At 63.9% G+C, this 56,209-nt stretch carries 55 protein-coding genes, 1 rRNA gene and 1 other annotated feature (1 of these 57 cut by a window edge); of the genes, 27 read left to right on the top strand and 29 right to left on the bottom strand.

Translation table 11 applies throughout. From position 1 onward, the window contains the following. Positions 1–96: the 5' portion of a 5-(carboxyamino)imidazole ribonucleotide mutase gene (purE, locus tag AT984_RS00280; RefSeq protein WP_058718405.1), read on the bottom strand. It extends 402 nt beyond the left edge of the window; only the first 96 of its 498 coding nucleotides appear in the window; its start codon is at positions 94–96; its stop codon lies off the left edge, out of view. Positions 97–280: 184 nt separating this feature from the next. Here purE and AT984_RS00275 point away from each other — a divergent pair, with 184 nt between their 5' ends. Beyond that, positions 281–1,246, top strand: a complete 966-nt coding sequence (locus tag AT984_RS00275) for a tetratricopeptide repeat protein (protein WP_058718404.1) — start codon at positions 281–283, stop codon at positions 1,244–1,246. A gap of 95 nt (positions 1,247–1,341) precedes the next feature. On the opposite strand, the gene AT984_RS00270 is transcribed toward AT984_RS00275, so the two are convergent. The 4 genes from AT984_RS00270 to AT984_RS00255 form a co-directional block, all read right to left on the bottom strand. Continuing rightward, entirely contained in the window at positions 1,342–2,457 is a 1,116-nt protein-coding gene (locus AT984_RS00270) for a hypothetical protein (protein WP_058718403.1), read from the bottom strand. Further along, positions 2,454–3,353 (bottom strand): phosphoribosylaminoimidazolesuccinocarboxamide synthase, encoded by a 900-nt coding sequence (locus tag AT984_RS00265; RefSeq protein WP_058718402.1) that lies wholly within the window; start codon positions 3,351–3,353, stop codon positions 2,454–2,456. The genes AT984_RS00270 and AT984_RS00265 overlap by 4 nt, the downstream gene beginning before the upstream one ends. A gap of 107 nt (positions 3,354–3,460) precedes the next feature. Beyond that, positions 3,461–4,525 carry a class II fructose-bisphosphate aldolase gene (gene fba, locus AT984_RS00260; RefSeq protein WP_058718401.1) on the bottom strand — a complete coding sequence of 355 codons (1,065 nt, stop codon included), beginning with the start codon at positions 4,523–4,525 and terminating at the stop codon, positions 3,461–3,463. 148 nt (positions 4,526–4,673) lie between these two features. Then, positions 4,674–5,444, bottom strand: coding sequence for an MBL fold metallo-hydrolase (locus AT984_RS00255; RefSeq protein ID WP_058718400.1), 771 nt, complete (start codon positions 5,442–5,444; stop codon positions 4,674–4,676). Between the two features lie 217 nt (positions 5,445–5,661). On the opposite strand from AT984_RS00255, the gene AT984_RS00250 reads away from it, so the two are divergent. Further along, positions 5,662–6,684 (top strand): ATP-binding protein, encoded by a 1,023-nt coding sequence (locus tag AT984_RS00250; protein WP_058718399.1) that lies wholly within the window; start codon positions 5,662–5,664, stop codon positions 6,682–6,684. A 55-nt stretch (positions 6,685–6,739) separates the two neighbouring features. Here the strand turns inward: AT984_RS00250 and pyk are convergent, their stop codons facing one another. The 12 genes from pyk to def form a co-directional block, all read right to left on the bottom strand. Beyond that, positions 6,740–8,170: a pyruvate kinase gene (gene pyk, locus AT984_RS00245; protein ID WP_058718398.1), complete on the bottom strand. Its 1,431-nt coding sequence runs from the start codon at positions 8,168–8,170 to the stop codon at positions 6,740–6,742. 193 nt (positions 8,171–8,363) lie between these two features. After that, positions 8,364–10,700, bottom strand: coding sequence for an NADP-dependent malic enzyme (locus AT984_RS00240; protein WP_058718397.1), 2,337 nt, complete (start codon positions 10,698–10,700; stop codon positions 8,364–8,366). A 181-nt stretch (positions 10,701–10,881) separates the two neighbouring features. Then, on the bottom strand, positions 10,882–11,946 hold the full coding sequence (locus AT984_RS00235) for a GGDEF domain-containing protein (RefSeq protein ID WP_156421830.1): 1,065 nt from the start codon (positions 11,944–11,946) through the stop codon (positions 10,882–10,884). A 13-nt stretch (positions 11,947–11,959) separates the two neighbouring features. Continuing rightward, the gene (locus AT984_RS00230; protein WP_058718395.1) at positions 11,960–12,196 is read right to left on the bottom strand and encodes a hypothetical protein; all 237 of its coding nucleotides are present in this window, start codon (positions 12,194–12,196) and stop codon (positions 11,960–11,962) included. Positions 12,197–12,290: 94 nt separating this feature from the next. After that, entirely contained in the window at positions 12,291–13,496 is a 1,206-nt protein-coding gene (locus AT984_RS00225) for a phosphoglycerate kinase (RefSeq protein WP_058718394.1), read from the bottom strand. A gap of 46 nt (positions 13,497–13,542) precedes the next feature. Continuing rightward, a complete protein-coding gene (locus AT984_RS00220; RefSeq protein ID WP_058718393.1) occupies positions 13,543–13,875 on the bottom strand; it encodes an AzlD domain-containing protein in 333 nt (110 codons plus the stop codon). Continuing rightward, complete coding sequence (locus tag AT984_RS00215) at positions 13,875–14,609, bottom strand: AzlC family ABC transporter permease (RefSeq protein WP_058718392.1); 735 nt, start codon at positions 14,607–14,609, stop codon at positions 13,875–13,877. The genes AT984_RS00220 and AT984_RS00215 overlap by 1 nt, the downstream gene beginning before the upstream one ends. Positions 14,610–14,683: 74 nt before the next feature. After that, positions 14,684–15,388 (bottom strand): head GIN domain-containing protein, encoded by a 705-nt coding sequence (locus AT984_RS00210; RefSeq protein ID WP_197418206.1) that lies wholly within the window; start codon positions 15,386–15,388, stop codon positions 14,684–14,686. Positions 15,389–15,630: 242 nt separating this feature from the next. Further along, positions 15,631–16,044 carry a hypothetical protein gene (locus tag AT984_RS00205; RefSeq protein WP_058718390.1) on the bottom strand — a complete coding sequence of 138 codons (414 nt, stop codon included), beginning with the start codon at positions 16,042–16,044 and terminating at the stop codon, positions 15,631–15,633. A gap of 76 nt (positions 16,045–16,120) precedes the next feature. Then, on the bottom strand, positions 16,121–16,966 hold the full coding sequence (htpX, locus tag AT984_RS00200) for a zinc metalloprotease HtpX (RefSeq protein WP_058721962.1): 846 nt from the start codon (positions 16,964–16,966) through the stop codon (positions 16,121–16,123). A gap of 110 nt (positions 16,967–17,076) precedes the next feature. Continuing rightward, a complete protein-coding gene (fmt, locus tag AT984_RS00195) occupies positions 17,077–18,054 on the bottom strand; it encodes a methionyl-tRNA formyltransferase (protein ID WP_058721961.1) in 978 nt (325 codons plus the stop codon). 20 nt (positions 18,055–18,074) lie between these two features. Beyond that, a complete protein-coding gene (def, locus tag AT984_RS00190) occupies positions 18,075–18,593 on the bottom strand; it encodes a peptide deformylase (RefSeq protein ID WP_058718389.1) in 519 nt (172 codons plus the stop codon). 277 nt (positions 18,594–18,870) lie between these two features. Between def and AT984_RS00185 the strand changes: the two genes are divergently transcribed. From AT984_RS00185 to AT984_RS00175, 3 genes are read left to right on the top strand one after another with little or no spacing between them, the layout of a single operon-like run. Further along, a complete protein-coding gene (locus tag AT984_RS00185; RefSeq protein ID WP_058718388.1) occupies positions 18,871–20,061 on the top strand; it encodes a LysM peptidoglycan-binding domain-containing protein in 1,191 nt (396 codons plus the stop codon). A gap of 47 nt (positions 20,062–20,108) precedes the next feature. Continuing rightward, positions 20,109–21,227: a DNA-processing protein DprA gene (gene dprA, locus AT984_RS00180; RefSeq protein ID WP_058718387.1), complete on the top strand. Its 1,119-nt coding sequence runs from the start codon at positions 20,109–20,111 to the stop codon at positions 21,225–21,227. A 52-nt stretch (positions 21,228–21,279) separates the two neighbouring features. Continuing rightward, entirely contained in the window at positions 21,280–21,732 is a 453-nt protein-coding gene (locus AT984_RS00175; RefSeq protein ID WP_058718386.1) for a DUF494 family protein, read from the top strand. 89 nt (positions 21,733–21,821) lie between these two features. Here AT984_RS00175 and AT984_RS00170 read toward each other — a convergent pair whose 3' ends face one another. The 4 genes from AT984_RS00170 to yajC form a co-directional block, all read right to left on the bottom strand. Further along, positions 21,822–24,206 carry a DUF1631 family protein gene (locus AT984_RS00170; RefSeq protein WP_058718385.1) on the bottom strand — a complete coding sequence of 795 codons (2,385 nt, stop codon included), beginning with the start codon at positions 24,204–24,206 and terminating at the stop codon, positions 21,822–21,824. A gap of 45 nt (positions 24,207–24,251) precedes the next feature. Continuing rightward, positions 24,252–25,286, bottom strand: a complete 1,035-nt coding sequence (secF, locus tag AT984_RS00165; RefSeq protein WP_058718384.1) for a protein translocase subunit SecF — start codon at positions 25,284–25,286, stop codon at positions 24,252–24,254. Between the two features lie 24 nt (positions 25,287–25,310). Continuing rightward, positions 25,311–27,200: a protein translocase subunit SecD gene (secD, locus tag AT984_RS00160; RefSeq protein ID WP_058718383.1), complete on the bottom strand. Its 1,890-nt coding sequence runs from the start codon at positions 27,198–27,200 to the stop codon at positions 25,311–25,313. Between the two features lie 175 nt (positions 27,201–27,375). Then, entirely contained in the window at positions 27,376–27,699 is a 324-nt protein-coding gene (gene yajC, locus AT984_RS00155) for a preprotein translocase subunit YajC (protein ID WP_058718382.1), read from the bottom strand. A 336-nt stretch (positions 27,700–28,035) separates the two neighbouring features. Between yajC and AT984_RS00150 the strand changes: the two genes are divergently transcribed. The 5 genes from AT984_RS00150 to AT984_RS00130 all read left to right on the top strand — a co-directional run bounded on the left by AT984_RS00150 (position 28,036) and on the right by AT984_RS00130 (position 32,458). After that, entirely contained in the window at positions 28,036–28,707 is a 672-nt protein-coding gene (locus tag AT984_RS00150; protein ID WP_058718381.1) for a GntR family transcriptional regulator, read from the top strand. A gap of 85 nt (positions 28,708–28,792) precedes the next feature. Then, on the top strand, positions 28,793–29,722 hold the full coding sequence (locus AT984_RS00145; protein WP_058718380.1) for a proline racemase family protein: 930 nt from the start codon (positions 28,793–28,795) through the stop codon (positions 29,720–29,722). After that, positions 29,719–30,888, top strand: coding sequence for an NAD(P)/FAD-dependent oxidoreductase (locus tag AT984_RS00140; RefSeq protein ID WP_231741489.1), 1,170 nt, complete (start codon positions 29,719–29,721; stop codon positions 30,886–30,888). The genes AT984_RS00145 and AT984_RS00140 overlap by 4 nt, the downstream gene beginning before the upstream one ends. Continuing rightward, the gene (locus AT984_RS00135) at positions 30,885–31,145 is read left to right on the top strand and encodes a (2Fe-2S)-binding protein (protein ID WP_058718379.1); all 261 of its coding nucleotides are present in this window, start codon (positions 30,885–30,887) and stop codon (positions 31,143–31,145) included. Before AT984_RS00140 ends, AT984_RS00135 begins: the two co-directional genes overlap by 4 nt. Continuing rightward, positions 31,142–32,458 carry an FAD-dependent oxidoreductase gene (locus tag AT984_RS00130; protein ID WP_058718378.1) on the top strand — a complete coding sequence of 439 codons (1,317 nt, stop codon included), beginning with the start codon at positions 31,142–31,144 and terminating at the stop codon, positions 32,456–32,458. Before AT984_RS00135 ends, AT984_RS00130 begins: the two co-directional genes overlap by 4 nt. On the opposite strand, the gene AT984_RS00125 is transcribed toward AT984_RS00130, so the two are convergent. Together AT984_RS00125 and AT984_RS00120 are read right to left on the bottom strand one after the other, a co-directional pair. After that, entirely contained in the window at positions 32,434–33,579 is a 1,146-nt protein-coding gene (locus AT984_RS00125) for a rhodanese-like domain-containing protein (protein WP_058718377.1), read from the bottom strand. The two genes, AT984_RS00130 and AT984_RS00125, sit on opposite strands and share 25 nt — an antisense overlap. Positions 33,580–33,807: 228 nt before the next feature. Continuing rightward, positions 33,808–34,020, bottom strand: coding sequence for a hypothetical protein (locus AT984_RS00120; RefSeq protein ID WP_058718376.1), 213 nt, complete (start codon positions 34,018–34,020; stop codon positions 33,808–33,810). A 291-nt stretch (positions 34,021–34,311) separates the two neighbouring features. Here AT984_RS00120 and AT984_RS00115 point away from each other — a divergent pair, with 291 nt between their 5' ends. Further along, complete coding sequence (locus AT984_RS00115) at positions 34,312–34,875, top strand: thymidine kinase (protein WP_058718375.1); 564 nt, start codon at positions 34,312–34,314, stop codon at positions 34,873–34,875. A gap of 312 nt (positions 34,876–35,187) precedes the next feature. Here AT984_RS00115 and AT984_RS22265 read toward each other — a convergent pair whose 3' ends face one another. After that, on the bottom strand, positions 35,188–35,424 hold the full coding sequence (locus AT984_RS22265) for a hypothetical protein (RefSeq protein ID WP_082679664.1): 237 nt from the start codon (positions 35,422–35,424) through the stop codon (positions 35,188–35,190). 199 nt (positions 35,425–35,623) lie between these two features. Next, the gene (locus tag AT984_RS00110) at positions 35,624–36,382 is read right to left on the bottom strand and encodes an enoyl-CoA hydratase/isomerase family protein (RefSeq protein WP_058718374.1); all 759 of its coding nucleotides are present in this window, start codon (positions 36,380–36,382) and stop codon (positions 35,624–35,626) included. A gap of 267 nt (positions 36,383–36,649) precedes the next feature. On the opposite strand from AT984_RS00110, the gene AT984_RS00105 reads away from it, so the two are divergent. The 3 genes from AT984_RS00105 (at position 36,650) to AT984_RS00095 (ending at position 40,277) form a co-directional block, all read left to right on the top strand. Then, positions 36,650–37,687, top strand: a complete 1,038-nt coding sequence (locus AT984_RS00105) for a branched-chain amino acid ABC transporter permease (RefSeq protein WP_058718373.1) — start codon at positions 36,650–36,652, stop codon at positions 37,685–37,687. A 63-nt stretch (positions 37,688–37,750) separates the two neighbouring features. After that, positions 37,751–39,529, top strand: a complete 1,779-nt coding sequence (locus AT984_RS00100; protein ID WP_082680262.1) for a branched-chain amino acid ABC transporter ATP-binding protein/permease — start codon at positions 37,751–37,753, stop codon at positions 39,527–39,529. 13 nt (positions 39,530–39,542) lie between these two features. Continuing rightward, positions 39,543–40,277 carry an ABC transporter ATP-binding protein gene (locus AT984_RS00095; RefSeq protein ID WP_058718371.1) on the top strand — a complete coding sequence of 245 codons (735 nt, stop codon included), beginning with the start codon at positions 39,543–39,545 and terminating at the stop codon, positions 40,275–40,277. On the opposite strand, the gene AT984_RS00090 is transcribed toward AT984_RS00095, so the two are convergent. Further along, entirely contained in the window at positions 40,247–41,857 is a 1,611-nt protein-coding gene (locus AT984_RS00090; protein WP_082680261.1) for a glycine betaine ABC transporter substrate-binding protein, read from the bottom strand. The genes AT984_RS00095 and AT984_RS00090 overlap by 31 nt on opposite strands. 81 nt (positions 41,858–41,938) lie before the next feature. Between AT984_RS00090 and AT984_RS00085 the strand changes: the two genes are divergently transcribed. From AT984_RS00085 to AT984_RS00050, 8 genes are all read left to right on the top strand, one after another. Further along, complete coding sequence (locus AT984_RS00085; protein ID WP_058718370.1) at positions 41,939–42,424, top strand: CreA family protein; 486 nt, start codon at positions 41,939–41,941, stop codon at positions 42,422–42,424. A 225-nt stretch (positions 42,425–42,649) separates the two neighbouring features. Next, the gene (fusA, locus tag AT984_RS00080; RefSeq protein WP_058718369.1) at positions 42,650–44,725 is read left to right on the top strand and encodes an elongation factor G; all 2,076 of its coding nucleotides are present in this window, start codon (positions 42,650–42,652) and stop codon (positions 44,723–44,725) included. A 154-nt stretch (positions 44,726–44,879) separates the two neighbouring features. Beyond that, the gene (locus tag AT984_RS00075; protein ID WP_058718368.1) at positions 44,880–45,476 is read left to right on the top strand and encodes a hypothetical protein; all 597 of its coding nucleotides are present in this window, start codon (positions 44,880–44,882) and stop codon (positions 45,474–45,476) included. 284 nt (positions 45,477–45,760) lie between these two features. Continuing rightward, positions 45,761–45,961, top strand: coding sequence for a hypothetical protein (locus AT984_RS00070; protein WP_156421829.1), 201 nt, complete (start codon positions 45,761–45,763; stop codon positions 45,959–45,961). 48 nt (positions 45,962–46,009) lie between these two features. Next, positions 46,010–46,279, top strand: a complete 270-nt coding sequence (locus AT984_RS00065) for a hypothetical protein (protein WP_156421828.1) — start codon at positions 46,010–46,012, stop codon at positions 46,277–46,279. A gap of 31 nt (positions 46,280–46,310) precedes the next feature. Next, a complete protein-coding gene (locus tag AT984_RS00060) occupies positions 46,311–46,688 on the top strand; it encodes a TipAS antibiotic-recognition domain-containing protein (RefSeq protein ID WP_058718365.1) in 378 nt (125 codons plus the stop codon). Positions 46,689–46,776: 88 nt separating this feature from the next. Beyond that, the gene (locus AT984_RS00055) at positions 46,777–47,631 is read left to right on the top strand and encodes an HDOD domain-containing protein (protein ID WP_058721958.1); all 855 of its coding nucleotides are present in this window, start codon (positions 46,777–46,779) and stop codon (positions 47,629–47,631) included. After that, complete coding sequence (locus AT984_RS00050; RefSeq protein ID WP_231741488.1) at positions 47,618–48,247, top strand: methyltransferase domain-containing protein; 630 nt, start codon at positions 47,618–47,620, stop codon at positions 48,245–48,247. The genes AT984_RS00055 and AT984_RS00050 overlap by 14 nt, the downstream gene beginning before the upstream one ends. Before the next feature lie 45 nt (positions 48,248–48,292). Here the strand turns inward: AT984_RS00050 and AT984_RS00045 are convergent, their stop codons facing one another. Then, positions 48,293–48,775 carry an Lrp/AsnC family transcriptional regulator gene (locus AT984_RS00045; RefSeq protein ID WP_058718363.1) on the bottom strand — a complete coding sequence of 161 codons (483 nt, stop codon included), beginning with the start codon at positions 48,773–48,775 and terminating at the stop codon, positions 48,293–48,295. 186 nt (positions 48,776–48,961) lie between these two features. Here AT984_RS00045 and hppD point away from each other — a divergent pair, with 186 nt between their 5' ends. Further along, positions 48,962–50,095 carry a 4-hydroxyphenylpyruvate dioxygenase gene (gene hppD, locus AT984_RS00040; protein WP_058718362.1) on the top strand — a complete coding sequence of 378 codons (1,134 nt, stop codon included), beginning with the start codon at positions 48,962–48,964 and terminating at the stop codon, positions 50,093–50,095. Between the two features lie 72 nt (positions 50,096–50,167). On the opposite strand, the gene AT984_RS00035 is transcribed toward hppD, so the two are convergent. Next, positions 50,168–51,163: a lipase family alpha/beta hydrolase gene (locus tag AT984_RS00035; RefSeq protein ID WP_058718361.1), complete on the bottom strand. Its 996-nt coding sequence runs from the start codon at positions 51,161–51,163 to the stop codon at positions 50,168–50,170. A gap of 60 nt (positions 51,164–51,223) precedes the next feature. Between AT984_RS00035 and AT984_RS00030 the strand changes: the two genes are divergently transcribed. The 4 genes from AT984_RS00030 (at position 51,224) to AT984_RS22260 (ending at position 55,359) form a co-directional block, all read left to right on the top strand. Then, on the top strand, positions 51,224–51,967 hold the full coding sequence (locus AT984_RS00030; RefSeq protein ID WP_197418205.1) for an FFLEELY motif protein: 744 nt from the start codon (positions 51,224–51,226) through the stop codon (positions 51,965–51,967). An 88-nt stretch (positions 51,968–52,055) separates the two neighbouring features. Beyond that, positions 52,056–53,771: a long-chain-fatty-acid--CoA ligase gene (locus AT984_RS00025; protein ID WP_058718360.1), complete on the top strand. Its 1,716-nt coding sequence runs from the start codon at positions 52,056–52,058 to the stop codon at positions 53,769–53,771. After that, positions 53,771–54,721 (top strand): MBL fold metallo-hydrolase, encoded by a 951-nt coding sequence (locus AT984_RS00020; protein ID WP_058718359.1) that lies wholly within the window; start codon positions 53,771–53,773, stop codon positions 54,719–54,721. Before AT984_RS00025 ends, AT984_RS00020 begins: the two co-directional genes overlap by 1 nt. A 17-nt stretch (positions 54,722–54,738) precedes the next feature. Next, positions 54,739–55,359: a 2'-5' RNA ligase family protein gene (locus AT984_RS22260; RefSeq protein WP_082679662.1), complete on the top strand. Its 621-nt coding sequence runs from the start codon at positions 54,739–54,741 to the stop codon at positions 55,357–55,359. 111 nt (positions 55,360–55,470) lie between these two features. Here the strand turns inward: AT984_RS22260 and rrf are convergent. Further along, positions 55,471–55,583, bottom strand: a 5S ribosomal RNA gene (gene rrf, locus AT984_RS00010). A 204-nt stretch (positions 55,584–55,787) separates the two neighbouring features. After that, positions 55,788–56,209 (bottom strand) — a sequence feature (23S ribosomal RNA rRNA prediction is too short).

The raw sequence follows: 56,209 nt of genomic DNA, 5'->3' as shown, positions 1-56,209 counted from the left end.
GCCGAACTCGGCGAGAATGTCGGCGGCCTGCTTCATGGTGTCCCAGTCACTGCTGGAACCCATCACCACGCCAACCAAAGGAGATGCTGCACTCATTGGAAAATCCGCTCAATTGAACAGCCCAGGCGCTACACCTTGCAAGGGCTGGAAAACCTTGAATTGTAGGCGGGTGCCGCCACTTGCCCTGCACGCACTGCCGCATTTACAAACCTTGACGCCAGCAAGACGCCGTCATTCGCCACCACCCGTCACCGCTCACCACTGCCCACCACTGCCAGCCATGATCGATATCACCCTCCAGAATTTTGAAGCCGAGCTGATTCAGGGTTCGATGCAGCAACCCGTTTTGCTGGACATCTGGGCGCCCTGGTGCGGCCCCTGCAAGAGCCTTGGACCCGTGCTGGAGAAGCTGGAAGTGGCTTATGCCGGCCGCTTCACTCTGGCCAAGCTCAATGCCGACGAAGTGCCCGAGATCGCCTCGCAGCTGAGCAAGATGTTTGGCGTCAAGAGCATTCCCTTTTGCGTGATGTTTGTCGGCGGCCAGCCGGTGGACGGCTTTGTAGGCGCCGTGCCTGAAGCCGATATCCGCGAATTCCTCGACAAACACGTGCCCAGCGGCGAAGCCCTGGAAGCCCAGGAAGAACTGGCCGCAGCCGAAGAACTGCTGGCCGAGGGCGATGTGAGCTCAGCCCTGCAAAAGCTGCAAGCCGCGGTCGAAACCGACCCCAGCAATGAAGTGGCCCGCTTCGACTTGATCAAGGCCCTGCTGGAACAGGGCGAGTTGCCCGCTGCCCAAGAAGCCTTCGCCCCGGTGGCTGCGCAGGCGGCCGACACCATCATCCGCCACGCCCGCTTTGCCGCCCTGGGCCATTGGCTGGCGGCTTGCGAGCGCGCTGCAGCAGGCATCAACGCCACCGAGTTGCAGGCAGCGATCGCCAGCAATAAGCGCGATTTCGACGCCCGCTTCGCCTTGGCCCAAGGCCTGCTGGCCGGCCATGACTTCACTGGCGCGATGGACGAACTATTGGAAATCATCATGCGCGACAAGGCCTGGAACAACGGCCTGGCCCGCATCACCTATGTGGCAATTCTGGAGTTGATGACCAAGCCCGCCCCTAAGGCCACAGCCGCCAAAGCAGGCGCTGACGCGAAGGGCACGCTGGAGTTGGCCGGCCACACCGTGTTACCGCCCAGCGACCCGGTGCTGGACCAGTACCGCCGCAAGCTGAGCATGGCCTTGAATTGAGGCCGAAAGCGCCGGCCTGATGTCGGTGCGGCTGGCGCCACCAGTTTCGCCCGGACGACGCTGAGGGTGGCCGTCGGGCCACCCCAAACCCAGCTTCAGCGCGGCTGCATCCCTGCCGCAGCCAGCGCTTGACCCCAAGCGGCTTGCTGGCTCGCAAACTCCGCCCACTCGGCCGCGGCCGATTTGGCGTGGCGCTCGGCATTGGCGGCATCGCCCAAGGCGGCGTAGATCTGCGCCAGCCGGCTGTAAGTGATGGCGCGATCGTCCACATCGCAATGCGGGTCCAACTCCAGCTCGGCTTCCTGGGCTTGGCGCAAGCCTTGTTCGGCCTGCCCGGTGTTGACCCTGCACCAGGCCAAATCGGCCAGCAAGCTGCTGCCCAAACGCGAGAGGCCTGCGGCCATGGCTTGCGGCAAATGCGCCTCGAAGAGCGAGCGCGCTTGCGCAAAATCGCCCTCCACGGTGAGGATCTGTGCGCGCAGCACGGGCGTCAGATCCGGCATCACCGAGCCACCCACAACGGCGTCGAAATGGCTGACCGAATCCGCCCCCAGCAAGAGGCCTGAATTCGCCACCGCGCTGGCGGAGAACTGGCTCAGCAAGGAGTCACGCCGGGCCTGCGCGGTACGCATTTCGGCCATGTTGTACATCAGGGCGGAGATCGCGGCATCGTCACCATCGGCCTGCGCATGCACCCGCGCCTTGGCAAACCAGCCGCGTGCGCCGGGCTCTTGACCGGCATACAAATGCGCCAAGCCCATCACCGTGCACAGGCGGTAGCGGGCAGCATGGTCATCGGGCGCGGCCGCCGCATCACAGGCCTGAGCAAACGCCACCATCTCGACTTGCTGATGCTGCACATACGCGATTTGCGCCAGCCAGGCAGCGCTCAAGGCCTGCAGCTGCGCCAGGTTTGCCGACTTGGCAATGGCGTAGGCATGCGCAATCTTTTCATGCGCGGCGACGCTGAAGTCGGTGTAATAACTCATCAGCCCTTCCGCGAAGTGCAGCCAGGCGCCGACCTCGGGATGGGGGTGCTGAAAGGCCAGCTGATGCAATTCGGTGAGTTGCTCGCGCGCCTCGGCCATATGACCGTGACGCGCCAGCACCAGCGCCCGCTGGGCCTTCAGGCAAGAGCTGGCTGCAAAATTCTTGGACGCGGCAATTTGCCCCTCCAGACGGAGCAGCAACCGGCTCTTGAGGCGTTTCATGCCTGAGTCAGGCGCTGCAGCGCTTCGCCGTATTTGGCGGCCGTGTTCTCAATCACTTCGGCCGGCAGGGCCGGTGCGGGCGCAACCTTGCCCCAGGGCTTGCCGTCCACCTGGGCTTGTTCCAACCAGTCACGCAGGAACTGCTTGTCGTAGCTGGGCGGGTTGCGGCCCACGGCATAGCTTTCGGCCGGCCAGTAGCGCGAGGAGTCGGGCGTCAGCACCTCGTCCATCAGCGTCAGCGTGCCCTCGGCATCCAGGCCGAATTCGAACTTGGTGTCGGCAATGATGATGCCCTTGCTCAGCGCGAAATCAGCGGCGCGCTGGTAGAGCTGGATGGAGATGTCGCGCACGCGCTCGGCCAGGTCCTTGCCGATGATCTCGACGCAGCGCTCGAAATTGATGTTCTCGTCGTGATCACCCATCTCGGCCTTGGTGGCGGGGGTGAAGATGGGCGCGGGCAGCTTGCTGGCGTTTTGCAGACCGGCCGGCAGCTTGACGCCGCAGACTTCGCCGTTTTGCTTGTACTCGGCCCAGCCGCTGCCGGCCAAGTAGCCGCGCACCACTGCCTCGATGGGCAGGGGCTTGAGGCGCTTGACCAGCATGGAGCGGTCGCGCACCTGCGCCTTGTCGGCCTCGCTCACCACCGACAGTGGGTCATCGCCGGTCAAATGATTGGGCACGATGCCGTCCAGCTTGGCGAACCAGAACAAGGCCATTTGCGTCAGCAGCGCGCCCTTGCCGGGGATGGGCTCGCCCATGATGACGTCGTAGGCCGAGATGCGGTCGCTGGCCACCATCAGGATGCGATCCTCACCGACCGCATAGTTTTCGCGCACCTTGCCGCGGGCGATCAGGGGCAAGGAGGTCAGCGAGGAATTCAACAGTGCAGCGGTCATGGCAAGGAGAGAGGCAGGCAAATGAAGTCACTGATTTTAAGGACAAAAGGCATGAAAAAAGCCCACCGACGCGAGGCTCGGCGGGCTTCCGACGTGAATGCGCCGGCTTACTGCACGACTTGGTTCAACTCGCCACGGGCGTAGGCCGCGGCCACATCGATAAGGCTGCGTGCCTTGATCTTGCCGGCTTGGCCTTCGCAGCCGAACTCTTGATAACGCTGCTTGCACACCAGCTTGGCGGCTTCGCGAGCGGGCTTGAGCCATTCGCGAGCGTCGAACTTATCGGGGTTCTCAACCAGGAACTGGCGCACCGCGCCGGTCATGGCCAGGCGGATATCGGTGTCGATATTGATCTTGCGCACGCCGAACTTGATGGCTTCTTGGATCTCTTCCACCGGCACGCCGTAAGTCTCTTTCATCGCGCCGCCGTATTTGCGGATCTGTTCCAGCAACTCTTGCGGCACGCTGGACGAGCCGTGCATGACCAAGTGGGTGTTGGGGATGCGGGCGTGGATTTCCTTGACGCGCGAGATCGCCAGGATGTCGCCGGTGGGCTTGCGGGTGAATTTGTAAGCGCCGTGGCTGGTGCCGATGGCGATGGCCAGAGCGTCCAGGCCGGTGGCCTTGACGAATTGAGCGGCCTCTTCGGGGTCGGTCAACATCTGGCTGTGGTCGAGCTTGCCGACGGCGCCGATGCCGTCTTCCTCACCCGCTTCGCCGGTTTCCAGCGAACCCAGGCAGCCCAGCTCGCCTTCGACGGTGACGCCGACCTTGTGCGCCAGGGCAACGACCTGGCGGGTCACGTCGATGTTGTAGTCAAAGCTGGCGGGCGTCTTGCCGTCGGCCATCAAGGAGCCATCCATCATCACCGAGCTAAAGCCCAGGTCGATGGCGCCCTGGCAGATCGCCGGGGTTTGACCGTGATCTTGGTGCATCACCAGAGGGATGTGCGGGAAGGATTCGACAGCGGCCTGAATCAGGTGCTTGATGAAGGCTTCACCGGCGTACTTGCGTGCGCCAGCCGAGGCTTGCAGGATCACCGGCGCACCGACTTCGTCGGCCGCGGCCATGACGGCCTGCACTTGTTCGAGGTTGTTGACGTTGAAGGCGGGGATGCCGTAGCCATGCTCAGCAGCATGGTCCAGCAGTTGACGCATTGAAACGAGAGCCATGATGAGAAGTTCTCCGGGAGTTTGAAATCTGGTGTTCTTGAATCAAACGCTGCTCAGAACGGACTCGCACATCAACCTCATGCTCCGCCTGTAACCGCGCTGTAACTTCGGGCGATTCTAGCGGTGCGCCATGACGGCTCCGCCGAACTCAGCTCGGCACAGCGTAGTCGCGATCCGTCATCAGGTCGATCCCGCAAGACAAGGTCTCGACCCAGGTGATGAACTCCTGCACCGCCGCGCCGCGCAACGGCGCGCCGTGCTGGGGCACGATCATCTTGATGGGCAGGCCGCGCACCATCTGCACCCAGTGGCGCAACACCTTGTTGGAAACCATGTACCGCCGATGGAAGGCCTCCATGCGCGGGATGTGCTCCGCCAGCGAGGTGATGGCTGTTTGCGCCGCACTCGCCCCCACCATGGACGCGCCCAGATCGCCGGAAAACAGGATGCGGCTGACCGGGTCAAAGAACTGGAAATTGCCTTCGGAGTGCAGGAAATGCGCCGGCAAGGCAATCAGCTCGCTGCTGCCCAGGGGAATGCGCATGCCCAGGTCGGGAATGCCCACGATGCGCCCGGTGGTCTTGCCGGCCTTGCAGAAGTGCGGGACGAAGCGCTCCCAAATCTTCGAGATATAGAGCTTGGCGTCGGTGGTTGCCGTCATCCATCGGTCCAGCGAGGCGATGATGTCGGGGTCGGCATGCGAGGCAAGAATGGCCGAGAGCTTGTGCGGCGCGAAATGCCGGGTCATGGACAGGTACAGCTCGCCGTAGGCCAGATTGCCACCCGGGTCGATGATGGCGCCGGTGCCGGCGTCGATGACCAGGAACTGGTTGGACTGCACCGCCTCGCCCCCCTCCACGCAGAGGTCGGTAAACATCAGGCAGATATGCCCGTTCTGATTGAAGAGTTCGATTGGCATGTCGGCGTGACTCGGTGTAACTGGGGGCACAAGAAGGCGCCCAATGTAGCGGCCGCTAGGCCTAGTCGGTTTGACAAAAGGCAAGCCAAAGCCAGGGCGACGATCGCCTAGCGACCCGGCATGCGCCAAGGCTGACGGGCGAATTCAGCGCATCTTTGCCAGCAGGGCCCGGCACATTCATGCACACTGGCGGCGCCAACCACTGGGGCGAACTGCTATGCCGATTCGACTTTCCATCGATCAACTCACGCTGTGGATCACCGCAGCCGCCAACGAGCATTCACTCGACCTGGCCAGTCATATCGAAGACCGCACCGGCGCCAGCCGCCGCGCCAGCCTGGCCGCGCTGCGCCGCTTGGTGAATGCCGGCTGGCTCGCCCGCAGCGGCAGCGACCGCCATCCCGTTTATTCGCCCGGCGTGCTGCGCCAAGTGGCGCGCTCCTACACCTTGCACGGCCTGCAGGAAGACCTGCCCTGGCAGCGCGACTTCGCACCGCATTTCGCCCTGCCCCCCAGCGTGGCACGGATGATTCGGCATGGCTTCACCGAACTGGTCAACAACGCCGCCGACCACAGCGGCGGCAGCAGCGTGACGGTGTCACTGCGCCAAACACCCAGCCATGTGCAGTTGCTGGTCTCGGATGATGGCTGTGGCGTGTTCGCCAATATCTGCCGCGCCTTCGGCATCGAGGACGCGCAACACGCCATGCTGGAGCTGAGCAAAGGCCGCTTGACCAGTCAGCCCGAGCAGCACACCGGCCGCGGCCTGTTCTTCAGCTCACAGCTGGCCGATGTGTTCGACATCCACGCAAACAACACCGCCTTTCAGCGCCGCGCCTGGGAGTCCGCCGGCTGGCAGCCGGGCCGCCCCATGCCGCGCCAGGGCAGCTCCATTTACATGGCGATTGCGCTGGACACCCAGCGCACGCTGGATCAGGTGCTGGAAGCCTGGAGCATGGACGGCAGCGGCATTGAGTTCGACCAGACCGTCATCGCCCTGCGCCTGTTGGCCGGGCCGGGCCAGGCCCTGGACTCACGCGCCCAAGCGCGCCGGGTGGCCGCGCGACTGCCGCAATTCAAACGGGCCGAGATCAACTTCGACGGCGTCAGCGATGTGGGCCACGGATTCACGGACGAGTTGTTCCGCGTCTTCGCACGCGCCCACCCGCAAGTGGAGCTGCTGCCCACCCATATGACGGCGCGCACGGCGGCCTTGATCAAGAGCGCGCAGAGCGCATAAAGCGCCAAAGAGCGCTGAACCCGTCTGAGTCAACTCAGGCAGGCCACCCGCCGGCTCAAGCGACCCGGCAAACCTTGAGCATATTCGTGCCGCCGGGATAGCCCATGGGCTCGCCGCAGGTGATGGCATAGGTGTCGCCGGGCATCAGCACGCCCTTGTCGACGAGGATCTTCTCGGCCGCAGCCAGGGCGGTGTCGCGATCCTCAAACTTGGGCATCAGCAGGGGCTGGACATTGCGGTACAGCGTCATCTTGCGCTGGCTGATGGCCGTGGTAGTAAGCGCAAAAATCGGCACCTGAATGCGGTGGCGGCTCATCCACAGCGCGGTCGATCCCGACTCGGTCAGCGCCAGAATCGCTTTGCAGCCCAGGTGATGGGCGGTGAACAGCGCGCCCATGGCGATCGACTGGTCGATGCGGGCAAACTGGCGGCCGGCAAAGTCGGTGTCCAGGGTGACGAATTCGGCGCGTTCGGCTTCCAGGGCGATGGCGGCCATCTGCTCAATGGTCTCGACCGGGAACTTGCCCGCAGCGGTCTCGGCGCTGAGCATCACCGCATCGGTGCCGTCCAGCACCGCATTGGCCACATCGCTGACCTCGGCGCGGGTGGGCACCGGGTTGACGATCATGGACTCCATCATCTGCGTGGCGGTGATGGCCACCTTGTCCAGCTCACGCGCCAGCTTGATCATGCGCTTTTGCAGGGCCGGCACGGCGGCATTGCCCACTTCCACCGCCAAGTCGCCACGCGCCACCATGATGCCGTCGCTGGCGCGCAGAATGGCTTCCAGATGCGGGATGGCTTCGTAGCGCTCGATCTTGGCAATCATGCCCGGCTTGTGGCGATAGGGCTCACCGGCCACATTGGCCAGTTGGCGCGCCATCTCCATATCGGTGGCGTTCTTGGGGAAGCTCACCGCCAAGTATTCGCACTGGAAGCTCATCGCGGTCTTGATGTCTTCCATGTCCTTGCCGGTCAGGGCCGGCGCGGTCAGGCCACCGCCCTGCTTGTTGATGCCTTTGTTATTGCTCAGCTCACCACCTTGCTTGACGATGGTGTGCACGGCCGCGCCACGCACTGCCTCCACCGTCAGCACCAGCAGGCCGTCGTTGAGCAGCAAGGTGTCGCCGGGCTTCACATCGCGGGGCAGCTCTTTGTAATCGAGGCCCACCACATCGTCATTGCCCAGCTCGGTGCGATCAGCATCGAGGATGAAGGGGCGGCCGTTGATCAGCTCGATCTTGCCGTTCTCGAATTTGCCGACGCGGATCTTGGGGCCTTGCAGGTCGGCCATGATGGCCACCGACTTGCCGGCGGCAGCGGCCACCTCGCGCACCATGCGGGCGCGGTCGATATGGTCTTGCGCCTTGCCATGCGAGAAGTTCAGCCGCACCACGTCGACGCCGGCGCGGATCATGCGCTCCAAGACCTCGGGCGACGAGGAGGCGGGGCCGAGGGTGGCAACGATCTTGGTGGCACGGGACATGGCAGGCTCTCGCTGAAATAAAGTTACAAGCGAGTGATTATGGAGCGCAAATCGGCGGAAAGTCGATTACAGCGGGTTACCAATGCAGGACCCGTGCCCGAAGCGCCGCGGGCCCGAAACGACAAAGGCCCGGCAATGCCGGGCCTTTGATTTCATTCCGGATTCAAGCGCTGGCTTCAGCGCTCAATCCCCCTCATTTCGCGCCGCGCAAGGCCAGCACATCGGCCACCGCCAGCGCCGTCATATTGACGATGCGGCGCACCGTGGCCGAAGGCGTCAGGATGTGCACCGGCGCCGCCGCGCCCAGCAAGATGGGGCCCACCGTCACGCCGTGGCTGCTGCTGATCTTCAGCACATTGAACAAGATGTTGGCGGCATCCAGCGAGGGCAACACCAGCAGATTGGCCGCGCCTTTGAGGCGGCTGTCGGGCAAGAAGGTCGCGCGCACCGAGGCGGACAAGGCCGCGTCGCCATGCATCTCGCCGTCCGCCTCGATCTCGGGGTGGGCGGCGGCGAACAGCTCGTAGGCCTGGCGCATCTTCAGCGCCGAAGGCCGCTTGCTGGAGCCGAACATGGAATGCGAGACGAAAGCCAGCTTGGGCGGCAGGCCGAAGCGCTGCACCTCGTCGGCGGCCATGGCGGCGATTTCGGCCAGCTGCTCGGCATCGGGCGCATCGTTGACGAAGGTGTCGGTGATGAACAGGGTGTGCTGCTCCAGCATCAAGGCATTCATGGTGGCGAAGCTCTTGGCACCGGCGCGCAGGCCGATCAGGTCGCGCACATGATCCAGATGCGAGTCATAGCGCCCCACCATGCCGCAAATCATCGCGTCGGCATCGCCCAGCTTGATAGCCAAGGCGCCAATGGTGGTGGCCGAGCGGCGCACCGCCGCCTTGGCCATATCGGGGGTCACGCCTTGCCGGCCCAGCGCCTGGTGATAGGCCTCCCAGTACTGGCGGAAGCGGCTGTCGTTTTCGGGGTCGATGATGGCCACGTCCACGCCCAGCTTAAGGCGCAAGCCCGCCCGCGCAATGCGCGACTGAATCACCTCCGGCCGGCCGATCAGCGTGGGCTTGACGATGCCTTCATCCAGCGCCACTTGCACGGCGCGCAGCACCCGCTCGTCTTCGCCCTCGGCGTAGATCACGCGTGCGGGATTGGCCTTGGCCGCTGTGAACACCGGGCGCATGAACATGCCGGTCTGGTAGACAAAGCGCTCCAGCGACTGGCGATAAGCCTCCAGATCCTTGATCGGCCGCGCGGCGACGCCCGACTCTTCCGCCGCCTTGGCCACGGCCGGGGCAATGCGCAGGATCAAGCGCGCATCGAAGGGCTTGGGGATCAGGTAGTCGGGGCCGAAAGCCAGCTCTTCGCCGGCGTAGGCGGCCGCCACTTCATCGCTGGTCTCGGCCTTGGCCAGGGCGGCGATCTCGCGCACGCAAGCCAGCTTCATTTCCTCGGTGATCTTGCTGGCGCCGCAGTCCAGTGCGCCACGGAAGATGTAGGGGAAGCACAGGACGTTGTTGACCTGGTTGGGATAGTCCGAGCGGCCGGTGGCCATGATGCAGTCCGGCCGCACAGCCTTGGCCAGCTCGGGGCGGATCTCGGGCTCGGGGTTGGCCAGGGCCAGAATGATGGGCTTAGGCGCCATGGTCACCACCATCTCCTGCGTGAGCACGCCGGCGGCCGAGCAACCCAGGAACACATCGGCACCATCGACCACATCGGCCAGCGTGCGCTTGGCCGTGACCTGGCAGTAGCGCTGCTTGCTCTCGTCGAGCTTACCGGCCTTGGCGTCTTCTCGCTGATCCTGGATCACGCCCTTGGAGTCGCAGACAAAAATGTTCTCGCGCTTGACGCCCAGACCCACCATCAGGTCCAGGCAAGCCGTGGCCGCGGCACCCGCGCCCGACACCGCCAGCTTGACGGTCGCAATGTCCTTGCCCACCAGTTCCAGGCCGTTGAGCAGGGCGGCACTGGAGATGATGGCCGTGCCGTGTTGGTCGTCGTGGAAGACAGGGATGTTCATGCGCTCTTTGAGCTTCTTCTCAATGTAGAAGCACTCGGGCGCCTTGATGTCTTCCAAATTGATGCCGCCCAGGGTGGGCTCCATAGCGGCAATCATGTCCACCAGCTTGTCGGGGTCACGCTCGGCCAACTCGATGTCGAACACATCAATGCCAGCAAATTTCTTGAACAAGCAGCCCTTGCCTTCCATCACCGGCTTGGAGGCCAGCGGGCCGATATCCCCCAGTCCCAGCACGGCCGTGCCGTTGGTGATGACGGCGACCAGATTGGCGCGCGAGGTGTAGTCAGCCGCCAGCGAGGGGTCTTCCTCGATGGCCAGGCAGGCATAGGCCACACCGGGCGAATAGGCCAACGACAGATCGCGCTGATTCGACAAGGCCTTGGTGGGCGTGACCGCGATCTTGCCGCGCGTCGGCGCACGGTGATAGTCCAGCGCGGCCTCGCGCAAGGCCGCTTCGGCCGGGGACAAGGTCTTGGTGTTCTTGCTGGTGATGTCGGTCATCGCGTCTCTTTCGTTGTGTGGCTTGCCGCTCGATGGACTCAAGCGCCAAAAACAGGTGCCCGAATTTACCTCGGCGCGCGGGCCGACTTGATGCGCAGACCACGTAGTCCCATGCAATCAATCTATAACCTTGGCCAGCGCGGGGCTGCCCTGCCAAGCATTCGATCGCGCGCGCAAGCGTTCAATCGGGCGCTGTGCCCCGCTCCGCCACCTTGAGCTGCACCCGATTGCGCCCCTGCTGCTTGGACTGATACATGGCCGCGTCAGCCGCTTTCAGCGCGGCCTCCATCGCTTGCGCCCCATCGGCCTGCGCCACGCCGAAGCTGCTGGTCAGCGTCAATCCGGCCGGCCAGCTGGCTTGCTCGATGCATTGGCGCAAGCGCTCGGCCACCATCATGGCCTCGCCCGCCACGGTCTGCGGCATCAGCAGCAGAAACTCCTCACCGCCCCAACGCGCCAGCAAGTCCTCGCGCTGCACATTGGCCTGCAAGAGCTGGGCAAACTGCTGGAGCACCGCATCACCCACATCGTGGCCATGCGCATCATTGATCTGCTTGAAATGGTCAATGTCGACAAACACCACGGTCAGAGGGAAGAACAACTCCTCCTGCGCCTGAGTCAGCAGGGCCACATCATGCTGCAGGCCGCGGCGATTGCGCAGGCCGGTCAGGGGGTCGTGATGGGCTTTGGCTTCGAAATCCTGTGAGCGCGCCTTGAGCTTGGCGTTCGCCTGCTGCAACTCGTTCTTGCGCCGCAGCAGCTGGCCCAGGGTCTTGCGCGAGCGGCGCCAGTCCCACAGCAAATAGGCCGTGATGACCAGCATCCAGGCGCCGATCACACCCAGGCGGAAGGTGGCAGGTGCCACCCAAACGCCGCGGAACTCGGCCGCCTCCAGCTCGATGGTGTGACTGCCGGGCGGCACCGCGCCGCCGGTGGTCAGGCTCAGCAGCTTGACCTGGTTTAACTCCGGCCCCGAATCCTTCAGCGGTTGCGGATGCGCTTGCACCCACCACGAGGCCACCATGAAGCGGCGCAGTTCCACATCGACCGGCATGCGCTCCTTGCTGGCGTCGAACACCAGCTCATGCGGCTTCAAGTCGGCCAAAGCGCCGCTGCGGGCATAGGCGGCATCGGCATTGCGTAGAAAAACGCGCAACTCATGCCGCTCACCGGGCCCGCTGACGCGCACCCACAAACGCATACGGTCAAAGTCGCTCAGATCAACATTGGATCCGTCGGCGGCCAAGGGCAATTGCAAATCACAAAAAGGGCCACTCGTAGCCGGGGCGGATCTCGCAAGCCAGCACCAGCCGGCCCTCGCGCACCTCAAGCCGCGCGCTGCTGCGGCCGCCTACTCCGCGATCGTCCACCGCCTTGGCCAACTGCGCATGGCTGCGCGCATCCACGCGCAGGGTGCGGCTCATCCAATGCTCGTTCGCGTAAAGCGCCAGCAAGGTCAAGGCCAGCAAGAGCAGAAGCAGACGGCGCAGCAGCAAAAGGCATAACTCCTGAATCAGGTGGGTGGCCGAGCGCCCTGCCCGACCACCTAACAGCCTAGCCCACGCGAGCGCGCCGGGCTAGGTAGTCAGATCAAGAACGTGCGCGGGCGCTCAGGATTTCCAAGGCCGGCAAGGTCTTGCCTTCCAGGATTTCCAGGAAAGCGCCGCCGCCGGTGGAGATATAGCCCACGTCCCTTTCGATGCCGTACTTGGCAATCGCCGCCAGGGTGTCGCCACCGCCAGCAATCGAGAACGCGCTGGACGCCGCGATGGCGCGGGCGATCGTTTCGGTGCCGTGGGCAAACGCGTCGAACTCGAACACGCCCACCGGGCCGTTCCAGACGATGGTGCCGGCGGCCTTGAGTTGCTCGGCCAAGATGGCGGCCGTCTTGGGGCCGATGTCGAGAATCAGGTCGTCTTCACCGACGGCATCGGCCGCCTTCACCGTGGCCGGGGCATCGGCCGCGAACTTCTGCGCCACCACCACATCGACCGGAATCGGCACCGCCGCGCCGCGCGCCTTCATGGCTTCGATGACGGCACGGGCCTCTTCCACCAGATCGGGTTCAGCCAGGGACTTGCCGATCTTCAGGCCTGCCGCCAGCATGAAGGTGTTGGCGATGCCGCCACCGACGATCAGGCCGTCCACCTTCTCGGACAAGGCTTTCAGAATGGTCAGCTTGGTCGAGACCTTGGAGCCGGCCACGATGGCGATCAGCGGGCGCTTGGGCGCGCTCAGGGCCTGAGTGATGGCGTCGATTTCAGCGGCCAGCAGCGGGCCAGCACAGGCGATGGGCGCGAACTGGGCGATGCCATAGGTCGTGCCTTCGGCGCGGTGAGCGGTGCCGAAAGCGTCATTGACGTAGATGTCGCACAGGGCGGCCATTTTCTTGGCCAGGGCCTCGTCGTTCTTCTTCTCGCCCTTGTTGACGCGGCAGTTCTCCAGCAGCACCAGCTGGCCCGGAGCCACGTTCACACCGTCCACCCAATTGGCAATCACCGGCACCCCGTTTTCATAGGGATGGCCCAGCAACTCGCCCAGGCGCTTGGCCACCGGGGCCAGCGAATCGGCGGGCTTGAACTCGCCCTCGGTGGGGCGCCCCAGGTGCGAGGTCACCATCACGGCGGCGCCGGCCTTCAGGGCTTGCTCGATGCAAGGCACCGAGGCGCGGATGCGGGTGTCTTCGGTGATGTTGCCGGCATCGTCTTGCGGCACATTCAGGTCGGCGCGGATGAACACGCGCTTGCCGGCCAGCTGACCGGATGCGAGCAGATCGGAGAAACGAATCACATTCATGGCAAGTCTCTTAGTTTGAGTAAAAAAGGAAAACGAAAACGGGGGGCTACCAGCCCAGGCCAATGCGCAGGGCCAGCATCACCGCGGTGCCGCTGAGGATGGTGCCCAGGATGTCGCGTCGCCAGAAAAAGTAGGCGCTGGCCACGGCGGTGGCATAGAGCCGCGCATCGCGCCAGGTGTCGATCAGCTGGCCCTGGCTCATCACGATCTCGGGCACGATCACGGCCGCCAGCGCGGCCAGCGGCGCGTAGCGCAGGCCTTGCTTAGCCCAGTCGGGCATAGGCAACTCTTCTTTTGGCAGCATGAAAAAGGCGCGGGTCAGCAAGGTGATCAAGCCCATGCCGACGATGCCCAAAGCCACTTCCCAGTTCGACAGCATCAAGGCACCAGCTTTCTTTGCGGGAAGCTGCGTTCCATCAGCAAGCCCATGGCCACGGCGGCGGCAATCGCCACCAGAATATTCAGGCGCAAGGGCAAGCCGTAGGCGGCCACCGCAGCGCAGCTGGCCACGCCCGCCGAGACCCAGGCATTGCGATCCTTCAACAGCGAATAGGCCAGGCCCAGCAGGGCCAAGACCCCGGCAAATCCCAAGCCCCATTGCGTGGGCACACGGTCGGCCAGCAAGATGCCCAGCACCGAAGGCACTTGCCAGGCGGTCCAGTTCATGCAGACGCCGCCCCAGTAATAGGGCAGCTGCTCGGGCGCGGGCTTGACATCGGGCCAGCGCTTCAAAAAAGCCACGTAATTGAGATCGGCCGCGAAGTAGCCGATGCGCAGCCTTTGCGCCAGCGGCAAATGGCCAAAAAACATGCGCCACTGCGCGCTGAAAATGACGAAGCGCAAATTGACGCAAAACGCCGTGGCCCACAGCACCCAGAGCGGCGCGCCGCTGGCAATCAGCGGCAAGGCGGCCAATTGCGAGCTGCCGGCAAAAACCACAAAACTCATCAGCAGGGCCAGGCCAACGCCGAGGCCGCTCTTGACCATGGCCACGCCGGTGACCAGGCCCCAGGCTGAAATACCCAGGGTGATGGCGGCCATATCGAGCGCGCCACGCTTGAATTCGGGGTGGCGCCAGAGCGGCGCCGGAGTGTCAACGGAAGAAAAGCCCATAGACGCATTGTCCTATGGGCTTGAGCTGTTGGCGGGCCGAGCGGCCCGCTGACACATGGCGTCTTCTCTCGGGCTCAGTACAGCTTCTTGACTTTGCCGTTGCCAGCGACCGACAACTTCAGCTCAGGCGAGCCCAGATAGGCCACATCGCCAGAGCCAGCGATGGAGACGTTGAGGGTCTTGCGGGCGAACACCTCGGTGTTGCCACTGCCGGCGATGCTGACCTTGACCTCTTCGGCCTGCAGGCTGCGGGCCCGAATATCGCCCGAACCGGCCACCGACAAGCGCAGGACCTGCGTCGTGCCGCTGGCCTTGATGTCGCCGCTGCCGGCCACGTTGAAGGCCAGGCTCTCGCTCTCGATGTTCACGAAGCTGATGTCGCCGGAGCCGCCGATGCTGGCGTCCACGCTCGGGGTCTTCATCGCCTCGACCTTGATATTGCCCGAGCCGCCAATCGCGATGGCACGCAGCTGCGCCATGTCGATGATGATTTGCGGCCGCACCGAGCCGTTCAGGCTACTGCCCTTCTTGGGCGCGATCTCCAGCGTGCGGCCCTTGCTGCCATCAACGATGCGGGTTTCCAGCAGCGGCTGCAGGTTTTTGTCGGTACGCACCTCGACCCGCGAACTGGAGTTCTGGCGCACGATGACCTGGAAACCGCCCGCCAGCGAGATGGCATCAAAGCTCGGCAGCTCGCGCACCTCACTCACGACTTCACCCGAACCATTGACCGTCTCCGAACCCCAACCCCAGCTCCAGGCGTGCGCGCCGGAAGCCATGAGGAAACTGCAAGCAGCGACAGCGAAAAAGCGGCGATTCAGCATGATGGTGGGGCTTTCGAAAGAGATGTCGATCAAGGAATGACGCCATCTTGCCGGAGCACGGCACCGGCCGGGTAGCGCAAGAAGACAGCCCGTCGGTTTGTGGGCGCCAGATGCAAAAAGGCCGGATTGAAAGGCAAGGTGCTCATTCAATCCGGCGCTTTCAATTCAGACCGGGGGGTGCGATGCGGCTCGCCCCCTCAGTGCGCAGCCTTGGGCTTGGCCGCAGCCTTATCGCCGGGTTTCTCAGCCGCCTTGCCGTCTGGTTTGGAGGCGGCTTTGTCTTCGGCTTCCGCCTCATCATCGGCTTTGGGCTTGGGCTTGCCCAACACCGGGCGCGGCACCACGGGAACAATGCCTTCCAGCTTGTTCTCACGCATGTACTCGTCCATCTCGCGCCAGCCCGCAAACATCGAGGCCTTGTGGGCCTTAGGGTTGAGGTTGTAGCAGTCCTCGATGGCGCGCATGGCATGGCGGCAGCCACTGCCCAGCGCCTTGCCCTCGGCCTCTTTGGCGGCTTGCACCTTGGCGGGATCTTCAATCCCAAGCTGATCGCAGGCCGTCAGGCTCAGCAAAACAGCGGCCGCGGTGGTGAGACGAAAAAAAAGCTTCATGCGGCAGATATCGGCAGCAAGACCTGACACTTGAACGGGCTGCTTCACGCTCAAGCCCCTTGATGCTGGGCAGCGCTCAGCGGCCGCGGGCCATTTCCAGCAAGCGGGCCACGCGCTCTTCGGTGGGCGGATGGGTGCTGAACATGCCCGCCAGGCCTTTGCCGGAGAGCGGGTTCATGATCATCATCTGCGCCGTTTCCGGGTGACGCTCGGTGGTCTCCAGCGGCAGGCCTTGGGCGATGCGGTGGATTTTGTCCAGCGCCGAGGCCAGTGCGGCCGGGTCGCCGGAGATTTCAGCGCCGCCGCGATCAGCCTCAAATTCGCGCGCCCGGCTGATGGACATCTGGATCAAGCTGGCCGCGATCGGCGCCAGGATCGCCACCAGAATGCCGGCGATGGGGTTGCTGCGGCCTTCGCTGTCGCGCCCACCAAAGAACATGGCGAAATTGGCCAGCATGGAAATCGCACCGGCCATGGTGGCGCTGATGGTGCTGATCAAGATGTCGCGGTGCTTCACATGGGCCAGCTCATGCGCCATCACACCGCGCAACTCGCGCTCGGACAGGGTGCGCAAAATGCCCGTGGTGGCAGCCACTGCCGCATGCTCGGGGTTGCGGCCGGTGGCAAAGGCATTGGGCGCGTCTTCGTCGATCAGATAGACCTTGGGCATGGGCAGCTGGGCTTTTTGCGCCAGCTCGGCCACCATGGCATAGAACTGCGGCGCCGACGAAGCATCCACCTCGCGCGCCCGGTACATCTTCAACACCATGGTGTCAGAGAACCAGTAACTGAAGAAATTCATGCCCAGCGCGACGAGCAGCGCCAGCATCATGCCGCTGCGCCCGCCCAGCATGGCACCCATGGCCATGAATAGCGCCGTGATGGCGGCCATCAAAATGGCGGTCTTCATCAGATTGAACATGTGCATTTCCCTCCGAGGTCGCGGCCAAACAACTAATTAGCTGAAACAAATGAAACCAATTGAATCAGCAAGAAACACTCGCCTCCTATTTGGAGGCTAAGCCAGGCAAATCAAGTTGCGGCCGCAGCGGGCATTTCAACAGCGGCAAACACGGCGCCCACGGCAATCGGCTTGGCCTGCAAAAACGCCGCGGCGGGCAAGCGTTTACCACCGGCGCGCTGCAACTCGGTCAGGCGCAGAGCCTGCTGGCCGCAAGCGACGGTGATGCCCGTTTCGTCCACCCGCAAGACCTGACCCTGCGGCCCGCTGCCTTCCGCCACCTCGGCGCGCCAGACCTTGATGGCCTCGCCGTCCAGATGCGCCAAGCCGCCAGGGAAGGGGTCGAAGGCGCGCAAGCGGCGCTCCAACAGCGCCGCGTTTTGGCGCCAATCGAGTTGGGCCTCGGCTTTTTCGATCTTGTGCGCGTAAGTCACGCCCTCGGCGGGCTGCGGCACGGGGCGCAAGCCGCCCGCAGCGGCAAGTTCCAGTGCCTCAACAATCATGCGGCCACCCAGCACGGCCAAGCGGTCATGCAGGCTGGCAGTGGTGTCGGCGGGGGCGATGTCCAGGCGCTCGATCGAGAGCATGTCGCCGGTGTCCAGGCCGGCATCCATCTGCATGATGGTGATGCCGGTTTGCGCATCCCCGGCCTCGATGGCGCGGTGGATGGGCGCCGCACCGCGCCAGCGCGGCAGCAAGGAGGCATGGATATTGAGGCAGCCACGAGCGGGCAGATCCAACACCCATTGCGGCAGGATCAGGCCATAAGCCGCCACCACCATCACATCGGCCTTGGCCGCCAGCAAAGCCTCACGGGCCGCAGCGGCTTCCTCAGGAAACTTGCCGTCCAGGCGCAGGCTGCGCGGTTGCGCCACGGCAATGCCATGCTGCAAGGCCACTTGCTTGACGGCAGAAGCCTGCAGCTTCATGCCGCGGCCGGCCGGGCGGTCGGGCTGGGTCAGCACCAGCGTCACCTCGAAGCCGGCCGTCAGCAAGGCCTGCAAGGCGCTGGCGGCAAACTCCGGCGTACCGGCAAAAACAACGCGCATGGCCGGGCGGGAAGCACTCATCAGCGGCGCACCGCCTGCTCTTCGCGCGTCTTCTTGATCATCTTGGTCTTGATGCGCTCGCGCTTGAGCGGGCTGAGGTATTCGACGAAAACCTTGCCCATCAGATGATCCATCTCGTGCTGCACGCAAACGGCCAGCAGGCCTTCGGCCTCGAACTCGTAGGTCTCGCCTTCGCGATTGAGTGCCCGCACGGTGACGCGCGAATAACGCGGCACTTTGTCGTAGACCTGGGGCACTGACAGGCAGCCTTCCTCGCCTTCGGTGAACTCGGCGCTGGTCTTGATCAGCTCGGGGTTGATCAGCACGCGCGGCGTGTCACGCTCATTCGAGGTGTCGATCACCAGCAGCCGCTCGTGCACATCCACCTGGGTGGCGGCCAGACCCACGCCTTCGGCGTCGTACATGGTCTCCAGCATGTCGTCGACCAAGGCACGGATGCGCTCGTCGACTTGAGCCACAGGTTTGGCCACCGTGTGCAGACGGGGATCGGGGTAACGCAGAATATTCAGTATTGCCATGAAGCGAGCCAGAGGGTTTGAGCGGTCAAGATAGAGGGGGAAAGCCCTTTGCTTGACTCTTTGCGACGAGCCATATTTGGGGGCAGAATCGCCGCGCAAGACCGAGATTTTCGCTGAAATACGATCAGTACATGATCACGCCCGCGATCAGCCACAATTTGCTCACGCATTTACCCGCGCAGACCGCCCCGGCGAGTTGCGCCAAGATCATCCCAATCAACTCGCCGCGACGGCTGCGAAAGAGAAATTGATGCCCCAGTTCCTGCCCCAGTGCGATATGTTTCCCGGGTCTGCCAGCTCACGCCGCCACCCTCTGGCCCTGGCCTTGCTGGCCCTGTCGCTGACTTGCGCCGGCGCACATGCACAGGCTCAAGCAGCCAAACTGCCGATCAGCGATGCCCAGCGCGCCACCGCCGAACGCGTGGCGCAAAGCGGCGTGCCGCTGTCGGAGCTGACCCCCGACGCACCTGACACCTACACGGTCAAGACCGGCGACACCTTGTGGGGTATTTCCCAACTCTTCCTCAAGAGCCCCTGGCGCTGGCCCGAGCTGTGGGGCATGAACCGCGAGCAAATCAATAACCCGCACCTGATCTACCCCGGTCAGACGCTGATGCTCGTCAAGCAAGACGGCATGGCGCGCCTGCAGATGGCGCAAGAGCGCGGCGGCTACGGCAGCGGCGTGGCCGGCGACACGGTCAAGTTCTCACCGCGTATTCGCAGCGCCGCCAACGATGGCTCCGACATTGCCGCCATTCCGCTCAATCTGCTTGAGCCCTTCCTCAACGATGCGGTGGTCTTTGACACCGACGCCCTGGCCGCCGCGCCGCGCATCGTGGCCGCCCCCGAAGGGCATGTGAACCTCGCCAAGGGCCATACCGCCTATGCGCGCGGTGATCTGAGCAAGGCCAATGATTACCGGGTATTCCGCAACACCCGCCCCTTGCAGGACCCCGTAACTGGCGAAATCCTCGGTTACGAAGCCCGCTATCTGGGCACGGCCGACCTGATCCGCGAGGGCTCGGAGCAGACCAATAGCGATGGCAAAACCGAAATCGTGCCGTCCACACTGCTGATCAAGACCGCCCGTCTGGAGATCGGCGTCGGCGATCGCCTGGCCCCGGTTTTGCAGCGCAATTTCCAGCGCTATGTGCCGCATGCCCCGACCCAGGAAATGCACGGCCGCATCGTGTCGATCTACGGTGACGGCGTCAACGCCGGCCAGAACCAGATCGTGGCCCTGAACCGCGGCAGCCAGGACGGCATGGAACGCGGCCATGTGCTGGCCCTGTGGCAAAAGGGCCGCGCGGCGGTCGACACCACACAGGAAAGGCGCCAGGACATTCAACTGCCGGACGAGCGCCACGGCGTGCTGTTCGTGTTCCAGGTTTATTCGCGTGTGTCCTACGCCCTGATCATCTCGGTGAAGGAACCCGTCAAGCCTGGCGACCGCTTCAGCCAGCCTTGATCGCTTAGCAGCCAGCCCAGCCCCACTCTGGCGCACCCAGGCTCAGCATGGACCGCAGCGAACTAAGCGCCTGGCTGCGGCTGCTGGAAACCCCGGGCCTGGGGCTGGAAGCCGCGCGGCGCCTGCTGGCTGCCGCAGGCTCGCCACAAGCCGCGCTTGACTTGCCGGCACCGGCACAGCGGGAGCTTTTGACACCCAAACAGCGCCTGGCCTTGAGCGAGTTACCACCGCTGTGGCCGGATTTGCTGGACAAGACCTGGGCCTGGCTAGAAGCCAACCCCGCGCACAGCCTGCTGACGCTGGGCGACCCCGACTACCCCGCCGCCCTGCTGGCCACGGCCGACCCGCCCTTGCTGCTGTACCTGGCCGGGCGCCGCGAGCTTTTGGCCTGCCCCGGCCTGGCCATCGTCGGCAGCCGCAGCCCCACCCCGCAGGGGCGCGACAACGCCGAGCAGTTCGCCCAGGCACTCAGCCAAGCCGGCCTGACCATCATCTCCGGCTTGGCCCTGGGCATTGATGCGGCCGCCCATCGCGGCGGCTTGGGCGGCGCGGCCAGCAGCATCGGCGTGCTGGGTACCGGGCTGGATCAGATCTACCCCAGCCGGCACCGCGAACTGGCCGCCGAGATGCTGCAGCACGGCCTATTGATCAGCGAATACTCACTGGGCACACCCGCCCTGCCGCCCAATTTCCCGCGCCGCAACCGCATCATTGCGGGCCTGAGCCTGGGCTGCCTGGTGGTGGAGGCTGCTCTGCGCTCGGGCTCGCTGATCACGGCCCGACTGGCCAGCGAGGCCGGGCGCGAGGTCTTCGCCATCCCCGGCTCCATCCATTCGCCACTCAGCAAGGGCTGCCACGCGCTGATCCGCCAGGGCGCCAAGCTGGTGGAAACGGCGCAGGATGTGCTGGAGGAATTGCCGCCGCTGGCCACCACGACCGCAGCCTGCTCTCATTTGCCAACGTCAGGCGATGCCGGGGCCCTTCCGGCCGGCGCGCCAGCCAAGGTGCTGGCTCAGATGGGTTTCGATCCAGTCTCGCTGGACAGCCTGATGGCGCGCGGCGGCTGGCCGGCCCATGAGCTGAGCGCCTATTTGCTGGACTTGGAACTCGACGGTCATGTCGAGCGCCTGCCCGGCCAGCTGTTTCAAAGGCGCGCCAAGGCCTGAGCGCGGTGGGGCGAAAGCCTGGCCTCCGCCCCACTCAGTTATAGTGCTGCCCATGCTCGACGTGCTCGTCTACCTCTACGAAACCTATTGGCGCCCAGATGCATGCCCGGATCATGCACAGCTGACGCGCAAGTTGTCGGCCGTAGGTTTCGAGCGTGATGAGATTCAGGAAGCGCTGACTTGGCTGGACGGATTGGCCGCCGGCGCTACGTCTTACCAGGGCACACAAGGCCCGCTGAGCCTGCGCGTCTACTCGGTCGCCGAGCAAGACCATCTGGGCGAGCCCTCCATCGGCTTCATCAGTTTTCTCGAAGCGGCCGGTGTGCTGCCGCCGCCCATGCGCGAAATGGTCATCGACCGCGCCATGGCCATCTCCGGCGGCCCCATGGACCTGGAAGACCTCAAGATCATCGTATTGATGGTGTTCTGGAGCCTGGGCGAAGAACCCGATGCGCTGATTCTGGACGAGTTGTTCGTGGCGCCCGAGGACCGGCTGATCCACTGAGCACGCGCTAGCGCTGCGGCTGATCCGCGTCGCAGTTCACTCCGCCGCAGGCTCCGCTGAAGGCTTCAGCAGGCTTGCCGCCCAAACCCCTAATTCAGCAAACGCCCCGGATCCCCATCCAGCTTGGCCAGCGCATTGCGCGTAGCCTTGACCGTCAAGGCTTCGTCCTGCGCCGGCAGCAAGAGGCCCGCCTGCAAGAAGGCTGCCATGCGGCTGATCGAGAACAGCACGCAACGGCCATGGGTGGTCACAAACAAGGCCATCTGGCGACGGTTGCCGCGCCAGGCCAGTTGCACCGCTTCATTGCGGTTGCGGTAGTCCAGCATGTACCAGCCGCCCACCTGCAACTCACGCGCCCAGGCCAGCATGGTGGCAGTGGGGGCACTGCCGCCCTCGGCCACCACTTCCAGGCCTTCTGATTCATGGCCGGACAAGTCGCGCACCAGCGACTGGTTGATTTGTTCCTCGTCCATGCCCTCTTCGCCCACCTCGGGCAGCAGAGCTTCCAGCGTTTCCAGCTGGTCCATCAACTCATCCAGGCGCTCACGCGGAATCGCGGCGGTCTTGGCGGTGAAGGCCGCGGCCAGGGCGTTATTGAGGTGGCGGATCTGTTCATCTTGCTTGTCCACCGGCAGGCCAACATCCAGCATGCCGTCGCGCAGGGTTTTGAGCAGCGGCGGCAGGCGGCGGATCACCTCGGCCCGTTCCTCACGCGTGACCTTGGCGCTGGCGGACCAAATCAGGTCGGCCGCGGCGCGCTTCATTTGCTTGATGCTGTCCGACTGAGCGCCGCTGCGTACCGCGGTGACGGCCAGCACATCGGCCCATATCTGAAACAAGAACTCGCGCACACCGTCCTGCACCGGCACCTCGGCGAGCATCTTGCGCAGCTCGATGGTGTACTGGATGGCCAGCGTCTCGCGCTGTTCCACCTGCTGGGCCAGCGAAACGCCGCGGCGGGTGTTCTGGTTTTCGTTCTCGAAATAGTTGTCGAGGAACTTCTCGAACTCGGTCAGCACCGTCTGGAAGACGCGTCGGCCGGTGTCCGGATAAGCCTCCACCACCTGCACCACTCGCTTGATCTCGCGCTCCAGCGGGTCGCCGCCCGCATTGGCGAAGGCGCCGCTCCCGGCGGCATGGTTGACGCTGGTGTTGAAGCCCATCACGCAAGCGCCCATGCGGTCGATCAGCTGGCGCGCGGGGTGGTCGGTGGTGGCAAAGAAGTCGGGCTCGCTGACGGCTACCCGCAGCACCGGCATTTGCAGGCGCGCAAACCAGACCCGCACCGTGGCCGGGATATGGTCTTCCATCAAGATGCTCTGGAACATCATGGCCACCAGCTCGATGGTAGCGCGTTCGGCCGGCGTGTCCGCAGCTTGCTTGAGCGCCGTCTTGACGCTTTGATGGCGCTGCTGCCATTGCTCCAGCCGCTGCGGCGCCTGATCGGGCAGGCTCAGCACATCGGTGGAAAGATTCATGTCCAAGCTGGGGTCGCTCTCCCGCATGGCCTGCTGCGCTTGCTGGATAGCGGCGCTCAGGCGCTGCGGCGCTTGGCTGGATAAGGCCTGCGGCGCTGGGCTCACCGAGGCCGGGCCGCCTTGCTTGGCCGTGGCGGCAAAAGCCGGCACCTGGCTGCCGACAATGCGTTGCAAGAGTCGCAAGACTTCCTCGGCCTGGCTGCTGGCGGGACTTTGCACCGTGATCGGGCCCGGCGCCGTGCCTGCCTCAGGCAAGCCCGAGCCTGCGCGGATAGCCCCGCCACGCGGAGCGGCAGCGCCCCCCCAGTCAGCTGACGCGATCGGCCCGGTGTTGAGGCTGCGGCGGATAAAGGGCCGCAGATCCACCTCGGGCATCACCGCCTGTTTGACCAACCAGTGGTTGACCTCGTGGTAGGCCTCGGCCAGCAGAATCGCGAATTCTTCGTGCAATTGCAGGCGCAGCATCTGCCATTCCGACACGCCCATGCCGCTGCGGCCCCAGGCGTCCAGCACCAGCTTGGCCAGCACATTGGCGCGCAGCAGGTCTTGCGGCGCCAAGTCTTCGTGCTGCTCCAGCATCTGAATGCGGGTACGCAGATCGGTGAATTCCCAGCTGGCGCGGTCCATCATGGCCAGTGCCAAGCGCGAGGCGGTGATCTCGCGCTCGATGGTGTCATCGTCCACCAGGGCCAGCTTGGACGGGGTGATCCCCGCCAGCGCCGGCTCGGGCGGCCTGCCGTCTTCCTGAACGCCGTAAACAGCGGCGTGGCGCAAGCCGCTGAGCACGCTGCTCAGCCACGCCGGGCTGCAACGCTGCCAAGCCTCGACGCCTTCACGGCGTGCATGCATGAGTACCGGAACGCCGGTCTGCGTCAACAGCTGGGCGGCCGCATCGCTGATGGCCTGGCTCAGCGTAGCCATGCCGCGCAACAGCGCTTCGACATAGATGCGCCGCGCCTGAATTGCCATAGCCTTGTTGCGGGCGGCGACAGTCATGGATGGTTGATTAAGCGATCAAATGCGGGGTTCCGACTGACTCTACTACACCACCGCGCCGGCGTTTGGGTCGTCCGGATCTTCACGGTTCACCGGGGCTTGGATCAGGTCTTCGCGCTTAACGCCCAGCCACATGGCGATGGCCGCGGCCACGAACACCGAGGAGTAAATACCGAACAAGATGCCGATGGTCAGTGCGATGGCGAAGTAGTGCAGGGTCGGGCCGCCGAAGATCAGCATCGAGAGCACCATCAACTGCGTGCTGCCGTGGGTGATGATGGTGCGGCTCATGGTGCTGGTGATGGCGTGGTCAATCACCTCGTGGGTGCTGAACTTGCGGAACTTGCGGAAGCCCTCGCGCACCCGGTCAAAAATCACCACCGACTCGTTCACCGAGTAGCCCAGCACGGCCAACACCGCCGCCAGCACGGAGAGCGAAAACTCCCACTGGAAGAAGGCGAAGAAGCCCAGGATGATGACCACGTCGTGCAAGTTGGCGATGATGCCGGCGACCGCGAACTTCCACTCGAAGCGGAAGGCCAGGTAGATCATGATGCCGATGACGGTGACGCCCAGCGCCTTGGCCGCGTCGCGCGCCAGTTCTTCACCAACGGCCGGGCCCACCACCTCGCTGCGCATCAGCTTGATGGGTTCGGCATTGGCGGCCGTGGTGCAGACCTGCTTGCTGATGGCCTCACCCTTGTCGCTGACCATCTGGCGCTGGCTGATGCTGCCGGACTCGGCCTTGCACAGTTCGCTGAACACCAGGCCGACCTGTTCGGTCTGCTTGATGTCGGCGCGCAGGGGCAGACGCATCATCACGTCATGTGAGCTGCCGAAGTTGGTGACCTGCACCTCGCCAAAGCCCAGGCCTTCGACCACATGGCGGGTCTTTTCAAGATCGGCCGCTTGCGCATACTCGACCTCGATGACCGAACCGCCCTTGAATTCGATGGAGAAGTTCAGGCCTTTGGTGACCAGAAAGAAAACGGCGGCCGCGAAGGTGATGAAGGAGATGACGTTGAAGATCAACGCATGCTTCATCAAGGGCAGGTCGCGCTTGATACGGAAGAGTTCCATGATTCGCTACTCGATTCGTTCAGGTCAGACTTTGGCGGCGGGCTGCTGTGGATCCACCTCGACAGGCGGCTTCCAGATCTGCCCGATCGACAGGGACTTGAGCTTCTTCTGACGGCCGTACCAGAGGTTGGCCAGGGCACGCGAGAACACCACGGCCGAGAACATCGAGGTCAAGATACCCAAGCAATGCACGATGGCAAAGCCGCGCACCGGGCCGGAACCGAAGGCCAGCAAGGCCAGACCGGCAATCAGCGTGGTGACGTTGGAGTCCAGAATGGTGGCGAAGGCGCGCTCGTAACCGAGATTGATGGCCGCTTGCGGCGAAGCGCCGTTGCGCAACTCTTCACGAATGCGCTCGTTGATCAGCACGTTGGAGTCAATCGCCATGCCCAGCACCAGGGCGATGGCCGCGATACCCGGCAGCGACATGGTCGCGCCCAGCATCGACAAGACTGCGACTAGCAGCAGCAGATTGAAGCCCAGCGCCAGCGACGAGAACACGCCGAAGAGCATGTAGTAGATGCACATGAACACGGCCACGGCGGCAAAACCCCAGGTCACGCTCAAGATGCCGCGCTCGATGTTTTCCTTGCCGAGGCTGGGGCCAACGGTGCGCTCTTCGATGATTTCCATCGGCGCGGCCAGCGAACCGGCGCGCAGCAGCAGCGAGGTATCGGCCGCTTCTTGCAGCGTCATCGCGCCGGAAATCTTGACCCGGCCGCCGCTCAATTCGCTGCGGATCACCGGGGCCGTCACGACCTCGCCCTTGCCCTTTTCGAACAAGATGATGGCCATGCGCTTGCCAATGTTCTCGCGCGACATGTCCTTCATGATGCGGGCGCCCTTGGCGTCCAGCGTCAGGTCCACGGCGGGCTGGTGGTTTTCGTCCGAGCCGGCTTGCGCGTCGCTGAGGTTGTCACCGGTCAGCACCACTTGGCGCTTGACGATGATGGGGCCAAAGCCGCGGTCGATGAAACGCTCGGTGCCGAAGGGCACCGGGCCGCTGCCAGCCAGAGCCGCCTGCGCTTCGGCGCTGTCGTCCACCATGCGCAATTCCAGCGTGGCGGTACGGCCGATGATGTCCTTGGCCTTGGCCGTGTCTTGCACACCGGGCAGTTGCACGATGATGCGGTCCAGACCCTGCTGCTGAATCACCGGCTCGGAGGTACCCAACTCGTTGACCCGGTTGTGCAGGGTGGTGATGTTTTGCTTCAGCGCGGCTTCTTGCACCGCCACCATCGAGGCAGGCTTGAGGGTGCCGGTCAGGCGCGACTCAGCCGCGTCGCTGCTGGGCGTCCACAGCACTTCGGGGATCTTGTCAGCCAGCAAGGCCATGGCCTGCTGCTGGGTAGCGGCATCGCGGAAGGCGATCACCACATTATTGCCATCGCGGCTGATGCCGGCGTGGCGCAGATTCTTTTCACGCAGCAAGCTGCGCACATCGCCGATCAGCGATTCGGCCTTCTTGGTCAGCGCGGACTTCATGTCCACCTGCATCAAGAAGTGCACACCACCGCGCAAGTCCAGACCCAAATACATGGGGAAGGCATGCAGCGAAGACAACCACTTGGGCGAACGCGACAACAGGTTCAGCGCCACGATGTAAGTGGGCTCGGCCTCGTTGGGGTTGAGCGTCTTGCTGATCGCTTCCTTGGCCTTGATCTGGGTGTCCAGATCCTTGAACCGGGCCTTGATCGAGTTGCCTTCCAGCAGCACGAAGTCAGGCTGGATCTGGGCGGCGCTCAAGGCCTGCTCGACGCGGCCGCGCACGGCATCGTCAACCTTGACGGTGACCTTCGCGCTGGACACCTGCACCGCCGGCGCTTCACCGTAGAAGTTGGGCAGCGTGTAGATCAAGCCCAGCAATAGCGCAACGATCAGCAGCGCGTATTTCCAAAGCGGGTAACGATTCATGGTGGTGCATCCTCTGCGGCCCGGATCGCCGCGAGACAAGCCGCCCTTTTTGCAAAGAGCGGCGGCGGGCAGACGTCAGGCTGCGCCCGGTGGCGGGCGCTGGCTTGGCTAGGTCAATGAAAGTTCGGCGGCAGCGGCCCCCAAGCAAAGCTGGGCCGCCTGACCAGACTTGGGTTTACTTGATCGTGCCCTTGGGCAGCACTTGCACGACGGCGGAACGTTGCACCTGCAACTCCACGCCGCTGGAGACTTCCAGGGTCAGGAAGCTCTCGCCGACCTTGCTGATCTTGCCCAGCAGGCCGCCGGAGGTGACGACTTCGTCGCCCTTGACGATGGCCTCGATCATGGCCTTGTGCTCTTTTTGACGCTTCATCTGCGGACGAATCATCACGAAATACAGCACCACAAACATCAGCACCAGCGGCAGCATGCTCAGCAGGCTGGACTCAGCACCACCGGCGGCGGGTGCGGCTTGAGCAAAAGCATTAGAAATAAACACGTCGAATCCCTTTGGAATGATGGCGCCGCGCCGTCAGCGCATGAATTTGCCGGACGCGGGCGAGTGAACGGCGGATTGTATGCGCGCGGCAGACCGGCCATGCCGGCCCGGCCTGCCCTGCGCACGCAAGCCTTGTGCCGGGCTTGGATATGGCGTTGACAAGCTCACAAGGCAAGGCTACTCTTTAAATATATTTGACATATATAGACACAGATCTTGCTCACCTGCCGTCCGCCAGTTGACCCGGCGCCGAAGCGCCCGACCACCGTCAAACCAGCGGGCGGGATATTCAAGCGCGCCCGGCTCGGCCGCTTTTGAGCATGCGAAGATGCCGCCATGCCCCAAGTTGACGACCACCTCGGCCCCGCCGACCCGGAAAAGCGCCGCCAGGCCGACCAAGCCTACGACGCGCTGGAATCCATGATTGCCACCCTGCAGCTCAAGCCCGGGGCCGCCATTGTTGAAGCCGAACTGATCAGCCAGACCGGCCTGGGCCGCACGCCGGTGCGCGAGGCCTTGATGCGCCTGGTCAGCTGCGGCTTGATCGTGCAACAAGCCCGACGCGGCCTGCAAGTCAGCGAAATCCGCCTGGCCGAGCACCTGGACCTGATCGAAGCCCGGCGCGTGCTGGAGCGCCTGATCGCCAGCATGGCCGCGCGCCGCGCCACCCCGCCCCAGCGCCAAGACCTGCTGGCCTGCGCCCAAACCATGCTCAGCTCGGCCGAGGCCGGCGATCTGCACGGCTATATGCACGCCGATCAGGCCCTGGACCGCATCATCCACGCCGCTTGCCGCAACCCGGCCGCCGCCGCAGCGGTGGTGCCCATGGCCATTCAATGCCGGCGCTTCTGGTATGCCTATCAGCACCAGGGCGATCTGCTGCGCGGTGCGCAACTGCATCTGGACCTCGCGCAAGCCATTGCCGCGGCGCAAGCCGAGGCCGCCCAGACCGCCGCCGACGCGCTGATGGACTATTTGCGCGGCTTCGCTCAGGCCGTGATCGATTGAGCGATCAAGTGACCGAGCGACCAAACGATTCATTGAATGAGATTGAGTAACTCCCTAGCCCGGCAACGGGCGGACTGAGCCACACATGCGACTGATTGACTCCCACACCGGCGGCGAACCCACCCGCTTGATCATCGACGGCGGCCCCGATCTGGGCCAAGGCAGCATGGCCGAGCGCCTGCAGATCTTGCGCGAGCAACACGACCATTGGCGCCGCGCCCTGATGCTGGAGCCGCGCGGCTCCGAGGTGCTGGTGGGCGCCCTGCTCTGCGCCCCACAAGACCCGGCCAATTGCTGCGGGGTGATCTTCTTCAACAACGTCGGCTATCTGGGCATGTGCGGCCACGGCAGCATCGGCCTGATCGCCAGCCTGGCCTATCTGGGCCGCATTCAGCCGGGCCTGCATCGCATCGAGACACCGGTGGGCCTGATTGAAGCCCGGCTGGCCGAGGACGGCGCCGTCAGCATTGCGAATGTGGCCAGCTACCGCGAGGCCGCCGGCGTCGCCATCGATGTCCCCGGCCACGGCCGCGTGCACGGCGACATCGCCTGGGGCGGCAACTGGTTCTTCCTCTGCGACGACCATGGCCTGGAGATCGAGGCACGCAATGTCGACGCCTTGACCGATCTGTCCTGGCGCATTCGCCAGAGCTTGGCGGCGGCCGGGCATGACAAGGTTGACCACATCGAGTTGATCGGCGACTCCCGCAACCCGGCCCACGCCCCTGATAAAAGCGCCCGCAACTTCGTGCTCTGCCCCGGCAAGGCCTACGACCGCTCCCCCTGCGGCACCGGCACCAGCGCCAAGGTCGCCTGCCTGGCGGCCGACGGCAAGCTGCAGCCCGGCGAGTTCTGGCAGCAGGAAAGCGTGATCGGCAGCAGCTTCGAAGCCAGCTATCAGCTGGGCGCCGAGGGTCAGGTCTTGCCCACCATCACCGGCCGTGCCTTTGTGACGCTGGACGCCACGGTGGTGCAGCAGGCGGGCGATCCCTTCGCCTGGGGTATCCCCGTTTGACCCAAGGCCTGAAGGCCAGGCGCAGTGCCGATGTGCTGATCGTCGGCGGCGGCATCGTCGGCGCCGCTTGCGCGCGGGCCTTTGCCCGCCAGGGCTTGAGCGTGGCCGTGATCGAGCCTGGCCCAGTGGGCGGCGGCGCCACGGCTGCGGCCATGGGCCATCTGTTGCTGGCCGACGCCCTGGACGGCAGCGCGACGGCGCAGGCCGAGCATGGGCTGACCCGGCGCAGCCTGCAGCTCTGGGATGCGTGGCTGGGCGAGTCAGGCGCCAACAAAGGCAACGCCGAGGCAGCAGAACTGGCGCGCTGCGGCACGCTGTGGATTGCCGCCGACAAGGCCGAACTTGGCCTGGCCCTGCGCAAATGCGCTTGGTTGAATGAGCGCGGCATCAGCGCAGAAGTCCTTGGCGCTGATGCCTTGGCCCGCGCCGAGCCGATGCTGCGGCCCGGCCTTGCCGGCGCCTTGCGGGTGCCGGGTGATGCGCGCATCTATCCACCCAAGGTGGCGGCGCGTTGGCTGAACCAAGCGCGTGCCGAAATCATTCCTGGCCGCGTGGTTGCCTTTGACGGCCATAGCGTGCACCTCGCCGACGGCCGCCAGCTCTGGGGCGCCATGACCGTGCTGTGCGCCGGCCTGGCCAGCCAGCGCTGGTTGCCGCCCGGCAGCCTGGTGGCCAAAAAGGGCCACTTGGCCATCACTCAGCACTACCCGAACTCCATTACGCATCAGCTGGTAGAACTGGGCTATCAAAGCAAGGCCCACGCGGTGGACAGCGACTCGGTGTCCTTCAATGTGCAACCCCGGCCCGGTGGGCAGATCTTGATTGGCTCTTCGCGCCAGTTCCCCAAGCCCGGCCAGGCGGAGGATGAGCAAATAGACATGGCGACGCTGCAAAGCATGCTGGCCCACGCCTGCAGCTATCTGCCCGCCCTGGCCGGCATGAATCTGCTGCGCTGCTGGACCGGCCAGCGGCCCGCCAGCCGCGATGGCCGCCCGCTGATCGGCGCCCACCCCGAATACCCCCGCGTCTGGCTGGCCACGGGCCATGAAGGCCTGGGCGTGAGCACGGCGCTGGCCAGCGCTGAATTGCTGGCCGAGCTGAGCCTGCAAGCCCCACCCACCTTGTCTCCTGAACCCTGGGCGCCGCAACGCTTTTTCGCCGCATGAACAGCACTCACGCCAATCAGCTCCTGCTGCACATCAACGGCGACCCCCATCAGGTGCAAGGGCCATGCACGGTTGCCGCAGCTTTGGCGCAGGCGGGCGTACAGGCCACGCGGCGCTCCGCCACCGGGCAGCCGCGCGCGGCCTTTTGCGGCATGGGTGTGTGCCAGGAATGCCGAGTCAGCATTGACGGCATCGCGCAGCGCTTGGCCTGCCTGACGCCGGCCCGCGATGGCATGACCATTGAGGTGACCCCATGACGCGACTGCACGCCGATGTGCTGGTGGTGGGCGCTGGGCCGGCCGGCATCGCGGTTGTTTGCCAGCTGGCCGAAGCCGGCAAGTCCGTCATCTGGATCGACGCGGGCGCGGCTGCAGGTGGGCAGATTTGGCGCGCGCAGCTGCCGGCACGCTGGCAAGCACGACTGAAGGCAGTCGCGGCAAAGGTCCAACATCTGGCTGGCCATGCCGTGGTCAGCCCACTGCCCGCAGCGGCCGGCCAGCAGGCTCTGCTGCTGCAAAGCCAGCAAGACCCCAGCGCGGCGGCATTCGCCGTCCAAGCGCCGAATGTGCTGCTGGCGACGGGTGCGCGTGAACGCTTCATCCCCTTCCCGGGCTGGACCCTGCCCGGCGTCACCGGCGCGGGCGGCCTGCAGGCCTTGGTCAAGCAAGGCTGGCCACTCAAGGGCAAACGGGTGGTGGTGGCAGGCAGCGGGCCGCTGCTGCTGGCCACCGCGCACACGCTGCAAAGCCAGGGCTGCACACCCAGCTTGATTGCCGAGCAAGCCAGCAAAACGCAGCTGAGCCAGTTCGCGCTGCGCCTGGATGCGCGCTTCTGGGCGCAGGCGGCGTCAATGGCCTGGCAGCTGCGCCGCGTGCCCTTTCAAAGCGGGACCTGGGTGCTGCGCGCCCTGGGCGAAGAAAAACTGGAAGCCGTGGTGCTGAGCGACGGCCGGCGCGAATGGACCCAGGCCTGCGATGCGCTGGCCCTGGGCTATGGCCTGCTGCCCAATACCGAACTGGCCGCGTTGCTGGGTTGCGCCTTGCAGGCCAGCGCCATTCAGGTCGATCAGCAACTGCAGACCAGCGTGCCCGGCGTTTATGCCGCAGGCGAATGCACGGGCATTGCTGGCGTAGACAAAGCCTTGGCGGAAGGCGGCTTGGCCGCGCAAAGCATCCTGGGCCAGCAGCGCCAGCACGCACCCGCGGCCCTGCGGCGGGCGCGCCGCCATGGCCAGTTGCTGGCGCAAATTTTTGCTTTGCGCCCCGAGTTGCTGCAATTAGCCGAAGCCAAAACCATCATCTGCCGCTGCGAGGATGTGAGCCTGGGCGAACTCAAAGCGCAACGTAGTTGGCGCGAAGCCAAGCTGCAAACTCGCTGCGGCATGGGGGCCTGCCAGGGTCGCATCTGCGGGCCGATTTGTCAGGACTTGCTGGGCTGGCCCGCTGGCGCCGGTGAGCGCGCGGTGCGCGCGCCTTTGCAGCCGACGCCCATCTCGGCCTTTCTAAGCCCCGGCGTCAGCATGCCTGCCGACACCGATCAGAAAGATCAGGGCGATCCTTCGATCTTGTAGCCCGCTGCACGCCATTCCGGGAAGCCACCACGGAACCAGTAGACCTTGCTGTAGCCGGCCTTGACGGCGACGTGGCTGGCCTTGAAGCTCTTCCAGCATTCAGGGCCATTGCAGGCGAACACCAGGGCGGAGGCCTTGTCGGCGGGCAGCTGGCTCAAGTCGAACTTGTCATCCTCGACCTTGAAGTCAGCCTCTTTGGCGCTCTTCTCGTGATACGGCACCGACTTGGCGCCCGCCGCGTGGCCGGCCTTGTATTCGGCCTCGTTGCGGGTATCGATGAAGAGCGCGCCGCCTTGCAGCAACTTCGCCACGGCGGCAGCATCCACCTGCGTCGCGCCGGGCAAAGCGCGCGGGGTGAAATAGCCCAGGGTCGACACATACTCAAACGCGTCAGCACCGACGGCCTGCAGTTTCAGGCTGCCCGCTTGCGCGCCTTGCAGCGAGGCCCGCAGGCCCTCAGCGTTCAGCGTGCCACCGGGCTTCAGCGCCACACTTAAACCCGGCACGGCCTTGCTTTGCATCACCACCTTGAGCGACTCACCGGCGGCCTGCCAACGCTCGAACACGGCCCGCTCCACCGCCACCACATCGCAGCGACGGATCTGCAGGCAGACCAGCAAGGCATCTTGATAACGGCTTTCCAGCACGGCGCCAAAATGCTGCTTGATGGTGCTGTTGCTGGCATTAATTTCGCCACGCAACAAATAGGTGACCACGCTGTCCTGCATCGGCAGGCCCAGGCGCTTGCCGGCGGAGTCAGACAGCTTGTTGATGCTGCTGCTCTGCGGCGCCACCAGCACGGCCTGCACCGTCTTGTCCATGGTCGCCACGGGCTGATAGCCGTAACGCAAGGCGCTGCCCACCACATGGGCGGGGCCCACCACCAGATCATTCAGCCGCGAACGAGTCGCACTCAGGTCGGCCGTCGCATCATTGGATTGGGTCAGCTGCAAACCGCCAGCGGCACGCTCGCGCCGCAGCGACTGCTCCAGCACCTGGCGCCACTCACTGAATACCGCGAAGCGCGACTGCTCACCCTGGTCACCCGGGTTGACCACCACACTCAGTGGCGCCGCAACGCTGCAAAGCGGCAGGGCTGCAAGGGCGAGCGTGACCAGCACGCCGCACGAATGTGACGCTAGCGCTTGCTGCGCGCCTGAACGACCGGCAACACACAAAAAGCGCGATGCCAATGGCAACGCCAGTGAGTTGCGTGAGCGAGGGAATTGGGTTGTGAGTGCCATCTCGCCAGTCTAGGTCACCCAAACCGCCCGACCGAAGTCAGCCTGCGCAATGCGCGCTAGATCAAGGCAAAAAACTGACCAGTCGTGAGCTTCTCACGACTGCGCTCAAACGCTGTCTTTTGGCTTGGCGCAGCCCGGCTTGCAAACCACCTCGGTGCGGCCCAGGACACGCTTGGACTGCAAGTTACTTGGCGTGCGGTGCTTGCCGCATTTGAAGCAAGAACGCGTATGCCCGCTGCCCAAAAAGGGTGAGCCCCCCAGCTTGGACTCATAACGCAGGCCGTTATCGCTCACGGCGGTGTAGGTATCTTTGGTCATTGTTGTCGCTGGTTCGAAAGTACAGACCATCGTCGCTGGTGGCGTTGATGGCACTTTTGGCACTTGCAGCACTTTTGGCCCAGACTGGATTGACAGCCTGACCTAGATGCGTGCCTCCCTCTGCTCAATAGTAGGTGCAGCTTCTTGGGTTTGACTACCTCGCTTGCCCCATGTTTTGTCACAATTCGCGTCCCTGCGACCACCGAAGTAGGGGGTCGCACCGTTCAGGTGCTACTCCAGTCCCGACTTGGTGGTTTTGCAATCGTCGCTCTCACAACTTTTCACCCCTCCATGGCCAAACTGTTCTTTCGCTATGCCGCGATGAATGCCGGAAAATCAACGGCCTTGCTGCAAGTTGCACACAATTACGAGGAGCGCGGCCATATCGTTCGGCTCTTCACCGCTCAGCTGGACGACCGCTATGGCCGCGGCCAAATCACTTCGCGCTTAGGGCCGCAGCGGGAGGCGGAGTTGTTCAACGCCGACACCGACTTCTTGCGCGCGCACGAACAAGCACAAAGCAAGATCGCCTGCATCCTGATTGATGAGGCGCAGTTCCTGCTGAAAAGCCAAGTCTGGGCCCTGCATGAGCTGGCCCATTTGCACAATGTGCCGGTGATTTGCTACGGCCTGCGCACCGACTTTCGCGGGGAGCTGTTCAGCGGTTCAGCCAGTCTTTTGGCGCTGGCCGACGAAATGGACGAGATGAAGACCATCTGCGATTGCGGCCGCAAAGCCACCATGAATATGCGCGTGGATGCCCAGCAGCGCAAAGTCACCGAAGGCCAGCAGTTAGAGATTGGCGGCAATAGCCGCTACCGCTCGGTCTGCGGGCGCTGCTTCCGGCAGTCTTGAGTCTTGCGTGACCAAACGATCGAGCGCTAGCGAGTAGTTTTGTCACCAACTAATCAAGCGGGTTTCTTGCGCGACAGACCGATCGAGCGCTAGCGAGTAGTTCTGCCACCAACTGGTCAAGCGGGTTTCTTGCGTGGCAGAACGCTCGAGCGCTAGCGGGTGGTTTTGTCACCAACTGATTCTGCGGGCTCCTTGCGCGGCAAAGCGGCCACGGCGCAAACCGCGTGCACAGCAACTTTGCCCCGCGCAAAAAGAAAAACAGGCCAGTGCGCGAAGCATCTGGCCTGTTCTTTTGCTCAATTCACAAGGGAATCAAGGCTTGGCAAGTTGCTCGTCGAGCTCCTTGCAGGAAGGCGCGCAAACGGGTTGAGATTTGCCCAAGAGCTTCCTGGACTTGAGCATCGCGCGCGGACGATGTTTGCCGCACATAAAGCACGACATGGTTGCTGCACCAAAGGATGAGGTCGCCGCGAAAGGCGAACCTGGTGCTTTAGAGCGGTAGCGCAGACCATCGGCTTCGATGGTCGTTTTAGTACTGTCCTTGGCCACGTCGGTCCTGATAGTGAGTTGATGAGGATGAAAATGCCCATGCGCCCTGATCCGAACTTATGCAGTTCAGCCGGACGCATGTGCCAACTCCTCTATTTTCCCACGTTCTGAGCCGACTTCAGCGCCCGCTTTGCCCGACTTCGTGCCCAAGTTGACGGGGATATCCCTTATTTGAAGGCGATTCGAACCTGGATTGAAGCTAGCGGCCGAGAAAAACCGGCGTCCGCCGCTCGCCCCAAGCCGCCACGCCTTCGGCCAAATCAGCGGAGGCCACCGAACACGCCAGGTCTTGCTGCAGCGCCGCCACATCCAGCTGCCCGCGCGCGATGGCATTGAGGTGCTTCTTCATGCCCAAGAGCGCCAAGGGCGCCATGGCCAGCAATTGATCCAGCAGGGTTTGTGTGGCCGCTTCCAGCGCGGCCGCATCGGGCAGCAGACGATCCAGAAAGCCGCTGCTCAACATGGCCTGAGCATCCAGCGTCTCGCACAACAGCAGCACCCGCTTGGCCCAGGGCAGACCCAGGCGGGTGACATAGCGCTCCAGCCCGCCGCGATAGAAATGCAGGCCTAAGCGGGCAGCGGGCACAAACATCTCGCAACTCTGCGTGCCGAGGCGGAAGTCACTGGCCAGCGCCAGATCGGTGGCGCCGCCGTAAATGCCGCCTTGAATCATGGCCACCGTGACCGGCCGGGCCGCCTCCCAGTCGTCAGCCAAGGCTTCGAACAGGGCGCCAGCATCCACGCCCGGCACCGCACCAATATTGAAGCCGCTGCAGAAATGCTTGCCCTCGGAGGCCAGCAGCAGCACTCGCACCGCTTCCGCCTCGTTGACTTGGGCGAGCTGCGCCCGCAGCAATTGCAAATCAGCAATTTCCAGACGGTTGGCGACCCGGGGGCGGCGCAGGGTGATACGGGCCAAAGGGCCGTCGATGGTGAGTGAGGGGGCATGTCCAGTCATAGCCACGAAAGCTTAGCACCCTAGGCTAGGCGCAGACTGACTGGACTGTGGCCGCGCCATGCCTGCATTTCTCGCTGTTTTGAGCGGCGCAGGCGTTTGCACATAGCCCCACGGGAACAATCGGCTGTCATTCAAAAAACATCAAAGCAAATTCGACCGACCAGTCGGACGAAACATTTGCGCTTTGTCAATGCGGCACAGCACCGAGAGCCATTCCAGGCTTTTTCAGTAGAGTGCACCGCAAGCCTTCCGGAGACCTACGCCCTTATGGATTTCTCAATCGCCAGCATCCTGATGCTAGACGGCCTGACCAATGGGGCGATTTACGCCTTGCTGGCGCTGGCCACCGTGCTTGTGTTCGCCGTCACTCGCATCATCTTCATTCCGCAAGGTGAGTTTGTGGCCTTCGGCGCCCTCACCCTGGCGGGCCTGCAAATGGGCAAGACCCCCGGCACCATCGCCTTCTTGCTGGTCTTGGCCGCCCTGGTGGCTGTGCTGGATCTGGTGGCCGGGCTGCGCGCCGGCAAAGCCGTCGGTCTGGTGGTGAAACAGGTACTGCGCGCGCTGATCCCACCCGCGGCCATCGGCCTGCTGGCCTTGTGGGCGGCGCCGCAGCAGTTGTCGCTGCTGCTGCAAGTCTTGCTGACGCTGGCCGTTGTCACGGCCATGGGGCCGCTGCTGTACCGGCTGGCTTACGAATCGCTGGCCGAGGCCTCGGTGCTGGTGCTCTTGATCGTGTCAGTTGGTGTGCACTTCGCTTTGACCGGCCTTGGCCTCGTGTTTTTCGGCGCCGAGGGCTCACGCAACCCGAGCTTTTGGGATGCGTCGTTCACCGCCGGGCCGCTGCTGGTGTCGGGGCAGACACTGATCATCATCATGGCCTCGGCCGCGCTGATCATCTCGCTATGGCTGTTCTTTGAGCGCAGCCTGTACGGCAAGGCCTTGCGGGCCACGGCGGTGAACCAGTTGGGAGCCCGCCTGATGGGTATTTCCAGCAGCTCGGCCGGACGCTTGTCCTTCACGATGGCGGCCTTCATCGGCGCCTTGTCGGGCGTCTTGATCAGCCCGACCACCACGATCTTCTACGACAGCGGCTTCCTGATTGGCTTGAAAGGCTTTGTCGCCGCCGTCTTCGCCGGCCTGGCCAGCTACCCCGGTGCGGCGCTGGGCGCCGTGCTGGTGGGGCTGCTGGAGTCCTTCAGCTCCTTCTGGGCCAGCTCCTTCAAGGAGGTGATTGTGTTCACCTCCATCTTGCCGGTGCTGCTGTGGCGTTCGCTGCGCAACCCGCATCACGAAGAATCCTAAAACCTTGTGGGGCAGGCGAGCCTGGCCAATGCCGGCACGTACTGCCCCCAACTGGCGAAGAAAATGAACTTGCGAAAAATCTTTTCCCTGGCCGCCCTGGCCCTGCTGTTCGCCCTGCCCTTGCTGCCGGTGCCCGAGTTCTGGATCACCCAGCTCAACTACATCGGCCTGTTCGCGTTGGTCAGCGCCGGCCTGGTGCTGCTGACCGGCGTGGGTGGCTTGACCTCCTTCGGCCAAGCCGCTTTTGTAGGCCTGGGCGCCTACACCACGGCCTTGCTGAGCACCCAGTTTGGCGCCTCGCCCTGGCTGGGTCTGTTGGCCGGTTTGGTCGTCACCGCGGGTGTAGCGCTGGTGCTGGGCCTGCTGACCCTGCGCATGTCGGGCCACTACTTGCCGCTGGCCACCATCGCCTGGGCCCTGAGCCTGAACTACACCATGGCGAATATGGAGTTTTTGGGCAAGTACGACGGCATCCAGGGCATGCCGCCCATCCACTTCCTCAATATCAGCCTGCAAGACGGCCGTGCCATCTACTACCTGATCTGGGTGATTGCCCTGCTGGCGGCCTGGGGCTTGCTCAACCTGCTGGACTCGCGCTCGGGCCGGGCCATCCGCGCCTTGAACGGCGCCACCACCATGGCCGAGGCCATGGGCGTGTCGACCTTCCGCTACAAGGTCATCATCTTCGTGCTGGCGGCCTTGCTGGCCTCGATCTCGGGCTGGCTGTTTGCCCACTTGCAGCGCAGCGTCAACCCCAGTCCCTTCGCGCTGAAGATGGGTATCGAATACCTCTTCATGGCCGTGGTGGGCGGCGTGGGCACAGTGTGGGGCGCTTTCATCGGCGCGGGCGTGTTCAAGATCATCGAAGACCAGCTGAAGGAGCTGCTGCCCGCCCTGCTGGGCAGCAGTGGCAACTTCGAAATCATCGTGCTGGGCATCGTGCTGGTGCTGATCATCAAATACGCGCCCAAAGGCATCTGGCCTTACACGACCGCGGCCTTGTCACGCTGGTTCCCGGCCGAGCCGCGCACGCGCGATTGGCAAGGCGCAGCACCCCTGCAGGCACGCGACAAGCCGGCGCCGCAGGAATTACTGCTGGACGTCGACAAGGTGCGCAAGCAGTTCGGCGGCTTGGTGGCAGTGAACGATGTGTCCTTCCAGATCCATGCGGGCGAGATCATCGGCCTGATCGGCCCCAATGGCGCAGGCAAGAGCACCACCTTCAATCTGATCTCGGGCGTCTTGCCTTTGAGCAGCGGCGGCGTGCGTTTCCGCGGCCAGGCGGTGGGCGGTAAAACTTCGCGCGAGATTGCCCGCATCGGCATGTCGCGCACCTTCCAACACGTCAAGATGATTGCCGACATGACGGTGCTGGAGAACGTCGCGCTGGGCGGTTATCTGCGCAGCAACAAGGGCGTGGCGGCAGGCGTTCTTGGCCTCGACAAAGAGGAAGAAAAGCGCCTCTTCGCTGAGGCCGAAAAGCAGCTGCAGCGCATCGGCATGGCCGGGCAGATGTTTGAGCTGGCCGGCAACCTGGCCCTGGGGCCGCAGCGCCTGATGGAGATCGCTCGCGCCCTTTGCACGGACCCGGCCCTGCTGCTGCTCGACGAGCCCGCCGCCGGCCTGCGCCACAAGGAAAAACAAGCCCTGGGCGAAGTGCTGCGCCAGCTCAAACGCGAAGGCATGAGCGTGCTGCTGGTGGAGCACGACATGGAATTCGTGATGGGCCTGACCGACCGCATCGTGGTGATGGAGTTCGGCACCAAGTTGATTGAAGGCACGCCGGATGAAATCCAGGCCAGCCCCATCGTGCGCGCCGCCTACCTCGGCACCGACCATTGAGAGACACCGTCAGATGAGCAAATTACTTCTTGATGTGAAGGGCCTGCACGCCGGCTACGGCCGCGCCGAGGTGCTGAGCAATCTCAGCCTGAACCTGCCCGAAGGCGCGGTGGTGACCGTGATCGGCCCCAACGGCGCGGGCAAGAGCACCACGCTGAACGCCTTGATGGGCGTGCTGCCCGCCAAGGGTCAGGTCTTGCTGGACGGCGAGGACATCAGCACCCTGGGCTTGGAAGAGCGGGTGATGAAGGGCTTGGCCCTGGTGCCCGAAAAGCGCGAGCTCTTCACCACCATGAGCGTGGCAGACAACCTGATCCTCGGCGGCTACCGGCCCATGCGCCTGGGCCAGCAGGACTGGCGCGAGGGCCTGGACAAGGTCTACGCCCTGTTCCCGCGCCTGAAAGAGCGGAGTGAGCAATTGGCCGGCACCTTATCGGGCGGCGAGCGGCAAATGCTGGCCGTGGGCCGCGCCCTGATGGCGCAGCCCCGCGTGCTGATGCTGGACGAGCCCAGCCTGGGCTTGGCGCCGCTGGTGGTGAAAGAGATTTTCCGCATCGTCGCGCGCCTGCGCGATACCGGCGTGTCCATCCTGCTGATCGAGCAGAACGCCCGCGCCGCGCTGGAAGTGGCCGACTACGGCTATGTGCTGGAGACCGGCGAAATCGGTTTGCAAGGCCCGGCCAATGAGTTGGCGCGCGACCCCCGTGTGATCGAAACCTATCTGGGTGCGGCCAAAAAGCCCGCCTGATCCGGGCGCCGCAGCTGGCGGGCAAGAAGAGCAAACAAGCCCTCGAACGCCAGCGCCAGCAGCGCAGCCGGCAAAGCGCCAGCCAGCAGCAAGCCGCGGTCGTTGAGCGCCAAGCCGGTGACGATGCGTTCGCCATAGCCTCCCGCGCCGATGAAGGCGGCGATGGTGGCCGTGCCCACGGCAATGCTGGTGGCGGTGCGCAGGCCAGCCAAGATCACTGGCGCTGCCAGCGGCAAGTCAATCAAGCGCAGGCGCTGCCAGGTCGTGAAACCCATCGCCATGCCGGCCAAGCGCAAGCCTGCCGGCACTTCGGCCAAGCCGGTGCAGGTATTGCGCATGATGGGTAGCAAGGCATAGAGCGTCAGCGCCAGCAAGGCGGGCAAGGTGCCGATCTGATTGAAGGCCGAGATCAACACGGCCAACAGCGCCAGCGCCGGCACGGTTTGCATCAGGCCCGTGGCGCCCAGCACAAGACCGCGCAGCCGCGCATGCGGCGCCACCCAGGTGGCCAAGGGAATGCCCAGCAAGCCCGCCAGGCCCACGGCACCCAAAACCAGGCTCAGATGCTGCCAAGTCAATCGACCCAGATCCGGGCCGGTGAGCTTGGCCCAATAGCTATTGGCCGCAACAGCAGAGCCGGGCAAGACGGAAGGTACGGGCTGCGCAGGCGCCGGCCCAGCCGCCAGGAATTCCTTGGCAATCGCGGCAAAGCCCTGCCCCTGCAATTCCGCTTGGGCATTCATGCGGATCATCGCCGCCTCGTCGATGCGGCCACGCAGGCTTTGCAGCTTTGCCCAGGCTTCGGGGTGGCGCTGCGGCAGGTCCAGCCGGTACAGCAGCATCGCGTCATAACGCGCAAAGTAAGCGCCATCGTCTTGCAGCAAGCGCAGGCCTTGCTGGGCGATCTTGGCGTCGGTGGTGTAGATGTCGATCACATCCACCTGGCCGGCCGCGATGGCTTCGAAGGCCAGGCCGTGATCCAGGCCTTGCGGCTTTTGCTTCAAGCCATAGCGCTGCGCCAAGCCCGGCCAACCGTCGGCACGGCCGATGAACTCATTGCTGAGGCCCAGGCGCAACCCCGGCTGATGGGCCAGATCGGAGAGCTTGGTTAAACCCAGGCGCTGCGCCACATCCGCGCGCACCGCCAAGGCATAGCCGTTGTTGAAGCCCAGGGCAATGTCCAGGCCCAAACCCAGGGGCTTGAGTTGGGCGCGCAGGGTAGCGAGATCGGTGGGCCCGGTGTTCTTGAGAATCTCGCGGTTCACCGTGCCCAAGTACTCGGGATAGATATCGATGCTGCCGGCCTGCAAGGCCGCGTAAACGATGGCTGTGTTGCCCAGGCCTTGCTTGATTTCAACCCGACTGCCCACACTGCCAGCCTGCACGGTCTGCGCCAGCACCTCGGCCAGGATGTAGCTCTCCGTGAAACGCTTGGAGCCTATGCGCAGCGGCTCGGGCTCGGCGAGCGCTGCTGACGCCCCAAAAAGCATCAAGAGCCACACGCCAAAAATGCCCAAAACGCCCAACAACGCCCAGCCTCGCAGGGGCGCGCGCAGCACAGCATGCGACGGGTGGCTCATGGCACGCAGCATAAAGGCTGAAACCTTTGAGCAGCGCTCGGAGATACTGCCCCCACTCTCCGCGACCAGACTTACCCGCCCATGAAACACGCATTCCCTTCCTTGCTTGCCGTGGCCGCCGCCTTGCTGCTGACGGCCGCCCCCAGCCTGCGCGCCGACCCAGTGGGCGAAGTCGACACCGTGTTCAAGCTGATTGGCCCGGATCACAAAATCGTGGTCACCGCCTACGACGACCCCAAGGTGCCAGGCGTCACCTGCTATGTGTCCCGCGCCAAGACCGGCGGCGTTTCGGGAGCCCTGGGGCTGGCGGAAGACAAGTCCGAGGCCTCCATCGCCTGCCGCCAGACCGGCACCATCAGCTTCGCCAAGCCCTTGCCCAAGCAAGAAGAGGTGTTCAGCGAGCGCGCCTCGCTGGTGTTCAAGCGCCTGCGCGTGGTGCGCATGGTTGACGCCAAACGCAACACCCTGGTCTACCTGAGCTACTCCGACCGCGTCATCGAAGGCTCACCGCAAAACAGCGTGACGGCCGTGCCGGTGGACAAAGCCAGCCCCATCCCGCTCAAGTAGACCGCACGCCGGGCCGATTGCCGACGTTCACCGTCAACATGGAGGCCGCAAGAGGGCCGAAGTGAAGGCACATCACCGCAGCCGGCGGGCCGGGGCTGCGTGGATGAGCGCGCCGATCCGTGAGCGAACAGCGACTTGCGAAATGGGGCTTGAAAGCCCGCAAGGCTTCACTTACGCTGGGGCGTTCGACCGCAACACCGTGATGCCAGCAAAAAGGAGCCGCCCATGCCCAGCCCTCTTTCCAGTGCAGCGCAGGCGCCCTCGCCTGCTGATGTGAGCGGCATCCGCAGCCTGGCCCTGCTCGGGGCAGCGGCCTCGGGCAAGACCACGCTGCTGGAGGCCTTGCTGCAACACAGCGGCGTGATCGCGCAGGCAGGCACGGTCGAGCGCGGCAACACGGTCAGCGACTTCGATGCGCTGGAGCGTCGCCTGCAGCACTCGCTCTATGCCAGCCTGGTCCACATGGATCACGCCGGCCTGCGCATCCACGCCATCGACACCCCCGGTGCGCCCGACTTCATCGGCCAATCTCTGCCCGCGCTGGAAGCGGTGGACTCGGCGGTGATCGTCATCAACGCGCAGAACGGCCTGGAGTTGATGGCCTCGCGCATGCTGGAAGCGGCCGGCCAGCGCGGCCTGTGCCGGTTGATTGCGATCAACAAGATCGATGCGGCCGAGCTGAACCTGCCGGCCCTGCTGGCGCAATTGCAAGAAGTGTTCGGGCGCGAATGCCTGCCACTCAATTTGCCGGCCGATGGCGGGCGCCGCGTGCAGGATTGCTTTTTCGCCAGCAGCGGCGCGGCCGATTTCTCCAGCGTCGCCGAGGCTCACCGCGCGCTGGTGGAGCAAGTGGTGGAGGTGGATGCCGCCTTTGTTGACCGCTACCTCAACGATGGCGATGTGGATCCGCGCGAGTTGCACGAACCGCTGGAGCAGGCTCTGCGTGAGGGCCATCTGATCCCCGTCTGCTTCACCTCGGCGCGCAGCGGCGCGGGCGTGGCGGAGTTGCTGGCCATCATCGGCCACCTGCTGCCCAACCCGGCCGAGGGCAACCCGGCCCGCTTTGTGCGTGGCGAAGGCGCGGACGCCGAAGCCCTGGTGCTGCGACCCGAGCCCGGCGCCCATGTGTTGGCCCATGTGTTCAAGGTCAACTCTGACCCATATCTGGGCAAGCTCGGCATGTTGCGGGTGCACCAGGGCACGCTGAGCCGCAACAGCCAGCTCTTCGTCGGCCATGCGCGCAAGCCGGTGCGCATCGGCCACCTCTTCCTTTTGCAAGGCGCCAAGCACATCGAGGTGGACCGGGTGCTGCCGGGCGAGTTGTGCGCCGTGGCCAAGATCGATGAATTGGTTTACGACGCCGTGCTGCATGACGCGCCCGAGGACGAGCACATCCACCTCGCCCCGCTGGAGTTCCCGCAACCTGTGCACGGCCTGGCCATCGCGCCGGCCCGCCATGGCGACGAGCAGCGCCTGTGGGAGACCCTGCACCGCCTGGCCGAGGAAGACCCTTGCCTGAAGATCGATCGCGACGGCCAGACCGGCGAGACCGTCATCTTCGGCCTGGGCGGCTTACATCTGCGCATGCTGCTGGAACGCCTGCGTGAGAGCTACCGCTTCGAAGTCATCACCCACCCGCCACGGGTGGCCTACCGCGAAACCATTGCGGCAGCGGCCGAAGGCCATTACCGCCACAAAAAGCAAAGCGGCGGGGCCGGCCAGTTTGGCGAGGTCTATCTGCGCATCGAGCCCTTGCCGCGCGGCGGCGGCTTTGAGTTCGTGGATGCGGTCAAAGGCGGCACCATCCCTGGCCAATTCATGCCGGCGGTTGAGAAAGGCGTGCGCGCTGGCCTCGCGGCAGGCGTGGTGGCGGGCTACCCGCTGGTGGACTTGCGCGTCACCGTGTTCGACGGCAAACACCATTCGGTGGACAGCAAGGAAATCGCCTTCGTCACCGCGGGAAAACGCGCCCTGATGGTGGCCGTGCGCGAAGCCCGCCCGCTGGTGCTGGAGCCGATGGTGACGCTAGAGATCACCACACCGGCCGCCGCAATTGGCGACATCACCGGCGACCTCGCGGCGCGGCGCGGCCAAGTCAATGGCACACGCAACCCGGTACCTGATCGCATCATCGTGCAGGGCCTGGCACCGCTGGCCGAGCTGTCCAGCTACCAGACCCGACTCAATGCCATGACCAGCGGCCAGGGCCGCTACACCGTTGAGTTATCGCATTACGAGCCTGTGCCGCCGAATACGCAAGCGGCCCTGATGGCGGCGCACAAGGTCAGCGAGGAAGAGTAGGCCGAGTGCGCCAGCGCAGCGCCGCAATGGCGCGGAGGGACGGCGGCCAGGCCTCTCGTTGGCGGTACTTCATCAGGCCTTGGCCCTGCCTTGACCTGATCCCGGAAAGCACCTGCCGCAGCGCCGCAGCATGTCCTCGCTTTATCATTGGGGCATGACCTCCTCCCCCGTGGACGTCGCGCAAGTCCGTTTGGACAACGCGATGCGCCTATTCGAAGAATTCGTTGCCCTCTCCGTCAAGCACCCCGACCCGGCCACCCTGCGCGGGCTGGAGCGGCGCTTCGCCGAACGTTTGCAGATCCAACCCAGCTACTGGAGCCAGATCAAGAGCCGCTCACGCCAGATCGGCGAACGCCTGGCGCGCCAGTTTGAGCAGCTGTTTCACAAGCCGCCCTACTGGATGGACCAGCCCCAGGCCACCCCGCCAGCGGGAAAAATTGCAGCCCAGGAGGAGATGCCTAGCCTGCCCCAGGATGATGATGAACGCTTTATCGTCGGCCTGGTTCTGACCTACTACCGCCGCCATCCGCAACGCGCCCGCACCCGTTTGCTGGACCTGCTGGGCGAGGTGCTGACGCCGCCTGCGGCCACGCCGGCTGCCCCACCGTCGCCCAAGCCAACGCCTGTGAAGGCCCTGGCCAAGGGCATCGCGGCGCCCGGCACCGCAGCACCTGCAGGCGGTGCCGCCGAACTGGACGAGTGGCGACGCTTGCAACAAGGCATCGCGCCACTCAAGCCAAAGAAGCGCTAGGTCAAAACCAGCGCCAGCACTTTGTGATAAATACAACTTGCGTAAGATAAACAAACGTTTATCATTTGCGCAAGTTGTGATGACGCACATCGCAACGAAGTCGCGCCATCCCAGCAACACCCGCTGCGCTCTGTTCTGAGTGCCGCATTGACCGCACGCCATCTCGCCGATACCCCCGGTTCAGCCGCGGCATGGCCTGCGCTTTTCGCTCTCTCGTCCTGATCTCTTGAAACACGCTGCCGCGCTGCAGTTGCGCCGCTGCATTGCCTGAAAAGGAATTTGCCATGCCTCAGTTCACCTCTCCACGCCCCTTGGGCGGCCCTGCCTTGCTCAAGCTGCGCAAGCCGCGAAATCCCCTGGTGGCCCCGGCGCTGATGCGCCAGGCCGGCCGCCATGGCAGCAGCCAGGCGGCCAAACGCCAACGCGCGCAGATTGAGCTGCGCCAACAAATTGAAGCCCTGGGCCGGCCCGACCGCTGTCCCTGACGCCAATCACGCGGTGCGGCAAGCGCTCACCGCCTCAGGAGAAGAATCATGTTGAGATTGAGAGACTTGCACGGCGCTCACGACAGCCGCGAGAGCTGCCTCATCACCCACCAAGCCTGGCGCCTGCGCCTGGTCACTACCTTGCTGTGGGCCAGCGCCTTGCTGACCCGCCTGGCCTGTCGGCTGCAGCGCCTGCACCGCGGCGGCCGCCGCGGCAAGCCCGAGCTGGAGTTCTACAGCGAGGCCGCCGCCCCCGAAGGCGCGCTGTATGTGGATGGCCATTTGCTGGGCACCTTGCCTGGCGTGACGCGGCTGTGAAGCAAACCCAAACGGACCTATCAAGAAGGCGATGCAAAACTCCTATGCCGAGGAACTCGATCAATGCCGCCAGGCCTTGATCGAGGAACAAAACCACTCACTGGCCAGCACCGCGCAGTGGTCCCATGTCGACAAGCGCCAAGCGCATGCCGACTGGGACGCGCTCTACCAACGGCTGGCCCAGCTGGTGGACCGCAGCCCCGCCCAAGCGGATGAGGTTCAGGCGCTGATGGCCCAGCACTACGCCATTGCCAGCCGCTTCTTCCGCCCCAGCAAACAGGCTTACATCGGTATGGCTTTGTTCTATGCTGAGAACACCGAGATGCGCAACTTCCACAACAGCTACCACCCGAATATGGTGAGATTCTTGCGTGAAGCCATGGCAGCCCACGCGCATCAAATGCTCTAGCTGGCGGTCGTGATCCGGCGCAGGTGAGGCCGCGATAGGATGACGCATTCAACATATGCGCAGCATCGCCGCCCGGGACATCACCGCCATGTCAGATCCTCTTCCCTTGCCACCCTTGCGCCAGGCCCTGCCGGACCTGGCCAGTTGGGTGGCATTTTTCAGTGCCACTGAAATTCCGGTGCTGGCCGAAACCGCCGATCACCTCGAGCTGATGCGCGCCAACGAGGATGCGGCCGATGCCAACAACCTCGGCGAAATGATGGGCAGCGACCCGCTGATGAGCTTGAAGGTGCTGGCCCATGTGGCCCAGCAACGTGCTGGCCAGGCTTCGAGCCATGTGCAGACCGATGCCGAGACCGTCATCGCGGCCCTGGTGCTGATGGGCATCACGCCCTTCTTCCGCGCCTTCGGCCCGCAAGCGGTGGTGGAGGAGCGCCTGGCCCTGCAGCCCTGGGCGCTGGAAGGCTTGCAGCGTGTGCTGCGCCGCGCCGATCGTGCCGCCCACATGGCCTTGAGCTTTGCGGTGCACCGGCTCGACCCGGATGCGCCGGTGATTCACAGCGCCGCGCTTTTGCACGACTTCGCCGAAATGCTGCTGTGGGTGCATGCGCCCGAGTTGGCGCAAGAGATGCGCCGTCGCCAATTGGCCAACCCGCAGCTGCGCAGCGCCGAGGTGCAGCGCCAGGTGCTCAATATCGAGCTGGCTGATCTGGAGCGCGCCTTGCTGCGCGAGTGGCATCTGCCGGAGCTGCTGCAAAACATCATCGACGACACGCGCGAGCACGACCCACAGGTGCAATGCGTCAAGCTGGCCATCCGCGTGGCGCGCCACACGGCGGACGGTTGGGACAACGAGGCCGTTCCCGATGACGTCTGCGAGATTGCCGACCTGCTCAAGCTCGGCAACCAAGCCACCCTGAATCTCTTGCATGAATTTGACTGAAAGACCCACCATGGCCGGCCCCAGCCCCGAATTTTGGAAAGAACGTTTCGCCAGCGGCCAGACCGCCTGGGACCGCGGCGCACCGCATCCGCAATTGCTGCAGTGGCTGACGGCCGGCGTGATTCGCCCCGGCATGAGCATCCTGGTGCCGGGCTGCGGCCGCGGCCATGAGCTGGTGGCGCTGGGCGAAGCTGGCGTGGCCGCCATCGGGCTGGACTACACCCCCGCCGCCGTGGAGATTGCGCGCGCCAAGCTGGGCCAACTGCCGGGCCGGGTGGAGCTGGCCGATGTGCTGCAGTGGCAGGCGCCGGAGCTGCTCGACCGGGTCTACGAACAGACCTGTTTGTGCGCCCTTCACCCGGATCATTGGCAGACTTATGCCGCGCAGATTCACCGCTGGCTCAAGCCCGGCGGCTACCTACTGGCCTTGTTCATGCAGGCGCGGCGCGACAACGCCAGCGAGGGCGTGGTGGAAGGCCCGCCCTATCACTGCGACATCAACGCGATGCGAGCCCTGTTCCCGGCCACGCTCTGGGATTGGCCCGCGCCGCCCTATGCCTCACAAGCCCACAACCAAGGCTGGTTCGAGCTGGCGGTGCAGCTGCGCAAGCGTTAAGCCAATCTAAGCCCAGCTAAGCCTCGCCCAGGGAAGCACGCACCCTCACACCGGCACGGCGGTGGTGTTCTTCAGGTGATCCAGCACAAAGCTGGTTTTGCAGTCTTGCACGCTGGGGTGCTTGAGCAAGGTGTCGGTGATGAAGCGGGCGTAATGCGCCATGTCCTGCACCACCACGCGCAGCAGATAGTCCATCTCACCGGTCAGCGCCGCGCACTCCACCACCTCCGGCCAGGTCTGCACCGCTGCGCGGAACAAATCCATCGGGTTGCGCTTATGGCTCTCGGTGTGTTTTTCCAGGCGCACATTGATGTAGGCCGTCAGCCCCAAGCCGACCTTGGCGGGCGCCACCAGGGCCACATAGGCGGAGATGGCGCCGCTTTCTTCCAGGCGCCGCACGCGGCGCAGCACCGCCGAAGCGGAAAGGCTGACTTGCTCGGCCAAGGCGTCGTAAGTGACGCGGCCGTCAAGCTGCAACGCTCTCAGAATGCGCCGATCAATCGCATCAAGCTGAATTTCATTTCCCATTCTGCAAAGTGTCGCAGGATTCCTGCGCGGCAGCGCTGGCGCACGCCTGAGTTCGCATGAATCCTGCGCAGCTCCGACCCTACAGTCACAAGTCTTTCGCAGGGCCGCCGCCGGGATTGATTGACGCCGCATTCAAGGCGGGCACCGGGGCGAGTTCTGCTGGCGCAAAACATCTAGGAGCAAAACATGGCATTCACCCCCTGGGACAACCCGATGGGCACCAACGGCTTTGAGTTCATCGAATTCGCCGCCCCCGAACCCGCCCAACTGGGCAAGCTGTTTGAAACCATGGGCTTCACCGCCGTGGCCAAGCACCGCCACAAGAACGTCACGCTGTACCGCCAAGGCGGCGTGAACTTCATCATCAACGCCGAGGCCGACTCTTTCGCTCAGCGCTTCGCGCGCTTGCACGGCCCCTCGATCTGCGCCATTGCCTTCCGCGTTAACGATGCGGCTCAAGCCTACAAGCGCGCACTGGAACTGGGCGCCTGGGGCTTTGACAACAAGGCCGGCCCGATGGAGCTGAACATCCCGGCCATCAAGGGCATTGGCGATTCGCTGATCTACTTCGTTGACCGCTGGCAAGGCAAGGATGACGCCCCGCAAGGCGCCATCGGCAATATCAGCATCTACGACGTCGACTTCGTACCCCTGCTCGACGCCGAGGGCAAAGCCGTGCCCGCCAACCCCGTGGGCCATGGCCTGACCTATATCGACCACCTGACGCACAACGTCTTCCGCGGCCGCATGAAGGAATGGGCCGAGTTCTACGAGCGCTTCTTCAACTTCCGCGAAGTGCGCTACTTCGACATCGAAGGCAAGCTGACCGGTCTGAAGAGCAAGGCCATGACCAGCCCTTGCGGCAAGATCCGCATCCCGATCAACGAGAGCAGCGACGACAAGAGCCAGATCGCCGAGTACCTGGACCTGTACAGCGGCGAAGGCATCCAGCACGTCGCCATGGGTACGGACAATATCTACAGCACGGTGGAAGGCATGAAGGCCACCGGCGTCGAGTTCCAAGACACCATCGAGACCTATTTCGACCTGATCGACAAGCGCCTGCCCGGCCATGGCGAGAATGTGGATGAGCTGCGCCGCCTGCGCATCCTGATCGACGGCGCCGCCCACCTGGACGCTCCGAACGAGCTGCTGCTGCAGATTTTCTCCAAGGAAGTCATCGGCCCGATCTTCTTCGAGCTGATTCAGCGCAAGGGCAATGAAGGCTTCGGCGAGGGCAACTTCAAAGCCCTGTTCGAAAGCATCGAGCTGGATCAAATCCGCCGCGGCGTTTTGAAGGTGGACGAAGCCGTCAAGTAAACAAGGCCAGGCCGGCGCGGCAGCGCGCCGTCAATGCCAAGCCCTGATGTGCGCCACTTCGGTGGACGTGCCTCAGGGCTTTTTTGTGGGCGCTGTATGCGCGGCGGGCGTTGTGGCGGCGTCGGCAGGCGCTTCGCCGAGCAGTTGCAGCAAGTCGGCCAGCACACGCGGTGCGAACACGAGGCCCAAGTGCCCAACAGCAGTCATTTCGATGGCGCGCGAGCCGGGCAACAAGGCCGAGCTGGAGGGAAACACGATCTGGTCGCAGTGGCTGAAATAGCAGTCGAACTGCGCGCCCAGGTCCGCCGGCTCCTGCGCCGCCAATTGCGCCAGCCAAGGGCTGCCATAGCGCATCTGGTGGGCATTGCGTGCCGCCGCCATATAGGCCGACCAGGTGCCGGCATGCGGTGTGCCCAAGGTCAGCACCCGGCGCACCCGCGTCGCCCCAGGCACAGCCCCCGAGCCATGGCGCCGCCACCAAGCCCGCACCGCCAGGCCGCCCATGCTGTGGGCCACGATCACCGGTGGCGCGCCTCCGCTGGCGAGGGTCAACTCACGCAGCGCGGCCTCGATGGCATCGGCATAGGCGTCGATCGAGCCAAAGGCGGGCTCCAGCGTCAGCGCGAGATACGGATGGCCGTCGGCCTGCAAGCGCTGCATCCAGCCATTCCACAAACCGCGATTGCAGCAAAAGCCATGCACCAGCAAAACGCCAGTGCGGCGAGGCGGCGGCTGATCAGACGAGGCGGCAAGGGGCAAATTCTGCGCAAAGGCTTGGGCCGCAAAGGGCTGGCGCCAGGAAAACACCCGCTCCAGCGCGGGCAACTCCCGCCACCAGGCTTGCAATAGCTCCCAGGCGCCGGGGCCATGGCCATGGCCTTGCGGCTGGCGATTGACCCAGGCCAGGGCCGCAAACAAAGGCAGCGATGCCCAGACATGGGCAAACACCGCCAACAACGCCAGGGCAACGCCTAGACCGGGCCGCCCTTGCTGGCCGAAGTAGGCCACAAGCCCCAGGCCCACGCTGAGGCGCAAGAGGAATTGCAGCCGCTGTATCCATGCATTCATGCCTGCAGTGTAAAAGCCGGCACAGGCACAATGAGGCGCAAACCACTGCCCCGGGCGCACATGGATTCAGAAACCTCCGTCACCAGCATCCTGGCCCATTTGCAAGACGTTGAGCGCCACCGCAGCCTGCGCAGCGGCGACCCGGCCCTGACGCGCCAGGTGGAGGCACTCAAGCATTACCAGCAGCAACGCTTTGCGCGCACGTACACCGATCTGCTGAACTCCAGCCGCTACGCACAACCCGCACGCTTTTTTCTGGAAGATCTCTACGGCCCGGCCGACTTCTCCCGGCGGGATGCCCAGTTCGCGCGCGTGGTGCCGGCGATGGTGAAGCTGTTCCCCAATGAAGTGGTGTCCACCGTGGCGCGGCTGGCCCAGTTGCATGCCTTGTCTGAAAGCTTTGACACCCGCATGGCTACCTTGCTGGGCGAAGATGCATTGACGGCGCCCCGCTATGCCCGTGCCTGGTTCAACTGCGGCGATGAAGCGAACCGGCGCCTGCAGATCGAGCTGACGCTGGAGGTGGGCCGCTCGCTCGACGAGCTGACCCGCAAGCCCTTGCTGCGCCAGGCCTTGCGCCTGATGCGCGGGCCGGCTGCAGCCGCCGGCCTGGCCGAGCTGCAGAGCTTTTTGGAACAAGGCTTCGACACCTTCAAAGCCATGCGCGGCGCCAGCGACTTTCTGGCCATCGTCCGCCAGCGCGAACTCAACTTGCTCTCGCTGCTGTTCAGCGAGGCCGCCGTCCATCGGCTAGAGACCAATCGCTGTCTCCCAGGTGACGAGCCCCTAGGGCAATTACCCTAGCCGGGAGCGGGCCGCTGCCCGCACCATGGGCGCCAACCACTTTGGAGCTTTGCCCGTGCCTACAGCGACCGCCGACATCCATCGCCTAATGCCCGAATCAAACGGCACTAGCTCAAGCGCCAAGCCCTGGCTGAAAAGCTACCCGCCCGGCGTGCAGGCGGAGATCGACTGCGGGGTCTACCGCTCGCTGGTGGATTTGCTGGATGAGGCATTTCGCAAATACGCCAAGCGCGATGCCGCCGAGTGCATGGGCCAGCGCCTGAGCTACGGCGAACTCGATGCACATGCCACCGCACTGGCGGCCTGGCTGCAGAGCAAAGGCCTGGCCAAAGGGGCGCGGGTGGCCATCATGATGCCCAATGTGCTGCCCTATATGGTGGCCATCGCGGCGGTGCTGCGCGCCGGCTGCATCGTGGTCAACGTCAACCCGCTGTACACCCCGCGCGAGTTGGCGCATCAACTCAAGGACTCCGGCGCGCAGGCCATCATCGTGCTGGAGAACTTCGCCGCCACGCTTGAAGAAGTCATTGACCAGACAGATGTGCGCCAAGTCTTGATCGCATCCATGGGCGATCTGCAGAACTGGTGGCGCGGCCCGCTGCTGAACTTCGCCGTGCGCCATGTGAAGAAAATGGTGCCAGAGTTCCGCCTGCCGACCGACAAGGGCCGCAGCGTCACCCGCTTTCACAAAGCCCTGGAAGCCGGCCGCCAACTGAATCTGAAGCGCCCTGAGCTCGGCCCCGACGACGTGGCCTTTTTGCAGTACACCGGCGGCACGACAGGTTTGTCCAAGGGCGCCACGCTCCTGCACCGCAATGTGCTGGCCAATATCTTGCAAAGCGAGGCCTGGTTCATGCCCGCCCTGCAGCAGCGCGGCGATCAGCAACAAGCGCTGACCATTGTTTGCGCGCTGCCGCTGTATCACATCTTCGCCTTGACGGCCTGCTACATGTTGGGCACCCGCATGGGCATGATGAATCTCTTGATTCCCAATCCACGCGACATCCCCGGTTTCATCGACACTTTGCAAAGCCACAAGGTGCACATTTTTCCTGCGGTCAATACGCTCTTCAACGCCCTGGCGAATGAGCCCCGATTTGCCCGCTTGGACTTCAGCGAATTGCTGATCTCCAATGGCGGCGGCATGGCGGTTCAACAAGCCACCGCCGAGAAGTGGCTCAAGATCACCGGCTGCCCCGTGGTGGAGGGTTACGGCCTCTCAGAGACCGCGCCGGTCGCCACCATCAATCGCCTGGACATCAGCGCCTTCAACGGCAGCATCGGCCTGCCCGTGCCCTCCACCGAGATCGCCATCCGTGACGATGACGGCCACGATCAACCGATCGGCGTGCGCGGTGAAATCTGCATCCGCGGCCCCCAGGTCATGGCCGGCTACTGGAACCGCCCCGAAGACACGGCGCAAGCCATGTATGCCGACGGCTTCTTCAAGAGCGGCGATATTGGCGTGATGGATGAGACCGGCCATGTCCGCATCGTGGACCGCAAGAAGGACATGATCTTGGTCTCTGGCTTCAACGTCTACCCGACCGAGGTCGAGCAAGTCGTCAGCATGCACCCAGGCGTGCTCGAATGCGCCGCCGTGGGCGTTAACGACAGCCGCTCGGGCGAGGCCGTCAAACTCTTCGTGGTGAAGCGCGATCAGGCCTTGGCCGAGGAAGACTTGGCCCGCTACTGCCAAGAGCAAATGACCGCCTACAAGCGCCCGAAGTACATCGAATTCCGCGATGAGCTGCCCAAGAGCAATGTGGGCAAGATCCTGCGCCGCGAACTGCGCAGCAGTTGATGAGCAGCCATGCCTTGCTGCCCGCCGACGTCCGCATGCTGGAGCGCGGTTGGCTCTCGTCTAACTCCCTTCTGCTACAGGGTATAGACGAGCAAGGCGCGGTACTGATCGACAGCGGCTACTGCACCCACGGCGATCAAACTTTGGCCTTGGTGCAGCACGCGCTGGCCGATCACGCCCAGCCAGGCCTGCGCCTGATCGCCAATACCCATTTGCATTCCGACCATTGCGGCGGCAATGCCTTGTTGAGCCAGCACTTCGCCTGCCCAATCGCGATTCCGCCCGGTGATTTCGACGCGGCATTACGTTGGGACGAGGCTGGACTGAGCTATGGCAGCACCGGTCAAACTTGCCCGCGCTTCGTGCCAAGCCAAGTCCTGAGCCCGGGCAGCGAATTGATCCAGGGTCGGCGCCGTTGGCAGATTCATGCTGCCCCTGGTCATAACCCGCATTCCGTCGTTTTGTTCGAACCCGAGGCCGCCATCCTCGTCTCTGCCGCTGCGCTCTGGCAGCACGGCTTTGGCATCGTCTTTCCGGCGCTAGGCCGAGCAGACAAGGCCTGTGAGCAAGGCTTCTCCGAAGTTGAGGCTACCCTGGACCTGATCGACTCGCTACCCGCGCGCGTCGTCGTTCCCGGCCACGGCCCTGCCTTCAGTGATGTCAGCGCCGCACTGGCAATTGCACGCAAGCGCCTGGCCTTTTTTCGGGCGAACCCCCAACGCCACGCCCGCCATGCCGCCAAAGCCTTGATCAAGTTTCGACTGCTCGAAATCGAACGGCAAAGCCGACTAGGCTTTATCAACTGGCTATTGAGCAATACCGTTCACGTCGCCATTTGGCAGAATTACTTCGACGATCAGTCAGTCGCAGATTGGAGCTTGGCACTTCTGCAAGAATTGGCCGAAGCGGGTGCCCTCAAACTCCAGGATGAGGCGGTCATCAATCTCTGAATTCTTTTTAGCCCGGCATGGCCGAACAACTGAAACTACCCGGCTTCGACGCCAACCTGCCAGGTCTGAGCGCGCAAGCATCACACACGCATTCCGGCCACAACTATGGGCACAAACTCCTATTCGCGCTTTTCCCATCTGCGGAACAGGCTCAGCACATCTATGAGCGAGCCCAAGCCCTTCTTGCGCAACAGCGCTGGACGGACACGCCCATTGCCGCAGCAGATCTCCACCTCACGCTGCAAGTCATAGGCGACTATCCAGACGGTGTACCAAAAAGCGTTGTGTCGGCAGCCGCGCGCGCCGCAGAGCAGGTCCGCGCCAATGCCTTTCAGATTGAGTTCGACCATGTGCAAAGCCTGACGGGACACGGTGCCCTCGTCTTTCAGCAAGAACATAGGAATCCGGGACTTCAGTCCTTGATCCAACAACTCTCCCAAGCGCTTGCCGAGCATGGCTTCGCACGCCATCCACTGGGAACTCCGCACATGACGCTGCTATTCAGCCATGGGCGAATATCCAAGCAGCCGATGCGACCAATCTCCTGGAGCGCCACTGAATTTGTGCTGATCCACAGTCATGGTGGCAAACACCACCTTGAACGACTGGAGAAATGGCCGTTGGCCAGCTCATACTGAATCCATCACATACAGGGAGCGGCCGCGCGAATATCTACCGCCTAATCTAAAGCGAAGCCCCAAAGCAAAAAACCCCCAACTCTTACGAGCTGGGGGTTTTGCTTAATATTAGCCTGACGATGACCTACTTTCACACGGGAATCCGCACTATCATCGGCGCTGAGGCATTTCACTGTCCTGTTCGGGATGGGAAGGAGTGGGACCGCCTCGCTATGGTCATCAGGCTTAACTGGTTGATCTGCTGTTCAATCGCTCGAACAACCGATCCAATTTGTAGAGTCGTATTATGACACCGTTTGAGGGTTTGTCATATTACTCGAATCAGCTTTTTTGATTGCGCTAACACCGACTTCTTTGAAGAACGGTATAACTTGTATTGACTACTCAATAATCCTTGAACACGTTCATTTCTGAACTGTCAAAGTTATAGGGTCAAGCCTCACGGGCAATTAGTACTGGTTAGCTTAACGCATTACTGCGCTTCCACACCCAGCCTATCAACGTCCTGGTCTCGAACGACCCTTCAGGGGGCTCTAGGCCCCGGCAAGACTCATCTTGAGACGAGTTTCCCGCTTAGATGCTTTCAGCGGTTATCTCTTCCGCACTTAGCTACTCGGCGATGCCACTGGCGTGACAACCGATACACCAGAGGTGCGTCCACTCCGGTCCTCTCGTACTAGGAGCAGGCTCTCTCAATCTTGCAGCGCCCACGGAAGATAGGGACCAAACTGTCTCACGACGTTTTAAACCCAGCTCACGTACCTCTTTAAATGGCGAACAGCCATACCCTTGGGACCGGCTACAGCCCCAGGATGAGATGAGCCGACATCGAGGTGCCAAACACCGCCGT

The sequence above is a fragment of the Paucibacter sp. KCTC 42545 genome (assembly GCF_001477625.1).
Taxonomy (GTDB): Bacteria; Pseudomonadota; Gammaproteobacteria; order Burkholderiales; family Burkholderiaceae_C; genus Paucibacter_A.
The sequence above is the reverse complement of the archived record's forward strand: the minus strand, read 5'-3'. Positions and strand labels throughout refer to the sequence as shown.

Coding starts and splice junctions, on each gene's coding strand:
- fmt (WP_058721961.1), bottom strand. CDS start 18,054: ATGCGCGTTGTTTTTGCCGGTACGCCGGAGTTTGCCGCCAGCGCCTTG.
- pyk (WP_058718398.1), bottom strand. CDS start 8,170: ATGTCCCGTGCCACCAAGATCGTTGCCACCCTCGGCCCCGCCTCCTCG.
- secF (WP_058718384.1), bottom strand. CDS start 25,286: ATGGAACTCTTCCGTATCAAGCGCGACCTGCCCTTGATGAAGCATGCG.
- AT984_RS00110 (WP_058718374.1), bottom strand. CDS start 36,382: ATGACTGGACATGCCCCCTCACTCACCATCGACGGCCCTTTGGCCCGT.
- AT984_RS00030 (WP_197418205.1), top strand. CDS start 51,224: ATGGATTCAGAAACCTCCGTCACCAGCATCCTGGCCCATTTGCAAGAC.
- AT984_RS00100 (WP_082680262.1), top strand. CDS start 37,751: ATGAACTTGCGAAAAATCTTTTCCCTGGCCGCCCTGGCCCTGCTGTTC.
- AT984_RS00050 (WP_231741488.1), top strand. CDS start 47,618: ATGAATTTGACTGAAAGACCCACCATGGCCGGCCCCAGCCCCGAATTT.
- AT984_RS00115 (WP_058718375.1), top strand. CDS start 34,312: ATGGCCAAACTGTTCTTTCGCTATGCCGCGATGAATGCCGGAAAATCA.
- dprA (WP_058718387.1), top strand. CDS start 20,109: ATGGACCGCAGCGAACTAAGCGCCTGGCTGCGGCTGCTGGAAACCCCG.
- AT984_RS00150 (WP_058718381.1), top strand. CDS start 28,036: ATGCCCCAAGTTGACGACCACCTCGGCCCCGCCGACCCGGAAAAGCGC.
- AT984_RS00120 (WP_058718376.1), bottom strand. CDS start 34,020: ATGACCAAAGATACCTACACCGCCGTGAGCGATAACGGCCTGCGTTAT.
- AT984_RS00085 (WP_058718370.1), top strand. CDS start 41,939: ATGAAACACGCATTCCCTTCCTTGCTTGCCGTGGCCGCCGCCTTGCTG.
- AT984_RS00075 (WP_058718368.1), top strand. CDS start 44,880: ATGACCTCCTCCCCCGTGGACGTCGCGCAAGTCCGTTTGGACAACGCG.
- AT984_RS22260 (WP_082679662.1), top strand. CDS start 54,739: ATGGCCGAACAACTGAAACTACCCGGCTTCGACGCCAACCTGCCAGGT.
- AT984_RS00240 (WP_058718397.1), bottom strand. CDS start 10,700: ATGACCGACATCACCAGCAAGAACACCAAGACCTTGTCCCCGGCCGAA.
- AT984_RS00090 (WP_082680261.1), bottom strand. CDS start 41,857: ATGAGCCACCCGTCGCATGCTGTGCTGCGCGCGCCCCTGCGAGGCTGG.
- AT984_RS00250 (WP_058718399.1), top strand. CDS start 5,662: ATGCCGATTCGACTTTCCATCGATCAACTCACGCTGTGGATCACCGCA.
- AT984_RS00130 (WP_058718378.1), top strand. CDS start 31,142: ATGACGCGACTGCACGCCGATGTGCTGGTGGTGGGCGCTGGGCCGGCC.
- AT984_RS00215 (WP_058718392.1), bottom strand. CDS start 14,609: ATGGGCTTTTCTTCCGTTGACACTCCGGCGCCGCTCTGGCGCCACCCC.
- secD (WP_058718383.1), bottom strand. CDS start 27,200: ATGAATCGTTACCCGCTTTGGAAATACGCGCTGCTGATCGTTGCGCTA.
- AT984_RS00210 (WP_197418206.1), bottom strand. CDS start 15,388: ATGGCTTCCGGCGCGCACGCCTGGAGCTGGGGTTGGGGTTCGGAGACG.
- AT984_RS00025 (WP_058718360.1), top strand. CDS start 52,056: ATGCCCGAATCAAACGGCACTAGCTCAAGCGCCAAGCCCTGGCTGAAA.
- AT984_RS00135 (WP_058718379.1), top strand. CDS start 30,885: ATGAACAGCACTCACGCCAATCAGCTCCTGCTGCACATCAACGGCGAC.
- AT984_RS00175 (WP_058718386.1), top strand. CDS start 21,280: ATGCTCGACGTGCTCGTCTACCTCTACGAAACCTATTGGCGCCCAGAT.
- AT984_RS00185 (WP_058718388.1), top strand. CDS start 18,871: ATGTTTCCCGGGTCTGCCAGCTCACGCCGCCACCCTCTGGCCCTGGCC.
- AT984_RS00205 (WP_058718390.1), bottom strand. CDS start 16,044: ATGAAGCTTTTTTTTCGTCTCACCACCGCGGCCGCTGTTTTGCTGAGC.
- AT984_RS00220 (WP_058718393.1), bottom strand. CDS start 13,875: ATGCTGTCGAACTGGGAAGTGGCTTTGGGCATCGTCGGCATGGGCTTG.
- def (WP_058718389.1), bottom strand. CDS start 18,593: ATGGCAATACTGAATATTCTGCGTTACCCCGATCCCCGTCTGCACACG.
- AT984_RS00060 (WP_058718365.1), top strand. CDS start 46,311: ATGCAAAACTCCTATGCCGAGGAACTCGATCAATGCCGCCAGGCCTTG.
- AT984_RS00020 (WP_058718359.1), top strand. CDS start 53,771: ATGAGCAGCCATGCCTTGCTGCCCGCCGACGTCCGCATGCTGGAGCGC.
- AT984_RS00065 (WP_156421828.1), top strand. CDS start 46,010: ATGTTGAGATTGAGAGACTTGCACGGCGCTCACGACAGCCGCGAGAGC.
- AT984_RS00170 (WP_058718385.1), bottom strand. CDS start 24,206: ATGACTGTCGCCGCCCGCAACAAGGCTATGGCAATTCAGGCGCGGCGC.
- AT984_RS00035 (WP_058718361.1), bottom strand. CDS start 51,163: ATGAATGCATGGATACAGCGGCTGCAATTCCTCTTGCGCCTCAGCGTG.
- AT984_RS00045 (WP_058718363.1), bottom strand. CDS start 48,775: ATGGGAAATGAAATTCAGCTTGATGCGATTGATCGGCGCATTCTGAGA.
- AT984_RS00095 (WP_058718371.1), top strand. CDS start 39,543: ATGAGCAAATTACTTCTTGATGTGAAGGGCCTGCACGCCGGCTACGGC.
- fba (WP_058718401.1), bottom strand. CDS start 4,525: ATGGCTCTCGTTTCAATGCGTCAACTGCTGGACCATGCTGCTGAGCAT.
- hppD (WP_058718362.1), top strand. CDS start 48,962: ATGGCATTCACCCCCTGGGACAACCCGATGGGCACCAACGGCTTTGAG.
- AT984_RS00055 (WP_058721958.1), top strand. CDS start 46,777: ATGTCAGATCCTCTTCCCTTGCCACCCTTGCGCCAGGCCCTGCCGGAC.
- AT984_RS00275 (WP_058718404.1), top strand. CDS start 281: ATGATCGATATCACCCTCCAGAATTTTGAAGCCGAGCTGATTCAGGGT.
- AT984_RS00265 (WP_058718402.1), bottom strand. CDS start 3,353: ATGACCGCTGCACTGTTGAATTCCTCGCTGACCTCCTTGCCCCTGATC.
- AT984_RS00255 (WP_058718400.1), bottom strand. CDS start 5,444: ATGCCAATCGAACTCTTCAATCAGAACGGGCATATCTGCCTGATGTTT.
- AT984_RS00105 (WP_058718373.1), top strand. CDS start 36,650: ATGGATTTCTCAATCGCCAGCATCCTGATGCTAGACGGCCTGACCAAT.
- htpX (WP_058721962.1), bottom strand. CDS start 16,966: ATGTTCAATCTGATGAAGACCGCCATTTTGATGGCCGCCATCACGGCG.
- AT984_RS00270 (WP_058718403.1), bottom strand. CDS start 2,457: ATGAAACGCCTCAAGAGCCGGTTGCTGCTCCGTCTGGAGGGGCAAATT.
- AT984_RS00225 (WP_058718394.1), bottom strand. CDS start 13,496: ATGAATGTGATTCGTTTCTCCGATCTGCTCGCATCCGGTCAGCTGGCC.
- AT984_RS00145 (WP_058718380.1), top strand. CDS start 28,793: ATGCGACTGATTGACTCCCACACCGGCGGCGAACCCACCCGCTTGATC.
- AT984_RS00070 (WP_156421829.1), top strand. CDS start 45,761: ATGCCTCAGTTCACCTCTCCACGCCCCTTGGGCGGCCCTGCCTTGCTC.
- fusA (WP_058718369.1), top strand. CDS start 42,650: ATGCCCAGCCCTCTTTCCAGTGCAGCGCAGGCGCCCTCGCCTGCTGAT.